Origin of the sequence: Bradyrhizobium sp. LTSPM299 (assembly GCF_000938235.1) — a bacterium.
Lineage (GTDB): Bacteria > Pseudomonadota > Alphaproteobacteria > Rhizobiales > Xanthobacteraceae > Bradyrhizobium.
In genome coordinates this window covers 614,535-668,244 of sequence record NZ_JYMU01000006.1, presented here as the reverse complement: position 1 = coordinate 668,244, position 53,710 = coordinate 614,535, and the positions used below count along the sequence as shown (strand labels likewise).

Annotated in this window: 61 protein-coding genes (1 of these 61 running past the window's edge); 31 read left to right on the top strand and 30 right to left on the bottom strand. The window is 64.5% G+C overall.

Annotated elements, in window-relative coordinates:
- Positions 1-38: 38 nt before the first annotated feature.
- The 7 genes from UP10_RS04395 to flgF all read right to left on the bottom strand — a co-directional run bounded on the left by UP10_RS04395 (position 39) and on the right by flgF (position 5,575).
- The gene (locus UP10_RS04395; protein ID WP_245321653.1) at positions 39-416 is read right to left on the bottom strand and encodes an antibiotic biosynthesis monooxygenase; all 378 of its coding nucleotides are present in this window, start codon (positions 414-416) and stop codon (positions 39-41) included.
- A gap of 12 nt (positions 417-428) precedes the next feature.
- The gene (locus tag UP10_RS04390; protein ID WP_044586196.1) at positions 429-866 is read right to left on the bottom strand and encodes a hypothetical protein; all 438 of its coding nucleotides are present in this window, start codon (positions 864-866) and stop codon (positions 429-431) included.
- Between the two features lie 163 nt (positions 867-1,029).
- Positions 1,030-1,866, bottom strand: a complete 837-nt coding sequence (locus UP10_RS04385) for a transglutaminase-like domain-containing protein (RefSeq protein WP_044586195.1) — start codon at positions 1,864-1,866, stop codon at positions 1,030-1,032.
- A gap of 257 nt (positions 1,867-2,123) precedes the next feature.
- Positions 2,124-2,879, bottom strand: coding sequence for a flagellar basal body L-ring protein FlgH (gene flgH, locus UP10_RS04380; protein ID WP_044541605.1), 756 nt, complete (start codon positions 2,877-2,879; stop codon positions 2,124-2,126).
- A gap of 5 nt (positions 2,880-2,884) precedes the next feature.
- Positions 2,885-3,994 carry a flagellar basal body P-ring formation chaperone FlgA gene (flgA, locus tag UP10_RS04375; RefSeq protein ID WP_156179647.1) on the bottom strand — a complete coding sequence of 370 codons (1,110 nt, stop codon included), beginning with the start codon at positions 3,992-3,994 and terminating at the stop codon, positions 2,885-2,887.
- 11 nt (positions 3,995-4,005) lie between these two features.
- The gene (gene flgG, locus UP10_RS04370; RefSeq protein WP_044541604.1) at positions 4,006-4,794 is read right to left on the bottom strand and encodes a flagellar basal-body rod protein FlgG; all 789 of its coding nucleotides are present in this window, start codon (positions 4,792-4,794) and stop codon (positions 4,006-4,008) included.
- Between the two features lie 16 nt (positions 4,795-4,810).
- Positions 4,811-5,575 carry a flagellar basal-body rod protein FlgF gene (gene flgF / locus UP10_RS04365; protein WP_044586089.1) on the bottom strand — a complete coding sequence of 255 codons (765 nt, stop codon included), beginning with the start codon at positions 5,573-5,575 and terminating at the stop codon, positions 4,811-4,813.
- A 383-nt stretch (positions 5,576-5,958) separates the two neighbouring features.
- On the opposite strand from flgF, the gene fliL reads away from it, so the two are divergent.
- From fliL to UP10_RS04340, 5 genes are all read left to right on the top strand, one after another.
- The gene (fliL, locus tag UP10_RS04360) at positions 5,959-6,450 is read left to right on the top strand and encodes a flagellar basal body-associated protein FliL (protein WP_044586088.1); all 492 of its coding nucleotides are present in this window, start codon (positions 5,959-5,961) and stop codon (positions 6,448-6,450) included.
- A gap of 18 nt (positions 6,451-6,468) precedes the next feature.
- Positions 6,469-7,671, top strand: a complete 1,203-nt coding sequence (fliM, locus tag UP10_RS04355; RefSeq protein WP_044541601.1) for a flagellar motor switch protein FliM — start codon at positions 6,469-6,471, stop codon at positions 7,669-7,671.
- Positions 7,668-8,141, top strand: a complete 474-nt coding sequence (locus UP10_RS04350) for a DUF6468 domain-containing protein (protein WP_044586087.1) — start codon at positions 7,668-7,670, stop codon at positions 8,139-8,141. Before fliM ends, UP10_RS04350 begins: the two co-directional genes overlap by 4 nt.
- Positions 8,138-8,944 (top strand): MotE family protein, encoded by an 807-nt coding sequence (locus tag UP10_RS04345; RefSeq protein ID WP_044586086.1) that lies wholly within the window; start codon positions 8,138-8,140, stop codon positions 8,942-8,944. Before UP10_RS04350 ends, UP10_RS04345 begins: the two co-directional genes overlap by 4 nt.
- A 246-nt stretch (positions 8,945-9,190) precedes the next feature.
- On the top strand, positions 9,191-9,892 hold the full coding sequence (locus UP10_RS04340) for a Crp/Fnr family transcriptional regulator (protein ID WP_044586193.1): 702 nt from the start codon (positions 9,191-9,193) through the stop codon (positions 9,890-9,892).
- A 17-nt stretch (positions 9,893-9,909) separates the two neighbouring features.
- On the opposite strand, the gene UP10_RS04335 is transcribed toward UP10_RS04340, so the two are convergent.
- Entirely contained in the window at positions 9,910-10,359 is a 450-nt protein-coding gene (locus UP10_RS04335; protein WP_044586085.1) for a GNAT family N-acetyltransferase, read from the bottom strand.
- A gap of 735 nt (positions 10,360-11,094) precedes the next feature.
- On the opposite strand from UP10_RS04335, the gene UP10_RS04330 reads away from it, so the two are divergent.
- The 3 genes from UP10_RS04330 (at position 11,095) to UP10_RS04320 (ending at position 16,401) form a co-directional block, all read left to right on the top strand.
- Positions 11,095-14,895, top strand: a complete 3,801-nt coding sequence (locus tag UP10_RS04330) for a hypothetical protein (protein WP_044586084.1) — start codon at positions 11,095-11,097, stop codon at positions 14,893-14,895.
- A 72-nt stretch (positions 14,896-14,967) separates the two neighbouring features.
- The gene (locus UP10_RS04325; protein ID WP_044586083.1) at positions 14,968-15,207 is read left to right on the top strand and encodes a hypothetical protein; all 240 of its coding nucleotides are present in this window, start codon (positions 14,968-14,970) and stop codon (positions 15,205-15,207) included.
- Positions 15,208-15,339: 132 nt separating this feature from the next.
- The gene (locus tag UP10_RS04320; RefSeq protein ID WP_197086735.1) at positions 15,340-16,401 is read left to right on the top strand and encodes an alpha/beta hydrolase family protein; all 1,062 of its coding nucleotides are present in this window, start codon (positions 15,340-15,342) and stop codon (positions 16,399-16,401) included.
- 54 nt (positions 16,402-16,455) lie between these two features.
- On the opposite strand, the gene UP10_RS04315 is transcribed toward UP10_RS04320, so the two are convergent.
- Entirely contained in the window at positions 16,456-17,673 is a 1,218-nt protein-coding gene (locus tag UP10_RS04315) for a serine hydrolase domain-containing protein (RefSeq protein WP_044586082.1), read from the bottom strand.
- A gap of 144 nt (positions 17,674-17,817) precedes the next feature.
- Between UP10_RS04315 and UP10_RS04310 the strand changes: the two genes are divergently transcribed.
- From UP10_RS04310 to UP10_RS04295, 4 genes are all read left to right on the top strand, one after another.
- Entirely contained in the window at positions 17,818-18,786 is a 969-nt protein-coding gene (locus tag UP10_RS04310; RefSeq protein WP_044586081.1) for a LysR family transcriptional regulator, read from the top strand.
- 87 nt (positions 18,787-18,873) lie between these two features.
- Positions 18,874-19,584, top strand: a complete 711-nt coding sequence (locus UP10_RS04305) for an SDR family NAD(P)-dependent oxidoreductase (protein WP_044586191.1) — start codon at positions 18,874-18,876, stop codon at positions 19,582-19,584.
- Positions 19,585-19,603: 19 nt separating this feature from the next.
- Positions 19,604-19,843 (top strand): tautomerase family protein, encoded by a 240-nt coding sequence (locus UP10_RS04300; protein ID WP_044586080.1) that lies wholly within the window; start codon positions 19,604-19,606, stop codon positions 19,841-19,843.
- 65 nt (positions 19,844-19,908) lie between these two features.
- The gene (locus UP10_RS04295) at positions 19,909-21,156 is read left to right on the top strand and encodes a YbfB/YjiJ family MFS transporter (protein ID WP_156179646.1); all 1,248 of its coding nucleotides are present in this window, start codon (positions 19,909-19,911) and stop codon (positions 21,154-21,156) included.
- A gap of 13 nt (positions 21,157-21,169) precedes the next feature.
- On the opposite strand, the gene UP10_RS04290 is transcribed toward UP10_RS04295, so the two are convergent.
- The 7 genes from UP10_RS04290 to UP10_RS04260 all read right to left on the bottom strand — a co-directional run bounded on the left by UP10_RS04290 (position 21,170) and on the right by UP10_RS04260 (position 26,178).
- A complete protein-coding gene (locus UP10_RS04290) occupies positions 21,170-21,349 on the bottom strand; it encodes a hypothetical protein (protein WP_044586079.1) in 180 nt (59 codons plus the stop codon).
- 160 nt (positions 21,350-21,509) lie between these two features.
- The gene (locus tag UP10_RS04285; protein ID WP_044586078.1) at positions 21,510-22,661 is read right to left on the bottom strand and encodes an aminotransferase class V-fold PLP-dependent enzyme; all 1,152 of its coding nucleotides are present in this window, start codon (positions 22,659-22,661) and stop codon (positions 21,510-21,512) included.
- 50 nt (positions 22,662-22,711) lie between these two features.
- Entirely contained in the window at positions 22,712-23,599 is an 888-nt protein-coding gene (locus tag UP10_RS04280; protein ID WP_044586189.1) for a hypothetical protein, read from the bottom strand.
- Positions 23,600-23,727: 128 nt separating this feature from the next.
- Positions 23,728-24,105, bottom strand: coding sequence for a helix-turn-helix domain-containing protein (locus UP10_RS04275; protein WP_044586077.1), 378 nt, complete (start codon positions 24,103-24,105; stop codon positions 23,728-23,730).
- Complete coding sequence (locus UP10_RS04270) at positions 24,095-24,418, bottom strand: type II toxin-antitoxin system HigB family toxin (RefSeq protein ID WP_044586076.1); 324 nt, start codon at positions 24,416-24,418, stop codon at positions 24,095-24,097. The genes UP10_RS04275 and UP10_RS04270 overlap by 11 nt, the downstream gene beginning before the upstream one ends.
- Positions 24,419-24,463: 45 nt before the next feature.
- A complete protein-coding gene (gene fliP / locus UP10_RS04265) occupies positions 24,464-25,216 on the bottom strand; it encodes a flagellar type III secretion system pore protein FliP (RefSeq protein WP_044586075.1) in 753 nt (250 codons plus the stop codon).
- Entirely contained in the window at positions 25,213-26,178 is a 966-nt protein-coding gene (locus tag UP10_RS04260; protein ID WP_044586074.1) for a flagellar biosynthetic protein FliO, read from the bottom strand. Before UP10_RS04260 ends, fliP begins: the two co-directional genes overlap by 4 nt.
- Before the next feature lie 368 nt (positions 26,179-26,546).
- Here UP10_RS04260 and flgB point away from each other — a divergent pair, with 368 nt between their 5' ends.
- The 10 genes from flgB to UP10_RS04210 all read left to right on the top strand — a co-directional run bounded on the left by flgB (position 26,547) and on the right by UP10_RS04210 (position 35,493).
- Positions 26,547-26,957 carry a flagellar basal body rod protein FlgB gene (gene flgB, locus UP10_RS04255; RefSeq protein ID WP_044586073.1) on the top strand — a complete coding sequence of 137 codons (411 nt, stop codon included), beginning with the start codon at positions 26,547-26,549 and terminating at the stop codon, positions 26,955-26,957.
- Positions 26,958-26,984: 27 nt separating this feature from the next.
- Entirely contained in the window at positions 26,985-27,410 is a 426-nt protein-coding gene (gene flgC, locus UP10_RS04250; protein WP_044541583.1) for a flagellar basal body rod protein FlgC, read from the top strand.
- 30 nt (positions 27,411-27,440) lie between these two features.
- Complete coding sequence (fliE, locus tag UP10_RS04245) at positions 27,441-27,761, top strand: flagellar hook-basal body complex protein FliE (RefSeq protein ID WP_044541582.1); 321 nt, start codon at positions 27,441-27,443, stop codon at positions 27,759-27,761.
- Between the two features lie 139 nt (positions 27,762-27,900).
- Positions 27,901-28,164 (top strand): flagellar biosynthesis protein FliQ, encoded by a 264-nt coding sequence (gene fliQ / locus UP10_RS04240; RefSeq protein ID WP_044541581.1) that lies wholly within the window; start codon positions 27,901-27,903, stop codon positions 28,162-28,164.
- 18 nt (positions 28,165-28,182) lie between these two features.
- The gene (fliR, locus tag UP10_RS04235; protein ID WP_044586072.1) at positions 28,183-28,953 is read left to right on the top strand and encodes a flagellar biosynthetic protein FliR; all 771 of its coding nucleotides are present in this window, start codon (positions 28,183-28,185) and stop codon (positions 28,951-28,953) included.
- 15 nt (positions 28,954-28,968) lie between these two features.
- On the top strand, positions 28,969-30,045 hold the full coding sequence (gene flhB / locus UP10_RS04230; protein ID WP_044586071.1) for a flagellar biosynthesis protein FlhB: 1,077 nt from the start codon (positions 28,969-28,971) through the stop codon (positions 30,043-30,045).
- 145 nt (positions 30,046-30,190) lie between these two features.
- Positions 30,191-32,761 (top strand): cell cycle histidine kinase CckA, encoded by a 2,571-nt coding sequence (gene cckA, locus UP10_RS04225; RefSeq protein WP_044586188.1) that lies wholly within the window; start codon positions 30,191-30,193, stop codon positions 32,759-32,761.
- Positions 32,762-32,911: 150 nt separating this feature from the next.
- Positions 32,912-33,874 (top strand): Tim44 domain-containing protein, encoded by a 963-nt coding sequence (locus tag UP10_RS04220; RefSeq protein ID WP_044586070.1) that lies wholly within the window; start codon positions 32,912-32,914, stop codon positions 33,872-33,874.
- Positions 33,875-34,022: 148 nt separating this feature from the next.
- Positions 34,023-34,700 carry a hypothetical protein gene (locus UP10_RS04215; protein WP_044586069.1) on the top strand — a complete coding sequence of 226 codons (678 nt, stop codon included), beginning with the start codon at positions 34,023-34,025 and terminating at the stop codon, positions 34,698-34,700.
- 85 nt (positions 34,701-34,785) lie between these two features.
- On the top strand, positions 34,786-35,493 hold the full coding sequence (locus tag UP10_RS04210) for a glutathione S-transferase (RefSeq protein ID WP_044586068.1): 708 nt from the start codon (positions 34,786-34,788) through the stop codon (positions 35,491-35,493).
- Between the two features lie 38 nt (positions 35,494-35,531).
- Here UP10_RS04210 and UP10_RS04205 read toward each other — a convergent pair whose 3' ends face one another.
- The 3 genes from UP10_RS04205 to UP10_RS04195 form a co-directional block, all read right to left on the bottom strand.
- Positions 35,532-36,206: a methyltransferase family protein gene (locus UP10_RS04205; protein WP_044586067.1), complete on the bottom strand. Its 675-nt coding sequence runs from the start codon at positions 36,204-36,206 to the stop codon at positions 35,532-35,534.
- 123 nt (positions 36,207-36,329) lie between these two features.
- Positions 36,330-36,821 (bottom strand): hypothetical protein, encoded by a 492-nt coding sequence (locus UP10_RS04200; RefSeq protein WP_044586066.1) that lies wholly within the window; start codon positions 36,819-36,821, stop codon positions 36,330-36,332.
- Between the two features lie 121 nt (positions 36,822-36,942).
- Positions 36,943-37,260 carry a Kazal-type serine protease inhibitor family protein gene (locus tag UP10_RS04195; protein WP_044586065.1) on the bottom strand — a complete coding sequence of 106 codons (318 nt, stop codon included), beginning with the start codon at positions 37,258-37,260 and terminating at the stop codon, positions 36,943-36,945.
- Between the two features lie 212 nt (positions 37,261-37,472).
- Here UP10_RS04195 and UP10_RS04190 point away from each other — a divergent pair, with 212 nt between their 5' ends.
- Both UP10_RS04190 and UP10_RS04185 read left to right on the top strand, forming a co-directional pair.
- Entirely contained in the window at positions 37,473-39,128 is a 1,656-nt protein-coding gene (locus UP10_RS04190) for a fumarate hydratase (protein ID WP_044541572.1), read from the top strand.
- Complete coding sequence (locus UP10_RS04185) at positions 39,125-39,799, top strand: DUF429 domain-containing protein (protein ID WP_082076973.1); 675 nt, start codon at positions 39,125-39,127, stop codon at positions 39,797-39,799. The genes UP10_RS04190 and UP10_RS04185 overlap by 4 nt, the downstream gene beginning before the upstream one ends.
- Positions 39,800-39,808: 9 nt before the next feature.
- On the opposite strand, the gene UP10_RS04180 is transcribed toward UP10_RS04185, so the two are convergent.
- From UP10_RS04180 to UP10_RS04160, 5 genes are all read right to left on the bottom strand, one after another.
- Positions 39,809-40,105 carry a hypothetical protein gene (locus UP10_RS04180; RefSeq protein ID WP_044586064.1) on the bottom strand — a complete coding sequence of 99 codons (297 nt, stop codon included), beginning with the start codon at positions 40,103-40,105 and terminating at the stop codon, positions 39,809-39,811.
- Between the two features lie 79 nt (positions 40,106-40,184).
- Positions 40,185-40,739, bottom strand: coding sequence for an inner membrane-spanning protein YciB (locus UP10_RS04175; protein ID WP_044586063.1), 555 nt, complete (start codon positions 40,737-40,739; stop codon positions 40,185-40,187).
- A gap of 57 nt (positions 40,740-40,796) precedes the next feature.
- A complete protein-coding gene (locus UP10_RS04170) occupies positions 40,797-41,384 on the bottom strand; it encodes a hypothetical protein (protein ID WP_245321652.1) in 588 nt (195 codons plus the stop codon).
- A 126-nt stretch (positions 41,385-41,510) separates the two neighbouring features.
- A complete protein-coding gene (locus UP10_RS04165; RefSeq protein ID WP_044586062.1) occupies positions 41,511-41,921 on the bottom strand; it encodes an MAPEG family protein in 411 nt (136 codons plus the stop codon).
- Between the two features lie 161 nt (positions 41,922-42,082).
- Entirely contained in the window at positions 42,083-43,486 is a 1,404-nt protein-coding gene (locus UP10_RS04160; RefSeq protein WP_044586061.1) for a carotenoid oxygenase family protein, read from the bottom strand.
- A gap of 112 nt (positions 43,487-43,598) precedes the next feature.
- On the opposite strand from UP10_RS04160, the gene UP10_RS04155 reads away from it, so the two are divergent.
- Positions 43,599-44,321: a TetR/AcrR family transcriptional regulator gene (locus UP10_RS04155; protein ID WP_044586060.1), complete on the top strand. Its 723-nt coding sequence runs from the start codon at positions 43,599-43,601 to the stop codon at positions 44,319-44,321.
- Positions 44,322-44,374: 53 nt separating this feature from the next.
- Here the strand turns inward: UP10_RS04155 and UP10_RS04150 are convergent, their stop codons facing one another.
- On the bottom strand, positions 44,375-46,318 hold the full coding sequence (locus UP10_RS04150) for a serine hydrolase domain-containing protein (protein WP_044586059.1): 1,944 nt from the start codon (positions 46,316-46,318) through the stop codon (positions 44,375-44,377).
- A gap of 269 nt (positions 46,319-46,587) precedes the next feature.
- On the opposite strand from UP10_RS04150, the gene UP10_RS04145 reads away from it, so the two are divergent.
- Entirely contained in the window at positions 46,588-47,271 is a 684-nt protein-coding gene (locus UP10_RS04145) for an SET domain-containing protein (RefSeq protein WP_044586058.1), read from the top strand.
- A 30-nt stretch (positions 47,272-47,301) separates the two neighbouring features.
- Here the strand turns inward: UP10_RS04145 and UP10_RS04140 are convergent, their stop codons facing one another.
- Positions 47,302-47,736, bottom strand: coding sequence for an RrF2 family transcriptional regulator (locus UP10_RS04140; RefSeq protein WP_044586057.1), 435 nt, complete (start codon positions 47,734-47,736; stop codon positions 47,302-47,304).
- 83 nt (positions 47,737-47,819) lie between these two features.
- Here UP10_RS04140 and UP10_RS04135 point away from each other — a divergent pair, with 83 nt between their 5' ends.
- On the top strand, positions 47,820-48,293 hold the full coding sequence (locus UP10_RS04135; RefSeq protein ID WP_044586185.1) for a group III truncated hemoglobin: 474 nt from the start codon (positions 47,820-47,822) through the stop codon (positions 48,291-48,293).
- A 127-nt stretch (positions 48,294-48,420) separates the two neighbouring features.
- Here the strand turns inward: UP10_RS04135 and UP10_RS04130 are convergent, their stop codons facing one another.
- Complete coding sequence (locus tag UP10_RS04130) at positions 48,421-49,002, bottom strand: DUF4865 family protein (RefSeq protein ID WP_044586056.1); 582 nt, start codon at positions 49,000-49,002, stop codon at positions 48,421-48,423.
- Between the two features lie 79 nt (positions 49,003-49,081).
- On the opposite strand from UP10_RS04130, the gene UP10_RS04125 reads away from it, so the two are divergent.
- The gene (locus UP10_RS04125; RefSeq protein WP_044586055.1) at positions 49,082-49,681 is read left to right on the top strand and encodes a TetR/AcrR family transcriptional regulator; all 600 of its coding nucleotides are present in this window, start codon (positions 49,082-49,084) and stop codon (positions 49,679-49,681) included.
- Positions 49,682-49,801: 120 nt separating this feature from the next.
- Here UP10_RS04125 and UP10_RS04120 read toward each other — a convergent pair whose 3' ends face one another.
- On the bottom strand, positions 49,802-50,200 hold the full coding sequence (locus UP10_RS04120) for a hypothetical protein (RefSeq protein WP_044586054.1): 399 nt from the start codon (positions 50,198-50,200) through the stop codon (positions 49,802-49,804).
- Positions 50,201-50,232: 32 nt separating this feature from the next.
- Positions 50,233-50,442, bottom strand: coding sequence for a hypothetical protein (locus tag UP10_RS04115; protein WP_044586053.1), 210 nt, complete (start codon positions 50,440-50,442; stop codon positions 50,233-50,235).
- 94 nt (positions 50,443-50,536) lie between these two features.
- Between UP10_RS04115 and UP10_RS04110 the strand changes: the two genes are divergently transcribed.
- The 3 genes from UP10_RS04110 to UP10_RS04100 all read left to right on the top strand — a co-directional run bounded on the left by UP10_RS04110 (position 50,537) and on the right by UP10_RS04100 (position 52,801).
- Positions 50,537-51,358 carry a helix-turn-helix domain-containing protein gene (locus tag UP10_RS04110; protein WP_044586052.1) on the top strand — a complete coding sequence of 274 codons (822 nt, stop codon included), beginning with the start codon at positions 50,537-50,539 and terminating at the stop codon, positions 51,356-51,358.
- A gap of 61 nt (positions 51,359-51,419) precedes the next feature.
- The gene (locus UP10_RS04105) at positions 51,420-52,085 is read left to right on the top strand and encodes a DsbA family oxidoreductase (protein ID WP_044586051.1); all 666 of its coding nucleotides are present in this window, start codon (positions 51,420-51,422) and stop codon (positions 52,083-52,085) included.
- A gap of 77 nt (positions 52,086-52,162) precedes the next feature.
- Positions 52,163-52,801 carry an NIPSNAP family protein gene (locus UP10_RS04100; protein ID WP_245321651.1) on the top strand — a complete coding sequence of 213 codons (639 nt, stop codon included), beginning with the start codon at positions 52,163-52,165 and terminating at the stop codon, positions 52,799-52,801.
- A gap of 115 nt (positions 52,802-52,916) precedes the next feature.
- Here UP10_RS04100 and UP10_RS04095 read toward each other — a convergent pair whose 3' ends face one another.
- A protein-coding gene (locus tag UP10_RS04095; protein ID WP_044586184.1) for a sensor histidine kinase crosses the window boundary here: on the bottom strand, positions 52,917-53,710 show its 3' portion. Its footprint extends 298 nt past the window's final position; 794 of the gene's 1,092 nt are visible here — the last part of the coding sequence; the start codon falls outside the window, past its right edge; its stop codon occupies positions 52,917-52,919.

Genomic DNA, 53,710 nt, shown 5'->3' with positions numbered 1-53,710 from the left:
GCGCGGCCCGCGCGCAACGTCGGTCGCGTTGTCGGCCGTCACGCCTTGGTATGCACAATCACCGGACCCGCGACCGCAGTGGCCGGTCCGACCAGCAGAGGGGCGAGATTCTCGTCGATCCAGGCCAGCGCGCGGCGGTTGGCTTCTTCGGCGCCGGCATGGTTGTTGAAGACGCTGATCGCGGTGACCGTGTCGTCGCCGGCATAGACCACGTAATAGGCCATGAAGCCTTCGACGTCGCTGATGATCGGAATCGCGCCTTCCTTGATCCGGCGCGCGAGTTCTTCGGCGGAGCCAGTCTTCGCCCTGGCCTGACGGATGGCGGCATACATCAGATCCTCCTCCCGGCTTGCTGCGATCGCGATGCTGCGCTTCGCGCAGGCGCGATCGTACGCCTGCCCGGGCGGAGACGCCATCGGGGGATCGGTTCAGCCGAAGCGCTTGTTCCCGAACTGCGTTGCGGTGCGGCGGTCGGAGGGGATTTTCGGCAGCCGCGCCAGATCCGCGTGCGCCGGCGGCGGCTTTGGAGCGGGCGCGGGTGGCGGCTCCTGCTGCAGGAACAGGGTGGCCTCGAAACGAACATCGGGGGCTTGCCTGGCGGTGCCCGCGCACACTGCGGTGTTGCCGTTGAACTTGCCCGTCAGAAGCGCCTCGACCTCGTCGCAACCGAACACCGTGGTCGGGCCGTCGGCGTATCTGCGCGTCGTCAACCTCGCCGTGAAGCGGTTATCCTCGACCTCGTAAGAGCCGCCATAGGCGAACATGCAATCGCCGCCGGAAATCCTGCCGTTCTCGAGATAGACGATGCCGGTGCCTTCGCCGCGCGGTGTCCGGAACCAGGCTGCATATTGACCGTCTCTGGGCATGGACATCATTGCAATTGGAAAGCCCTGCGTTGTCCTCTAGCTACGGTGCAAGTTTGCGAACCGCTACTGCGCTTTGTTGCGACGGTTAACGAACCGGCAAAGCAATGACGCGAGTTGTGCGAAGCGGTATCCGGTTGAAGCTGGGCCGGCCAAGTCGTGGCGGTCAGGCCGCTTCCTGTGCACTGCGGTTTTCGTCCGTCACTTCGTCGGTGGTAACGGCGAACCGCGCCAGCTGCGTGACCCCGAACGCGGTGGAGATCGCGACGTCGGCGGCGTCGCGACCGCGTGCAATCACCACACGCCCGATCCGGGGATGGTTGTGGCGTGCGTCGAAGGTGAACCAGCGCCCGTCGAGGAAGGCCTCGAACCATGCGCTGAAGTCCATCGGCGCGGGGTCGCGGGGAACGCCGATGTCGCCGAGATAGCCGGTGCAGTAGCGCGCCGGGATATTCATGCAGCGGCACAGCGTGACGGCGAGATGGGCGAAGTCGCGGCAGACGCCGATCTGTTCGGCATGGCCCTCGGATGCGGTGCGGTCGCAGCGCGCGTGGTGATAGCCGAACTCGATGCGGTCGTGGACGTAATCGCAGATCGCCTGGACGCGCGGCCAGCCTTCCGCGACGGCGCCGAACCGCGACCATGCGAACTCGGACAGTTTTTGCGTGTCGCAGTAGCGGCTGCCCATCAGGTAGACCAGCACGTCATCGGGCAGGGCGTCGATGGCCCATTGCCGCGCGGCGGGCGCGACTTCGTCGGGCTGGCCGCTGTCGGCGATCACGAAATCGTTGCGGATCTCGATCACGCCTGGTGGCGCAACGAGGCGCGTGCAGACGTTGCCGAACATATCGAGGTAATCGCGTGACGCGATGCCGCCGGAGAGGCTGATGCGATGCTCCGACCTCAGGTCCGGCGCGCGGGACGGATGGACGCTGAGCATCAGCACCATCGGGGTTTCCTGGAAGCACTGGAATGCGATGTCGTAGCCTGCCCGTATTTTCAACGCCCACTCCATAGGTTCGCTTGCTGGGTTCGCATCAAGCGTCGATGGCGGGAGATGGTTCCGCGCGATTGCCGGTCAAGGCTGCCGAAATTGCAGGCGTTCGTGGCTGAAATTGTTGTCGCCACTGGGGAACCGTTTGCTCCCCGGGTGGGCGCGATCAAAATGCCGCGGCCTCCGTTAGGGGAGCTAACGGAGGCCGCGTTGGTACATCACGCCGCGCCTAGGTTCGCGACGAGATGTGGGAGCTCGTGAAGAGGTCAGAACGGGAGCAGGACGTCCAGCACCTGTTGGCCGTAGCGCGGCTGTTGCACGTCGCTGATCTGACCGCGGCCGCCATAGGCGATGCGGGCCTCGGCGATCTTCGAGGAGTCGATGGTGTTGTCGCTCTGGATATCCTCCGGGCGTACGATGCCGGCGACGATCAGTTCGCGCATTTCGTAATTGACCCGAATCTCCTGCTTGCCTTCGACGACGAGATTGCCGTTCGGCAGGATCTGGGTGACAACGGCCGCGACGTTGGTCTGCAGCGCTTCCTGGCGGTTGACCGAGCCCTTGCCGTCGCTGGATGAGGTGGAATCGGCGGTCAAGAGCCGTCCGGGCAGCACCTTCTGCGCCTGGGCGCCGAGTGTCTTCGCGCCGAGGAAATCGGTGACGCCGGAGTCTTCGGTATTGGTGCGGCTGCGCTGCGTTTCGTTGGCGATATTGGCCTTGTCCGTGATGTTCACGGTGACGGTGAGGATGTCGCCGACGCGTGCGGCGCGCTGGTCCTTGAAGAAGGCCCTCGAACCGCTTCGCCACAGCGAGTTCGGGCTGTAGGAGGCGACCTCGGGCTTCGGCATCGGCATCTGCACCGGCTTGTAGCCGGGCGCCGTAGTCGGATTGTCGATCGAGGCCAGCTTCGGCTGCTCGCCGATCTGGGAGAGGCGGTCGATCGCCGAGCAGCCGCTGGCGATTGTTCCGAGCGCGAGCAGCGAAACGGTCAGGAGGAAGCGGTTGGTACGATACGGGGACATGACACTTACTCGGCGTTTGGAGCGACTGAACTGAGTTTGACGGTGGCGGGCGGCTGGGCGGTGCCGAGCGAAGAGGTGGCGTCGGCGGCCGGTGCCGGGCGCGGCGTTGCGACCTCGATCGCAACCTGGCCGCGGCCGATCACGGTGCCGGAGACGACACGCTTGGACTGCAAATTCATCACGCTGACGACGTCGCCTTCGGTGCCGCCGTCCATCGCCTTGCCGCGGACGGTGAGGTAGAGGCCGGCGTTCTGGTAGATCAGCGTGACGTTCTGGTCGCGGGTGACGAGATCGGGCTTGACCAGATCGGGGGTGCGCAGCGCCCGGCCGGCGGTGATCTGGCGGCGGGCCTGCATGCCGATGGCGCTGTCGCGCGCCGCGGCGTCGGTGCCGACCTCCGCTTTCGGGCGGCGTTCGACCACCACGTCGGAGGCCTTCAGCACATCGCCGCGCTCGACGCTGCGGGTCAGGATGGCGGCCTCGACGGTCTCGATCGCGGTTCCGGTGAAGCGCAGCTTGAGCGGCGCGGCGCCGGCGGCATTGGCGATCTCGAAGCTGACGTCGAAGCGCGCACTGCGCGGTTCGTAGCGCACCGCGACCGGCTGCATCGCGCCGGTGTTGGTGGCTTCGAGGCGGAGGTCGCCGGGATCGCGGTCGAAGGTCAGGCTCATATTGGCGGCATCGCCGAGGCCGTGGCGGCGCTCGAGCGCGTGCGCCACCTGTTGCTCGAGCTCCTTGGTGTCGATCGTGCGCGCCAGCCGCGTCACCGTGATCTCCTTGAGGCCGCTTGTGTCGACGCCGATGACCTGGCGCGCGCGCAGCATGTTCAACACCTGCGCGACCGGCAGCGTGCCCGTGGTGCCGAGGTCCGGCGCGCGATAGATCGCAACAGTGGCTGCGCTGCCGGCGTTGTCTATGAGGTCGCCGACGCGCACGATGTCGTCCGCGACAGTGACGCTGGCGCGCAGCGTCGGGACCGCGATGGTCTCGCCGCTGTTTTGTGCGGCCGCGGAGGTCGTGGCCGCGACCAGGGTCACCGTCGCGGCGAGCAGGACCGAGGCTGCCAGGACCGAGGCTGCCAGGACCGAGGCTGCAAAGGGCGAGCGGGCGATCATCGACATCATCCTCAACGGAACAGGTTGGAGGTGGACTGCATCATCTGGTCGGCCGCGGAGATCACCTTGGAGTTCATCTCGTAGGCGCGCTGTGCCGCGATCAGGTTGGAGATTTCCGAGACCACCTCGACGTTGGCCTGTTCGAGGTTGCCCTGTTGCAGGTCGCCATAGCCGTCGGCGGAGGCGATGCCGTCCTGCGCCGGACCGGAGGCCGGCGTATCCGTGAACAAATTATCGCCGATCGGGTTCAGCCCGGCTTCGTTGATGAACCGCGTCAGGCCGATCTGGCCGACCGTGGTCGAGGCAGTCGAGCCCGGCAGCGTGACCGAGACCTGGCCTTGCGTGTTGATGGTGATGCCCGAGGCGTTTTGCGGGATCGTGATGGTCGGCTGCACCGGATTGCCCTGCGCGGTGACGACGCGGCCCTGGTTGTCCATCTGGAACGAGCCGTCGCGGGTGTAGGTGAAGGTGCCGTCCGGCATCAGGATCTTGAAGAAGCCGTCGCCGCGGACCGCGAGATCGAGGGTGTTGCCGGTCGGCGACAGCGTGCCCTGGGTCATCATGCGCGGCGTGCCGACGGTCTTGACGCCGCCGCCGAGGTCGATGCCAACAGGCAGGATGGTGCCCTGGCTGGAGGCCTGCGCGCCGACCCGGGTGACATGGTCGTAGATCAGGTCCTGGAACGCGGCGCGCTGCTTCTTGTAGCCGGTGGTTTGCAGGTTCGCGATGTTGTTGGAGATCACCTGAACGTTGAGTTCCTGTGCCGCCATTCCGGTCGCAGCGGTATATAATGCGCGCATCGGTCAATCCTCCGGATCAGGTCGGCACGTCGGCGAGCTTCTCGATCGCCGATTTGTGCAGGTCGCTCTGCTGCTGCAGAAGCGATGCGATTGCGGTGTAGGTCCGCGTGATCTCGACCATGCGGCTCATCTCGGTGACGGAATTGACGTTGGACTTCTCGATGAAGCCCTGCCGGATCTGCGATTTTGTGTCGATCGCCGCCGTGGCGCCTTCACCCGGCGCGTAGAGGTTGCCGCCTTCCTTCAGCAGGCGCTGGGCCTGCGCGAACGACGCCAGCCGCAGCTTGCCGCGCACCGAGTCAGTTCGGGCCGTGCCCTCGACCACCGTGATATTGCCGTCGGCGGCGATGTTGACGTCGTGATCGGTCTGCTGGAACACGATCGGGCCGGAATTGCCGAGCACCTGGTAGCCCGAAGAGGTGACGAGCTGGCCCTGGTTGTTGATCTGCAGATTGCCGTCGCGGGTGTAGCGTTCGCCGCCGGGCGTCTGCACCACGAGGAAGCCGTCGCCGTCGATCGCGACGTCGAGCGGGCTCTTGGTCTGCTCGGTCGGGCCCGCCGTGAAGTCGTGGAAGGTGGCGCGGTCCTGTACGAACGAGACGCGGCGGTCCGAGGAGGCGAAATTGTCCTCATGCGCGCTCGACGACAGATATTCCTGGAACAGCGAACGGTCGGCCTTGAAACCGTTGGTGTTCATGTTCGCGAGGTTGTTGGAAACGACATCGAGTTGCCGCTCCAGCACCATCTGCTTCGATAGTCCGACCAGAAGCGTATTCTGCATCGGTGGTTCTCCCCTGTGAGGTGATCCGATTGCTAAGCTCTCCCAAGCCTTGACACCGGATCGTCGGTAACCTCTCGGCTCTCCCAAGCCTGCCGGTTACGCTTGTCCTCTCAGCGAAAGCCGTGCCAACTCAAAATATGACGTAATTTGAATGGGTTAGGTATTTTGTCGGGCGCCTGACGGGGCGGCAGAAAGGTCTTGTTGACCATGTTTGCCCGGCAGTTTTTTCCTAGTGGAGGGTTAATGCTAAGTTTCCATTAACCATTATTACCGCAGAGTTGCCGTCAGTGGGGGCGCGCGTGCGCCAGCGGCATTTGTATCGCGTCTTCAGGCCAAGGCTGGTGGTAATCGCGTTCGCATCCCTCAATTGAAGCGGGCGGACGATGGCGGACGAGGAAAAGACGGATAGCGGCGACGGCGCAGCCGCCGCCCCGAAGAAGGGCAAGCTCAAGCTGATCATTGCCGCCGTCGGCTTCCTGGTCATCGTCGGTGCCGGTGCGGGCGGATGGTTCTTCTTCATGCGCGGCCACGGCGAGGAGCAGCACGCCGAAGCGCCGCCGCCGAAGCCGCCGTCCTTCGTCGACATCCCCGACATGATGGTCAATCTGGTCGGAGCGCCCGGCGAGCGCGTGCAGTACCTGAAACTGAAGCTCGTGCTCGAGCTCAAGGAAGAGAAGCAGGCCGAGGCCATCAAGCCGGCTTTGCCGCGCGTCACCGACCTGTTCCAGACCTATATGCGCGAACTGCGCCCGAGCGACCTCAACGGCTCGGCCGGCCTGTTCCGCCTCAAGGAGGAGCTGACCAAGCGCGTCAATCTCGCGCTGGCGCCCAATCAGGTCAACGCGGTGCTGTTCAAGGAAGTCGTGATCCAGTGACGGGGCGGACATAAAGCCATGGCCGGCAACGACCAGATGGACCAGGATGCCATTGCGGCGCAGTGGGAAGCCTCGCTCGATTCCGAGGATCCCGTTGCCGCAGCGGAGGAGGCGGCCAAGAACGAACTCACCGAGAACATGTCGCTGCAATGGGCGGCCATGGTCGAGGACGGCAGCCGCGATTTCGGCAGCAAGACCGCCAATGGCGAGCGCGTGCTGTCGCAGGAGGAGATCGACAATCTCCTCGGCTTCACCGTCGGCGACGTCAGTCTCGACGAGCATTCCGGCATCCGCGCCATCATAGATTCCGCGATGGTGTCCTACGAGCGCCTGCCGATGCTCGAAATCGTGTTCGACCGCCTGGTGCGGTTGATGACGACGAGCCTGCGCAATTTCACCTCAGACAACGTCGAAGTCTCGCTCGACCGCATCACCTCGGTGCGGTTCGGCGACTACATGAACTCGATCCCGCTGCCGGCGGTGCTCTCGGTGTTCAAGGCGGAGGAGTGGGAGAATTTCGGCCTCGCCACCGTCGATTCCAGCCTGATCTATTCGATGATCGACGTGCTGCTCGGCGGCCGCCGCGGCCAGACCCAGCTCCGCATCGAGGGCCGGCCCTACACCACGATCGAGACCAACCTGGTCAAGCGCCTGGTCGAGGTGGTGCTGTCGGATGCCGAACAGGCGTTCCGGCCGCTGTCGCCGGTGACGTTCACGATCGACCGGCTCGAGACCAACCCGCGCTTCGCCGCGATCAGCCGTCCGGCCAATGCCGCGATCCTGGTGCGGCTGCGCATCGACATGGAAGACCGCGGCGGCAATGTCGAATTGCTGCTGCCCTACGCCACCATCGAACCGATCCGCAACGTGCTGTTGCAGATGTTCATGGGCGAAAAGTTCGGCCGTGACGAAATCTGGGAAGGCCATTTCGCCACCGAAGTGGCGCAGGCCGAGATCTCGGTCGATGCGGTGCTCTACGAGGCCGACATTCCGCTGAAGCAGCTGATGCGGCTGAAGGTCGGCGACACGCTGCCGCTCGACATTAGCGCCAACTCGCTGGTGTCGGTGCGTTGCGGCAACGTCATTTTGACCGAAGGGCGTATGGGGCGGGTCGGCGACCGCGTCGCGATCCGCGTCACCAAGAATTTGCGCAAACCGCAAACCACCTTCGCGATGTTCGAGAGGGCGGACGAGCAGACCAAGATGATGGAGGCACCATGAGTCACGGACTTGGAATAGCAATCGAGAGTCTTGTCGCAGTGCTTCTGATGCTGACGATCGGTTATTGCTGGCTGCTCAACAAGCGGCTGCAGCGGCTGAAGGCGGACGAGCATTCGCTGAAGGCGACGATCGGCGAACTGATCACCGCGACCGAGATCGCCGAGCGGGCGATCGGCGGGCTGAAGCACGCCGTTCGCGACGTCAACGAGAACCTCGGCAACCGGCTCGAGGCGGCGACGCAGATGTCGGCGCATCTGAAGAGCCAGCTCGCCGAAAGCGATCAAGTGGTGCGCCGCCTGTCCAAGATCGCGCTTGCGGCGCGGCCCGCTGAACCCGCAGCGGCGCCTGTATCGGCATCGGTGCCATCAGCAGCGGTCGCACCGGCGCCGAGGGTCTCCGCCGCGCGTGCCGTCGCGGCGGCCGCCGAAGCCTTCACCGAGCGCCGGAGGGCCAGCGGCCTCGCTGCATGAAGTGGTTCCGTGACATTAGGGTGATACCTGTCGTGCTGGCCGCGATCTTCGGCCTGATGGTGCTGAAGATCGCGGGCCTCGTGCTCGATGGCGGCTACGTGTTCGACTACGATCCGCAGTCGACCACGCAGTCGTGGGCGCAGGAGACCTTCAACTTCCCCAGCCGCAACAAGGTCGCGGCCGACAACAAGGTCAAGATCGACCCCGCCGACATCACGGGATCGGTGGAAGGCAAAGAAGAAAAGAAGCAAGAAACGAAGGAGGAGCCGCCAAAGCCCGTGGCTCCCGAAGCCGCGCCCAAGCTTGACGGCGTGGTGGTCAATATGGACCAGACCGCGCCGGTCTCGGCCTCGGAGCGCGCCATCCTGGAACGGCTGCAGGCGCGCCGCCAGGAACTCGAGCAGCGCGCGCGCGAGGTCGATATCCGCGAGAGCCTGTTGAAGGCCGCCGAGAAGCGCATCGCGTCCAAGGTCGAGGAGGCCAAGGCCAACGATGCCCAGGCGATCGCCACCGCGGCCAAGAAGGCCGAGGCCGACGCCGCCCGCTTCAAGGGCATCGTCACCATGTACGAGAACATGAAGCCGAAGGACGCCGCCAAGGTGTTCGATCGGCTCGACATGAGCGTGCTCTACGAGATCGCCTCGCAGATCCAGCCGCGCAAGATGTCCGACATCCTCGGCCTGATGCAGCCGGAAGCCGCCGAGCGGCTCACCGTCGAACTCGCCCGCCGCGCCGGCAGCAACACGACGAGCGATGATCTTCCCAAGATCGAAGGCAGGCTGCTGACGCCGAAGACGAACTGACGGGGTAGCGTGGTTTCTTCGCCTATCGCCGGGAGACGTGTGGCGCCCCAACCAGCCTGCGGCTGGCGGATGAGCTGGAGCGTGACGTCATCAGAGACTGCGTGATTTGAGCGTGGTATCGTCCCTCCACTGCATGCGCATGGCCCCGTGGGGTGGCTCGTGGTGCTCGGCGCGGTAACCTTCGATCCACGGCTCGTGCGCAGCAACCGGGCACGCAAATTGTCGGATTTCTCGGCAGCGGATCACATGACCCAACCCATTAAATTGTCCGTCCTGCGCCAGCACCCGTACTTTCGCGATCTTGCGGCCGAGGCGCTCGACCAGCTTTGCCGCTATGCCAAGCACACTGCGCTGAAGCGAGGCGCCACGCTTTTCGCCAAGGATGATCCGGGCAACAGCCTTTACGTTGTTATCAGCGGCACGGTGAAGATCAGTATCTCCTCTTCTGAAGGCCGCAACGCAATCCTCAACTTGATCGGGCCCGGCGAGCTGTTCGGCGAGATGGCGGTGCTGGATGCACAGCCGCGGAGTGCCGACGCCACGGCGAACACCAATTGCGAGATTTTCGTCATCGACCGCCGCGACTTTCTCCCCTTCGTGCGCAGCCAGCCGACGCTCGCCATGAAGTTCATCGAGCTGTTGTGCGCGCGGGTTCGGCGGACAAGCGATCAGGTCGAGCAGCTCATTCTGCAGGATTTGCCGGGACGACTTGCCAGCGCGCTGCTCGGCCTGAGCGAGGCGCGCAAGCTCGATGCCGAAGGGGGCACCATTGCGATTACGCAACAGGAAATCGGCGACATGGTCGGCATGACCCGCGAGAGCATCAACAAGCAATTGCGCGCGTGGGCCTTGCGCAAATGGGTTCGTCTTGAACACGGCGCGATTGTCGTCCTCGATGCGCCCGCGCTGCGGGAACTCGCGAGCGCAGGAGCGCGCGGCGACGATTGACGCGCAAAGCCTGCAAGCTAGGGACGGCGTACTTCGAAGTAGGTTTTACCGTCGCGATGAAAGCCCGCTTCCTCATAGAAGCGCAGGGTGGTCTCCCGCTTCGAACCCGTCGCCAACAGGACTTTGTAGCAATCGGCCTGCCAGGCAACATCGAGCGCATGGGCAAGAACCTGTCGGCCGAGCCCCAGCCGACGGTAGTCGGCGTGAGTGACGACATTCTCGATCACCCCATATGATCTGCCGCCTCGCGTCAGGTTCGGAACGATCGCGAGCGTGCACGAGGATACGAGTAGCTCCGCTGCTTGCGCCACGATCACGGTCATGACGCCGGATGTTAGCAATTTCGACCAGACGCGCTCGGCGGTTGCTGCCTCTAGCTGAGGATCGTGCGGATGAAGGTGTCGATAAAGCTTCAACAGCTCGGGCAGATCGTGTGCTGCCGCAGGGCGGACGATGGCTTCGTTCATAGACGGATACCAGGGATCGATCGGAATAGGACATTATAGCTGCCTAAACCCCACGCCTGGAAGACGTGAGGGACACCGAAAGAATTGGCTTTGGAGGTCGCCGACTTCCGTTCCGGGTCCAGCGCGCCAGTTTGATCCCTCGCCAACCGTCCGGTTTGCCCCCATCAACGGTCGCCATCCTGACGCCTGATTTCTGCCCGACGCTAACCGAACCAAGTCGTTTCGCCGCGCATGGTCCCGCTCGCAAGGGGAGAAGCTCGTGATGTCGAGACTAGCAATCGCGTTTGTGTTGGTCCTGGCCGCGACCGCGGCCAACGCGCAAGATACCAGGTCTGGACAATCGAATATGCCGGCCGTAGCCAGTGCGAATGTAACACGGCCGTTCCTTTTTGATGGACGAATGCCAGGTGATGGCGCCCGGCAGGGAGCGCTTACCAACGATCATCACCCCAACGCTGGCGCCATCGTCATGCCACCGAAAGCCGGCCAGCCACCGCGCGAACGATGAGGTCCGCGCACCTTTTTACTGAATTAGTCATCCGCTCCGTGGCCACTGCGGGCTCCTGGCGATGACTGGCCCACAAATACACACCGATCTGAAGAGATCGGCGTGCCCCGCCGCCTTCGCAATCCATTGACGTTAACAGCTCCTTAACGCCGCCAATCCAAGATCGGGACGCGTGGGCGAGGGCGCTTCGCGCTGGCATTGTTGAGGCTTTGACAAGACGTTTCGAGATGGCGCGAACGGCTGCCGCTGGAACATGGTCGCAGGGCCGCGCGTGGGCGCGGATTGCGCGGTTGTGCGCGCTTGCCTCCGGCCTCGTTCTCGCCGTTCTCGCATCGCCGACCGCTGCGCGCGCCGAAGATCCCGTGCCACTGGTGCCGGGTGAGGCGACATTCTCCGCCGCCAACGGCTTTGCCCGGCTGACGCTGAAGCTGAAGGAGGACGTCGAGTCCGAGGTGACAACGGCGGGCTCGATCATCGTGATCCGCTTCAAGCGTCCGGTCGACGTCCCCGTCGAGAAACTGTCGGAGGCCGTGCCCGACTACGTCGGCTCGGCGCGCCGCGATCCGGACGGCTCGGCCATCCGCCTGTCGCTGGCACGCCGCGTGACCATCAACACGATGACCGCGGGCGAGCGCATCTTCATCGATTTCCTGCCTGACAGCTGGACCGGCCCGCCGCCTTCGCTGCCGCAGGAGGTGATCCGCGAACTCGCCGAACGCGCCCGCGCCGCCGAGCGCCTGCTTCGCCTGCAGCGCGCGGCCGATGCCGCGAAGAAGCGGCCGCCGGTGCGCGTCCGCGCGCTGCTGCAGCCGACCTTCGTGCGCTTCGTCTTCGAGGTCCCCGACGGTGTCGGCGTCTCCTCGGTGCTGAACGAACAGAAGCTGACGTTGTCGTTCAACACGCCGCTGATCTTCGACCTCGCGGACGCCAAGATTGCAGCCCCCCCGAACGTCGCCTCGATCGGCGCGCGCGCCGATACCGATACGTCGGCCGTCGACATGACATTGATCGGCGATGTCGACGTGCATTCGTTCCGCGAGGAAAAGAACTACATCGTCGACGTCGCATTCCAGCGCAACGAGCAGCCGGAGCCGGCGATGCCGGCCGCCACCTCGCTGATGCCTGCGGTTCGCGGCAAGCAGAAGGGGGCGGCACTGCAGCAGCCGGCCGCGATCGCCCCCGTGACGTCGGAAGGTTTTGCGCGAGAGGCCAAGATCGAGATCAAGCCTGCACAGGCGAAATCCGAGACGCCCCAATCTGAACCGGTCAAGTCTGAACCGGTCAAGTCCGAGACCGCTAACTCCGAGCCAGCCAAATCCGAGCAAGTCCAGGCTGCGGCTGCACCGGCGCAGAACGCGCCTGCAGACGAAAGCGGGCCGGCTGCGCTCCATGACGGCAAGGCTGGAGGCGCGGCAGAAGCGCGGCAGGCGGCTCTCAGCGAGGCGCCGAAATCGCCGGCTCCTGCAATGGAGCGGTCCGCGACGGCGCCGCAGGCTGCCTCGCAACCACCGCCCTCGGAGGCGCGCCCGAACGCCAAGACCGGTTCGGTTGAGGCGCAGCGCGACAGCGACGGGCTCCGCGTCACCTTCTCCTTCCCTTCAGCGACGCCCGCCGCATTGTTCCGCCGCGCCGACGCGGTGTGGATGGTGTTCGATTCGCTTGACGTCATCGACCTCGATCCAATCCGCGACAAGGGCGGCGCCATCATCGGCGACGTCAGCCGGATTCCGCTGGAGAAAGGGCAGGCGATCCGCATCCGCCTCAACCGGCCGCAGATGCCTTCGCTCGAAAGCGATGACCGCTCGCGCGGCGTCAGCTGGACGCTGACCTTCGCCGACCGCGTGCAGAAGCCGCCGCTGCCGCTCACCGTGGTGCGCAACATCTCCGATCCCGCGCTCGCCAATGTCAGCGTGCCGCTTGCCAATCCCGGCCAGCTTCACAGGCTGGTCGATCCCGATGCCGGCGACACGCTCTGGGTCGTGACCGCGCCGCCGCCGACCCGCGGCATCATGAAGCGGCAGGATTTCGTCGAGCTGTCGCTGCTGGAATCGATCCACGGTCTCGTGGTGCATCCGAACGCCGATGACGTGAAGGCCGAGGTCGGCGCCGACAAGGTGATGCTGGGGCGGCCGGGGGGGCTGACCCTGTCGTCGGCCGACGTCGCCGCCGAGCGTGCCACCGCCGCAGTCAAGCCGCTGTTCGAGGTCGACGAATGGCGCAAGAACCAGTCGGAGAATTTCCTCGAGCGCCTCGACGGCCTGATCACGGCGATCTCGGCGGCCAATGCCGAGCAGGTTCCGCAGGCCCGGCTCGATCTCGCCAATTTCTACATGGCGCGCGGCATGTATCCCGAAGCCCATGCGGTCACCAATTTGATCCTCTCCGACAGCAAGCGCGGCAGCGAAGAGCCTGCGGTGGTGATGACGCATGCGGTGGCCAGCATCCTGGTCGGCCACCCGGCACAGGGCCTGAAGGATCTCGCCAATCCCGTAATCGGCAATGGTTACGATTCCCAATTGTGGAAGGCGCTTGCCTTTGCGCGTCAGGGCAAATGGGCCGATGCGCGGGAGCGATTCAAGAACGCGGAATTCTCGGTCGCGACGCTGCCGTCCGACCTGCAGCGCATCATCACCATGGATGCGATGCGGGCCTCGCTCGAGGTGAAGGACTATGCCGGCGCGGCGCGGCGCAAGAGCGACCTCGACGTGGTCGGCGTCCCCGACGACGTCAAGCCTGCGGTCGCCGTGCTGAAGGGTCGGCTGGGCGAAGCCCTCGGCCAGGAGAAGGATGCGCTCGACGCCTATCGCTTCGCCGCCAATTCGGCCGACCGCGAGGCCGCCGCCGAAGGCAAGCAGCTCGAAACCCTGCTGCGGCAGAAGCGCGGCGAGATCAATCAGGCCGATGTGCTGAAGGAATTCGAGCTGCTGTCGATGATGTGGCGCGGCGACGCCATCGAGCTGAAGACGCTGTTTGTGCTCTCCAAGATCTATTCGGACACCGGACGCTATGCCGACGCCTTTGCCGCGACCCGCGCCGCGACGCGGCTGCAGCCGAATTCGCCGGAATCGCGGCAGGCGCAGGATGCGGCCTCGGCGCTGTTCACGGAGCTTTTCCTCGGCGCCAAGGGCGACGAGATGCAGCCGATCGACGCGCTCGGCACCTTCTACGAATACCGCGAGCTGACCCCGATCGGCCGCCGCGGCGACGAGATGATCCGCCGTCTCGCCGATCGCCTCGTCGGCGTCGATCTGCTCGATCAGGCCACCGATTTGCTGCAATACCAGGTCGACAAGCGACTCGAGGGCGCGGCGCGCGCCCAGGTCGCCGCGCGCCTTGCGATGGTTTATCTGATGAACCGCAAGCCCGACCGCGCCATCGCCGCGCTGCGCCTGACCCGGATCGCCGACCTCTCCGGCGAATTGCGCCAGCAGCGGCTGCTGCTCGAGGCGCGCGCGCAGAGCGATGTCGGCCGGCACGACCTCGCGCTCGACATCATCTCCAACATCACCGGCCGCGAGGCGATCCGGCTGCGGGCGGACATCTACTGGGCGCAGAGGCAATGGCGCGAGGCGTCCGAGCAGATCGAGCTTTATTACGCCGACCGCTGGCGCGACTTCACGCCGCTTAATGCCGCCGAGAAGGCCGATATCATCCGCGCCGTGGTCGGCTACGCGCTCGCCGAGGACGCCATCGGCCTGTCGCGGTTCCGCGAAAAATACGCGCCGCTGATGTCGGGTGACGCCGACAGATTGGCATTCGATGCCGCCAGCAAGCCGATCGCGACCTCTAGCGCGGAGTTCGCCTCGATCGCCAAGATGGCCGCTGGTGTCGACACGCTGGACGGTTTCATCCGCGAGATGAAGACCCGCTTCCCCGACGCCACCGCCCGCGCGCCGCTGCCGGATCCGGTCTCGACGGGATCGCTGCCGGACAAGGCCCAGGACAAGGCAAGGGACAAGGCAAAGGCCACGCCAGTGAGCGACCTGCCGGCAATCAAGGGTGAGAAGCGCGCGAGCGCCGCCCAGTAACGCCTCTCGACAGACGCCCGTCAAATCGGCAACCTCGGCGCAAACTGGAAAACGCCGGGAGAACGCCGTCACATGAGCAAGCCGATCAAGACCGAAGCCGAGCTGATCGCGATGGCGCGCGTCGAATTGAAGGTGCACGCCGACTGCCCTGATGGCATCGAAATCTCGGTCCTCCGCGACGGCGACAGCTGGGAATTCCGCGCCAGCGCCGAGGACGCCACGGTGGCCAAGCCCGGCTATCCCGAATGCGTCGCGATGCTGGTGCAGATCGGCGATCACCTCAGCAAGCAGTATGACGTGAAGGGTGACTAACGGCCTCTGCCCGTTCCTTCCCGTTGGTCTGACGATGTGGAGTCGATCGAAGGAGCAAGATATCTAAGGGCAAGACATGCGAAGGGGCGAGACATGCGAACAATCCAGCTGCGCCGAAATGCTCTCACTCGCTTGCTTTCCGGCGTCACCGTTTGTCTCGGAGTTTATTCCGGTTCTCTGGCCGGTCCCCCGCGCGCCCTGGCGCAAGACGTACTGCGGGCGGCTCCGTATCCTGTCGGGATGACGCAACTCGAATATATTGACCCTTCCGACGGTCGGCCTCTGAACCTGATGCTGATCTATCCGGCCGCTCCGGCGACTGACGCCGTTCCTTTCAAGATGCACCTCGCCGTCAACTTGCACTTGTACAAGGACGCGCCAGTCGTGTCCGATGGTCTGAAGCACCCGCTCGTCATGTTCTCGCACGGGGCAGGCGGCAACGGCTCGCTCTATGCGTGGTTCGGCGAATTTCTCGCCTCCCGCGGCTATCTCGTGGCAATGCTGTATCACTTCCGGGCCAATACCTATGACTCGAGCGCTCTCTACGTGCGCAACAGGATCTGGCAGCGGCCGCGCGATCTCAGCCTGGATATTTCCCAACTTCTTCAGGACAAGATCTGGGGACCGCACATCAATCCAAACCAGATCGGCGTTGCCGGACATTCACAGGGCGGATTCACCTCGCTCTGGATTGGTGGCGCCAGGGTGAATCCCGACCTTTTCGTTCGGTTCCAGCGCGGCTGGAAGACCAACGAGACGGTGCCGCCTTATATCCGCGAGCAGATGAGCGTTGATGCCGAACCCACGCGTAACCTGCGCGACGATCGGGTCCGCGCGGCCTTTGCGATGGCTCCCGGCGATATCAGGGGGTTCGGCATGGACGAGGCCGGGCTGCGGCAGATGGCGATCCCGACCTATCTGATCGTCGGAGCCGGTGACACCACGACACCATCAGATGAAAATGCCGGCTTCGCTGCGAAATACATCCCGCATGCGCAGTTGGACGTGATGCCCGGTCCGGTCAGCCACGAGATCTTCGGCAACGAGTGCGACCAGGTCGGGCGCGACAATTTTCCCGATGCCTGCAATGATGCCCCCGGCGTGGATAGGGTCAAGCTGCACGATCACATCGGCAACGCCGCGTTGCAGTTCTTCGATTCGAACCTCAATGTGCGGCGAGAGAGCCCGAAATGAAACGCAATCTCCACTCTTGCGTTGGACGACCGGGCTAACGTTGTTCGTCGGCCGCTACTTCGCGTCACTCCGCACGATGTCATAGACGACACCGAGCAGGTCATGGAGCTTGTCTGCCTCGGCCGCGGGCTGCGAGTTCGTCTGCAGCGTGATCATGAGATCGTCCTTTTCGAACCACACATAGAGTGTCCGGTAGCCGAGCGTCTCACCCTGGTAGAACCAGTGCGAGCCAATCGACCCGAGGACGGCCCTGCCGAGGCCGAGCGAGAAACCGCGCGGGTCGTCGGTCGTGACGTCTGCGATCGGCTCGCCGGTTTTGATCGACACCAACTCCATCCATTCCGCCTGCTGCTTCGGCGGTACCACGCGTCCCCCGAACACGGCGCGCATCCAGCGATCGACATCGCGCGCGTCGGCGATCGCGCCACCTGCAGCCTGCGCCCATGAGGTGCTCATGGTGCTGATGTCACGGCCGACCAGGGCGAGATTCCAGGACTTGACGCATTTGGGTTGATAGTCGGCGCAGGCGGGATTGTCGAAATAGCCGTGCGCCAGGCGATTGGTCACCGCGACTGGATATGCGCCGCTTTCGTAGAACGTGCTGTTCAACCCGACCGCTTCAATGATCATTTGGTGCACGAGGTTGCGATAGGACCGGCCGGCGACCTTCGCCGCTATCATGCCGGCGAGGATGTAGTTAGTGTTCGAATAATGGTAGCCGCTGCTCTTGGGCAGATCGCCGCTCCCGGTGGGATAGGCGAACTCGATCAGATTTTCGGCAGTCAGATCGCGCGTGGGCTCGTTGACCCAGATGCGGGACATGGCTTCCGTCTCGGAGTAGTTCGGGATACCGCTCGTCATGTTGAGGAGGCGCCGGATGGTCACCTCCTTCCACGCCGGATATTGCGGAAGCCATTTGCCGAGCGGGTCGTCGATCGACAATCGGCCCGCAGCCTCAAGCTTCAGGATCAAAGCCGCCGTGAAGGACTTCGATGTGCTGCCCATCTGGAACAGCGTACCCTGGCGGACTGGCGCGTCCTGTGGTGCGCTGCCGACCTTTCCGGCGAACGCTTCGATCGCCGGACCGGTGTCTCCGAAGCTGACATAAGCAGCGACGCCCGTGACCTTCTCAGGCGAACCGCGGTCGGCCAACCATGCTTCCAGGGCCGTCTGGATCCTCGCAGTCCGTGGTGAATCCGCTTGTGCGCCCGAAGCCGCGAGGATCATCAGGCCCGCTGTGAGCACGAGCGCCGCGCATTTGCTGACCACCATGGTGCCTCCGTTGGTGTGATCAGTCGCAATCTATCGCCACGTCAATGCCGCCGCAACGCCGCGAGGGCGTCGATGGCGGTTCGTTGCCATTTGCCCGGCGCGCCCATAACCTCCGTTCAATCATTTCCTCAAACGAGAAAAGCTATGGACCGCATCGACGCCATGAAGGTCTTTGTCGCGGCCGTTGACGAAGGCAGCCTCGCCGGTGCGGGGCGGCGGCTGCGGCGCTCGCCGGCGGCGGTCAGCCGGGCGATCGCGTTCCTTGAACATCACGTCGGCGCCGAGCTGCTTCACCGCACCACGCGGTCGCTGAAGCTGAGCGAGGCGGGCCAGCGCTACGCGGCGGCCTGTCGCCGGATCCTCTCCGAGCTCGAGGAAGCCGACATTCTTGCCGGCGGCGAACGGACCGCGCCGCGCGGCACGCTGACGATCACGGCCCCCGTGGTCACGGGTGAAGACGTGCTGCGGCCGGTGCTCGACGCCTTCATGGTGGAACATCCGGCGGTCACGGTCCGGCTTGTGATGCTCGACCGCACCGTGAACCTGATCGACGAAGGGATCGACGTCGCGCTGCGCATCGCGCATCTTGCCGACTCCAATTTCGTGGCGATCAGGCTCGGCGAGGTCCGCCGCGTGGTGGCGGCGTCACCCGGCTATCTCGCGCAGCATCCCGTCATCAACGAGCCGGCCGATCTGGCAAAACACCGGATCATCGCGATGACGCATTTCGGGATCGACTCCTGGAGCTTCCCGCCATCAAGGAAATCGAAGGTCGCGCGCGCGATCCAGTTCACGCCCAGGCTCGTCGTCAACACTGTGCGCGCGGCGGTCGCCTCGGCCGCGGAGGGACACGGCATCACCCGGCTGTTCTCCTATCACATCGCCGAGGAAATCCGCGACAGCCGGCTGCAGATCCTGCTGGCGAAGGATGAGCATCCGCCGCTGCCGGTGCATCTGCTCGCCCCGCAAGGGCGCTTCGACGTGCCGAAGGTGCGCGCTTTCGCCGATTTCGCCGTGCCGCGACTGAAACGCTATTTCGAACGGCTGTCGCGCGAGGCCAGCCGCAATGCCGGCGCCATTCGTTCGCCGCGCGGAAGAGTGTCTGCCGAATAGCGGACATTCGCGCGGATAGCGTATGTATCTAGGTTGATCTCCATCGAAACGGCGCTGAGCCGCTTCACGAACCGATGGAGAGAGATCATGGGTGCAGAACAGAAGGTTGCCGTCATTACGGGCGCATCGCAGGGGATCGGCGAGGCACTGGTCAAGGCCTATCGCGATCGCAACTATCGTGTCGTCGCCAATTCGCGCGGCATCAAGCCGTCCTCCGACCCTGATGTCCTGGCAGTGGCAGGCGACATCGGCGATCCCGCGACCGCGGACCGTATCGTGGCGCAGGCGCTGGATCGGTTCGGCCGCATCGACACGCTGGTCAACAATGCCGGCATCTTCATCGCGAAGCCTTTCACCGATTACACCGACCAGGATTATGCGTCGATCCTCGCGATCAATCTCAACGGCTTCTTCTACATCACGCGGCGCGTGGCGAAGGAGATGGTGAAGGAGGGATCGGGGCACATCGTGCAAATGACGACCAGCCTCGTCGATCATGCCAGCAGCAGCGTACCCTCCGTGCTGGCGTCGTTGACCAAGGGCGGGTTGAACGCGGCGACCAAGTCGCTGGCGATCGAATATGCCGCCAAGGGCATTCGGGTCAACGCGGTTGCGCCCGGCGTCATCAAGACGCCGATGCATGCCCCTGCGACCCATGATTTCCTCGCCAAGCTGCATCCAGTCGGCCGGATGGGCGAGGTAAAGGACATCGTGGACGCCGTGCTGTTCCTGGAGACTGCGGGCTTCGTCACTGGCGAGATCCTGCATGTCGACGGCGGCCAGAGCGCCGGCCGCTAGCGCATGATCGGGAGCTGTCATGCCCATCGTCACCATCCAGGTTACGCGTGAGGGGACGACGCCAGGGGCGTCGTCCACCACGCCGGCGCAGAAGGCCGCTCTGATCAAGGGCGCCAGCGAGCTGCTGCGCGACGTGCTCAACAAGCCCGTGGAATCGACCTTCGTCGTGATCGAGGAGGTCGACACCGAGAATTGGGGCTGGGGCGGACTGCCGGTGCTCGAATATCGCGAGAGGCTCGCAGCGATGCGCAAGCCGTGATCGCTGCGAACGATCGCAGCGATCGGAACTAATCATTTTTCAAGAACTGCCAAAGGGCTTAACCGATGTCGATGTCCGGGACCAATGTCGATCATCATCGCCGGCGCCATCACTCGGCGCCGCAGGATGCGGGCGGGTCGGTGTGGCTGCCTGCAGCCGCAGGACTTTGCGCCTCGTTGGTCGGGCTGGGGCTCGCGCGCTTTGCCTACACGCCGCTGATCCCGGCGCTAATCGCGGCAAAATGGTTCACGCCATCGGAAGCCGTCTATCTCGGCGCCGCCAACCTCGCCGGCTATCTCGCCGGCGCGCTGATCGCCCGCGATCTCGGGTCGCGCATCGGCTCGGTGTGGGCACTGCGCAGCATGATGCTACTTGCCGCGCTGTGCTGCTTTGCCTGCGCGGTGCCGATTTCTTTCGTCTGGTTCTTCGGCTTCCGCTTTCTCGCCGGCGTCACCGGCGGTGTCATCATGGTGCTGGCGGCATCGACCATCCTGCCGCATATCGCGCCGAGCAGGCGCGGGTTTGTCGGCGGCGTGATCTTCGCCGGTGTCGGGCTTGGTGTCGCGGCGTCGGGCACGCTGGTTCCGCTGTTGCTGCAGCAGGGTGTCACGCAGGCCTGGGTCGGCCTCGGCGTATTGTCGGCGGTGCTGACGCTGATCAGCTGGAAGGCGTGGCCATCAGAGGCTGCTGTGGCGCATGGTAGCGAGGCGCATCATGCGGCGGCGCATGGCACGCGGTCGCCGATGGTGCTGATGCTGTGCGTCGAGTACGGCCTCAACGCACTGGCGCTGGTGCCTCACATGGTGTTCCTGGTCGATTTCGTGGCCCGCGGACTCGGGCAGGGGATCGCGGCAGGATCGCATTACTGGGTGTTGTACGGCCTCGGCGCCGTCATCGGCCCGCTGCTGACCGGGCATCTCGCCGATCGCGCCGGTTTCGCCGCGGCGCTCCGCGTCGGCTTCCTGGTTGAAGCCGTGGCCGTCGCGATGCCTGCGGTGAGTTCGTCACCCGCCGTGCTGATCGTGTCCAGCATCATCGTCGGTGGCTTCACGCCCGGCATCGTGCCACTCGTGATCGGCCGCATCCACGAGCTGATCCCGCATTCCGCCGCCGGCCAGCGCACCGTGTGGGCGCAGGCCACCACGACGTTCGCACTGTTCCAGGCGGCCGGCGCCTACGGGATGTCCTATTTGTTTACGCAAAGCGGCGGCGACTATACGTTGCTGTTCGTGATCGGTGCGGTAGCGGTGGCCGCGGCGCTGGCGCTCGATCTCGTCGCCGGGCTCACGGCGACACGCAATCGTCCGGCCTGATCGCCAGCTAATGTTACGCTTGCGCCGGGGGCGAGACATCGGCGGCGGCGAAGCCGATGTCGCGGTTGTGCTCGACCGCGGCATATATGGCGGGGCTTGCCAGGATCGATCCGTAGAGGCTGAACGCGACGATCGTCCAGTTGTTGGCAACGCGGCGGTCGCCGCTGTCCAGCTCTTCGATGAATTTCTGCATTGGCGTCCCCCATATGCTTCGCACTACGAAAACACGGGGGACGTCGCGCAAGATGTGAAGCAGGTCACGTTTGGCGCCGCCGCGCCTGGAACAATCACCATCGTGATGAACGAATGGTTGGCGCAAGGCGCACGGTTCGCGCCGCGCACCTTACGAATCGCTAACCGCGCAGTTGCTTCGCCAGGACCGCGATGAAGCGGTCGGCGTCGGCCTCGTCGTTGAAGACGTGCGGCGAAATCCGCATCCGGCCGAGCCGCAGCGCGACATGGATGTTCTCGGCGGCAAGCTGCGCGATCAGGTCTTTCGATATGCCACCGGCCATGCCGAGGCTGAGGATATGCGGTGCGCGCAGGCGGCGATCCAGCACGCTGACGCCGAGGTCGCGAACGCCGTCGGCGATCCGCTGCGTGAGCATCGCGAGCCGCTCGACGACGGCGGCCGCGCCCCAGTCCGCCATCATCTCCATGCCGATCGACGCCATCTCCAGCGAGATGTAATAATCGCGCTCGCCCATGTCGTAACGCCGCGCGTTGTCGACATAGCCGAGATCGCCGAAATAGACCGGGTTCTCGGAATTCACGTTGCGGCGTCCGGCGGCGGTCTGCTCCAGCGGCACGCCGTTGTGATGGCGTTTCGCCATGTAGAGGAAGGCGCGGCCATAGGGGCCGATCAGCCACTTATAGGTCGGGAAGATCACCGCATCAGGGTCGAGTTGCTTGACGTCCATCGCCACGACGCCCGCGCCATGCGTCGCATCGATCACGAACATTGCGCCATGCCGCCGCAGCGCGGCCTGCACCTTATCGACGTCGATCAGGCCACCGTCCGACCAGTGCACCGAGGAGATCGAGGCGAGGCCGACCGGCGGCGCGCCTGACCGCTCGATCGCGGCGAGCACCGCCGAGGTCCAGTCGCCGTCGGCGGGCTGGCGCACGGTCTCGATGACGAAGCCTTGCGCCTCGGCGCGGGCATGCCATTCCAGCACCGGCGAGGAGTGATCGTTCTCCAGCACGATGACCCGCGTGCCGCGCGGAACAGTCAGCACCTTTGCCGCCGTCGCGACGCCGTAGCTGATCGACGGGATCAGCGCGATGTCGCCGGCATCGGCATTGATCAAACGTGCTGCCGCCGCGCGGGCGCGTTCATACTGGCGGCTGTCGAAGCCGGCACCGAGTGTCCAGGGCTGGCCTTTCCGTCCGACCGCGGCGCGGCCGGCGTCGAGCGTTGTGCGCGGCAGCGCGCCGCTGGATGCCGAATTCAGGTAGCAGATGTCGGGTGGAATCTCGAACAGATGGCGCTGTGAAGGAAGCATGTCGGCTCGTTGTTGCGTTTGCTGAAGGTGCGTCGGGGCAGGCCGAACATTTATCCGTCGTACTGGTCCGGCCCCATCGCCCAAGGCGCCTGCTCGTGGCCGTGCGCGAAGGTGCGATTGGTTTGCGCGGGATTGCGATTGATCAGTGGCCGCAGATACATCGGGTGCGTGGCGCTGCGCACCTCGTGCTCGACGGTGAACAGCCGCCGGCCATCGGCGGGATCGACGATGTCGCAGAAGCGGTATTGGTACTGATTGTCCTCGCGCGAGACCAGCCCGCGCTCGCACAGCCGCCGGTAGGGACCCGAGAAGTCCGTGATGTAGATCTGGACATGGTGGCCGTCGAATTCCGGCAGCACCCGATCGCTCTCGCGGAATTGCAGAACCTGATCCTTGCCGACCTTGACGCGCGCCACCGCACCATCATCGTCCGCGAGACTGGCTGGGATGCCCATGATGTCAGGATAGAAGCGGGTGATTGCCTCAGCTGTGCCGTGTGGCACCTCGAATTCGACATAGGGGATGCCGAGCGAGACGCGCCCGAAACGGCCGGCATCCGGCTCATAGCAGCGTAGCCGATTGCCCCAGGGGCAGGTGGCCTCGACATGATCGTTGCGCTCACGATACGTGAATGCGGTGCCTTCGAGCTTGGGCGCAACCGAAGCCAGGCGATCGAGCAGCGCCTGCCGTCCTGCGATCACGAGTCCGGTATGGCCGCGCAGCACCTGCGGCCGGCCGCTCGGCAGATGAAACTGGCTGCGGCCGACATTCACCCACATGTTGCTGTCCGACACCATCAGATAGGGATCGCGGGTCAGTCCGATGCCGGCGACATAGAACAGCGTCGCCAGGCGCTGGTCTGGTACCTGCACGTTGACATGCTCGAGATGGATCGAATTGCCGAGATCTTCTGCGGCGCGGTCGAATGGCTGCTGCATGGGCGTGGATCCGGAGGATGCGATGCCGCGCATGATAGTCGAATGCGGCGGCCGATCCAGCGACCAGGCTATGAATGTTACGGGGGGCTACCCCCCGTAACCCTGCACCAGGCTGCCGGCGACCTCACTCAGGCCGCGGTCTTCCGGGTGGGGCGGATCAGCACGTCCGCAGAAATGCCGAGGTGCTCATGCAAGCGTCGGATCATCCCGACCGAAAGTCCTCGCTTTCGGTTCAATACTTCGGCGATGCGAGTGCGCGTGCCGATGATCTCCTCCAAATCCCGCCGCGTCAGTCCTTGCTGTTCCATTCGAAATTTGATCGCCTCGATCGGGTCCGGAGGGTCCATCGGGTAGTGCTGAGCCTCATAGGCATCGATCAGCGTCGCGAGCACATCGAGCCTGTCGCCGTCGCGCGTTCCTGCCTTGGCACCCCACAAACGCTCGACCTCCTTGAGCGCGGCCTCATGGTCCAGCTCAGTCCGGATTGGTTTGACCTCAGCCGCCATGTCGCACCTCTTTCACGTCGATCTTGTCGTAGTCCTTGTGCGTGCCGATCCACTTGATCCACACGATGCCTTTCTCGAAGTCGGCGGCTGCCACCAATCGATAGTCGTTTCCCTTGATGTTAAAGACGATCTGGTCTGCTGAAACGATGCTTGCCGTCGCGTAGCTGCGTCTTACATCCGCCGTGCTGGTCCACCGAGCCTTTTTGACTTCGTCGAACCATGCATCCAAGGCTGCCTTTAGCGCCGCATGGTCCTTGTGGCGCCTGCGCCGCTCGACAAACTCTCGCAAAGTACGTCGGGCGATCACGCGCATGACCAGAATTTATCATGCGCCCAATTTGGGCGCAAGTTGGCCAGTCTACCCCCCGTAGCTCTGCACCAGGCTGCCGGCGACCAGCGACCAGCCGTCGACCAGCACGAAGAAGATCAGCTTGAAGGGCAGCGAGACCACGACTGGCGGCAGCATCATCATGCCCATCGACATCAGGACCGAGGCGACCACGAGGTCGATGATCAGGAACGGCAGGAACAGCAGGAATCCGATCTCGAAGGCGCGCCTCAGCTCGGAGATCATGAAGGCCGGCACCAAGATGCGCAGCGACATCTCCTCCGGCGTCGCCGGCGGCGCCTCGCCGGAGAGGTCCATGAACAGCTTCAGGTCCTTCTCGCGCACGTTCTTCTGCATGAAGCCGCGCAAGGGTCCGGAGGCGCGTTGCAGGGCTTCCTCGACGCCGATCTGGTTGGCGACCAAGGGCTTGATGCCGTCGTCATAGGATTTCTGCAGCACCGGCCCCATCACGAAGGCGGTGAGGAACATCGCGAGCGCAATCATCACCGAGTTCGGCGGCGCGGTCGCGGTGCCGAGTGCGGTGCGCAGCAGCGACAGCACGACCACGATGCGCGTGAACGACGTCATCATGATCAGGACCGACGGTGCGATCGAGAGCACCGTAAGCAGCGCGATCAGCTGGATCGCGCGCTCGGTGACGCCGCCATTACCGCCGCCGAGATTGATGCTGATATCCTGTGCGACCGCCGGATCGGCGAGCGATCCGGCGGCAATCAGAACAGCGATGAAAAAAACTCTACGCGGGACTGTCCCGGACCTCACGAAGGGGTCTTCGGTCGGCCGAGCAGGGACGCCATCTCGTCTTCGAGATTTTCGAACCCGCTCTTCTGCGGAGCGGGCGCTGGCGGTTCGCTGCGGGCCGGACGGATGACCGGTGCTTCGGGTGCGACCGGCGGCGCAAGGGCGTCGCCACCAGCGGACGGACGGCGCAATGCGGCTTCAAGCCGTTGCGCCATCTCGGCGAGATTGGCGTCGGCGTTCGATACGGTTGGCGGAGCCGGGGGGGCCGGCGGTGTCGGAGCCGCGGCGGGTGGCGGCGGAGCAGGCGGCGGTGGCGGTGCCACGGCACGCTCGGGCGCACGCAGCGGCGGCGGCGCCTTCGGCGGCTCAGCGGCGCGCGGTGGACGGGGCATTGCGGGCTCGGCGCGCGGCAAGCGCGGCGGCATCGGATCGGGGCGCGGTGGTTCGCCGCGCTCGGGCCTACTCCCGATCAAATCGGGCGTGAATCCGGCGAGCGGATCGTTGCGGCGCTCTGCTGCGGCTGCGGGCCGGCGGACCTCGTCGGCAAAGGCCGGGCGGGCCGGACGCTGCGGCGGCTCCGGCAGTTGCGGTTCGGGATGATCGAATATGTCGCGGGCGCTGTCGCCATCCCAGGCCGCGTCGGGGAGGGGCGCGACCCGTGGCGGCGCCGCGTCGGCGGCAACCGCCGGCCGGGTCGACATCTGATCGCGGCCGGGCGCGGCGCGGACGATGTTGGGTTCCACGACGATGTCGCTGGGCCCGCCGATCATCAGGAGATGCTCGACATTGTCGCGGCGGACCAGCACGAGGCGGCGCCGGCCGTCGACGGCGGCAGCGTCGATCACCGCGAGCCGCGGCATCCGCCCGCGATTGGCGTTGGCGCCAAGACGGTTGCTGCCGAAGCGGCGGACCAGCCACGCGGCGACGCCGATCAGCACCAGCACGACGACGAACGCGAGGATGAATGTAAGTGGTGCCTGCATACTGGAGTCCCCGGCCATGGTGGCCTTCCTCAGCTTCCGCCGTCAGCGAGCGCAGACTGATCACGGATCGCGCAGCGAATCGCGCCCGAGACTCGCCATATTGCTTAATTCCCCACGGCTTACAGCCGAGCGTCCTATTAATAGACCAAGAATCGCCTGTCCCAAAACGACTTCTCAGCGCCCCACGCTGCCTTGGTCCGCGCTGGTTAACGCAGCTTTCATGGCGAAAATGCGCTTGCGAGCCACGGTTGTGGCGTTCTCCGCGGCTGATATCCGCATTTTAACCAGCTGTTAACCATGCACCGGGCAAATTCTGCCTACCTCGGGAGGGCCAAGGGGTTGTCCAAGAGGTTAACGGAGTGGCGCCCATGGCCATGAACGATCTACCGATCCTGTCGGCGCTGCGCACCAAGATGCAGTGGCACCAGGAACGCCAGCGGGTGCTCTCCGAGAACGTCGCCAATTCCGACACGCCGAACTTCCGGCCGCGCGATCTGGTCGAACCGACATTCGACCGAGCCGGCTCCACGACCGGCGGCGGCGTCGGATCACTGGCGATGATGCAGACCATTGGCACCCACATGACGGCCTCGGGCGCCCCCGAGACCTTCGACAATGACCGCGGCAAGAGCGGTTTCCAGACCCGGCCGGCCGGCAACGCGGTCAATCTCGAAGACCAGATGCTGAAAGTGTCCGCCAACCAGATGGACTACGCGGCGGTCACCTCGCTCTACAGCAAGAGCCTGCATCTCTTGAAGACCGCGATCGGCAAGGGCTAGGCCGCGTAGGGGCGGCAGGAGGACAGCATGGCAGACGAGATCAGCGACTTCACCCGCTCGATGAGCATCGCGACATCGGGCCTGCGCGCGCAATCGGGCCGCATGCGGGTGATCTCGGAGAACATCGCCAACGCGGATTCGACCGCGCAGACAGCGGGCGGCGATCCCTACCGCCGGAAGGTGCCGACCTTCTCATCGGCGCTCGATCGCACGCTCGGCGCCCAGACGGTGTCGCTCGGCAAGGTGCGCCCCGACCGGACGGCGTTCACCATCAAGCACGAGCCGGGCAATCCGGCGGCGGACGCCGCCGGTAACGTCAAATACCCCAACGTCAATTCAATCGTCGAAATGACCGACATGCGGGATGCCCAGCGCTCCTATGAGGCGAACCTCAACATCATCAGCGCGACGCGGCGGATGATCCAGCGCACGCTCGACATCCTCAAATCCTGACACAACAGAACAACGCAGGGATCGTAAATCATGGCCTCACCGACAGTCGCCGCCAACGCATATGCCAGCCTCGCCAAGATGATGGAGCGGGGCGGAGCCGAGAAGGCCGGCCAGGCCACGGCCGGCGCGGGCGGCCCGTCGTTCAGCGCGCTCGTCAAGGATGCCGTCGGCAGCGTGATGGAGACCGGCCAGAAGTCCGATACGCAAACCATGGCGATGGCCTCGGGCAAGGGGAATGTGATGGACGTGGTGACGGCGGTTGCGGAAACCGACGTCGCGGTGTCGACGCTGGTCTCGGTCCGCGACCGCGTGATCCAGGCCTACGAAGACATCATGAAGATGTCGATCTGACGTCGCTTGCGACGTCATCCCGGGGCGATGCGAAGCATCGAACCCGGGATCTCGAGATTCCCCGATGCGCAATTGCGCATCTGAGGCTCTCGCTTCGCGAGCCCCGGAATGACGAACTTAACCGAAAGCGAGAACAACAATGACCGGCCCTGAAACTCTCGACGTGGCGCGTGATGCGATCTGGACCATTGTGGTGGTGTCGTCGCCCATGCTGGTGGTCGGCCTCGTGGTCGGCGTGGTGGTCTCGCTGTTCCAGGCACTGACGCAGATTCAGGAGCAGACCCTGGTCGCCGTGCCGAAGATTCTCGCGATCTTCGTCACATTGCTGCTGTCGTTGCCGTTCATGGCGGACCAGCTGAGCGCCCACATGATGCGGATTTCGTCGCGAATCATCGGCGGTTGATGCAGTAATGTCCCGGTCATGCGCATCGACGTCTCCCTGCTGCCGGCGCTGGCCGCAACCTTCATGCTGGTGTTCGCGCGCGTGGGCGCGATGGTGATGCTGTTGCCCGGTTTCGGCGAGTCCAATATCCCGACCCGGGTGAAGCTTTCGATCGCGCTGCTGCTGACGCTCATCATGCTGCCGCTGCATCGCAACGCCTATCATGTCGACCTGACGTCGATGGCCTCGCTCATTGTGCTGATGCTGCATGAGCTCGTCATCGGAATCGTGCTCGGCGCGACCGCGCGCGTGACGCTGTCGGCGCTGACGGTCGCCGGCTCCGTGATCGCCCAGCAGCTCGGCCTCGGCTTCGTCACCGCCGTTGATCCGACCCAGGGTCAGCAGGGCCAGATCATGGGCAACTTCCTCACCATGCTCGGCATTACGCTGCTGTTCGCCACCGACAGCCATTATCTCGTCATCGCGGCGATCAGCGAGAGCTACCGCATCTTCTCGCCGGGCGAGGTGATGCCGACCGGCGATGTCGCCTCGCTTGCGACCAGCGCGTTCGCCGCCGCCTTCAAGATCGGCTTGCAGCTGTCGGCACCGTTCCTGGTGTTCGGCCTCGTCTTCAATATCGGGCTCGGCGTGCTGGCGCGCCTGATGCCGCAGATGCAGGTCTTCTTCGTCGGCGTGCCGCTCACTATCTTGGCCGGTTTCCTGATCTTCGGTGTCGTGCTTGCCGCGATGATGGGCACCTATCTCGATTACTTCATCGGCGTCATGCGCCAGCTTGCTCCAATGAACTAGCGGGCAGGAGCGACCATGGCTGACGATAGCGACGACAAAACAGAAGACCCTACGCAAAAACGTCTCGACGAGGCACATGACAAGGGTGATGTCGCCAAGAGCCAGGAGGTCAATACCTGGTTCATGATCGCCGGCGCCACGCTGGTGCTGTCGACGTTTTCCAGCTCGATCGGCGGGGGCATCCTGATGCCGCTGCGGAACTTGCTCGCCAATTCATGGATGATCCACACCGACGGCGCCGGGCTCCTCGATCTGACCCGGACGCTCGGCTATGCCGTGGTTGCCGCGATCGGCGTCCCGTTCCTGATGCTGGCGCTGGCCGCGATCGCGGGCAACATGATCCAGCACCGCCTGGTGTGGTCGGGAGAGAATCTGAAACCGAAATTCTCCAAGATCTCGCCGGCCGCCGGCTTCAAGCGGCTGTTCGGCAAGCAGGCGGCGGCGAACTTCCTGAAAGGCCTGTTCAAGCTGATCGCGCTCGGCGCCGTCATGGTCGCGGTGCTGTGGCCCGAGCGCCTTCGCATGGAAGCCTTCATGCGCGTCGACCCGGCCGAACTGCTGCCTGCCATCACCAGCTTGACCGTGCAACTGCTGGGCGCAGTCGTGGCCGTATTGGCGGTGGTTGCGATCGGCGATTTTTTCTTCCAGTATCAGACTTGGTACGAGCGGCACAAGATGTCGCTGCAGGAGATCAAGGACGAGTTCAAGCAGTCCGAAGGCGATCCGCATATCAAGGGCAAGATCAGGCAGATGCGGGCCCAGCGCGCCAGGAAGCGCATGATGGCCCAGGTTCCCAAGGCCTCGGTGATCATCACCAACCCGACCCACTTCTCGGTGGCTCTGCACTATGATCGGGGCAACATGTCGGCGCCGATCTGCGTCGCCAAGGGCGTCGACAATGTCGCCTTCAGGATCAGGGACATCGCCAAGCAGCACGACATTCCGATCGTGGAGAACGTGCCGCTGGCCCGCGCCCTCTATGCCACCGTCGAAATCGACCAGGAGATCCCGGTCGAGCACTATCATGCAGTTGCCGAAATCATCGGTTACGTGATGAAGCTGAAGCGCGGGCTGTCCGGGCTGCGGTCGTGAAAACAGGACAGATATCCGCTTGAAATGCCCGTAACTTGCAAATTTGCGTCCTGATGGACTTGCGTTTTCGGGTCCGATTCAGGCACTCAGGGGTGGGCGGCCGGTCCGGGCGCCCCAGCGATGCCGACGAGCCATGTCCCTCCAGATGACCGCCGAAACCAACGATCATCCCGCGACCGAGCCGTTCGTGGCTCACGGACCGGTGCGGCGCGGCGGCAGCATCGTGCTGGTGCTCTTGATCGCAGCAGGCATCGTCGCGGTCGCGGTCTGGCTTATGACCATCGGCCGCAGCCAGGCGCAGCCCTATATCCTCGGCGTGCTGGCGCTGCTGGCCACGGTCGGGCTGTTCAACCTGTTCGCCTTCGCCGCCGGCATCATCCGCTTCTCCGACCGCGCCTCCGACGATCCCGTCATGGGGCGGATCGCCGACCATGCCCATGACGGGCTCGCGGTGACCGACTCGCGCGGCCATGTGGTCTATTCCAATGCCGCCTATCTCACGCTGACCGGCGCGGCCTCACCGCAGGACGTCCGTCCCGTCGAGCGCGTCTTCATCGGCAACCCGGATGTCTCCGAAGCCGTGTTCCGCCTGCTGAAGGCGGCGCGCGAGGGCAAGCGGCAGCAGGAGGAGGTCCGCATCGCCGGCCATGACGGCGATCAGGGCCGCTGGCTGCGGCTTCGGGTGCGGCCGCTCGGCCAGACCAAACGCGAAGCGAGATATTCGGTGTGGTCGGTTGCCGATATCACCCGGGATCGCGAGCGCCAGGAGGACGTGTTCCAGGAGCTGCAACACGCGATCGAATATCTCGACCACGCGCCCTGCGGTTTCTTCTCGGTCAATCCGGCCGGCGAGATCGCCTACGTCAACGCGACGCTGGCCAACTGGCTCGACTATGACCTCGCCGAGATCGGCTCGGGCGGATTGAAGCTGACCGACATCGTCTCCGGCGATGGCGCATCGCTGCTGACCTCGATTGTGCCGGTGCCGGGCGAGGTCAAGACCGAGGTGTTCGACATCGACCTGCGCATGCGCGGCGGCAAGACCTTGCCGGTGCGGCTCTATCACAAGCTCGCCTTCGGCGCCGATGGCGCCGCGGGGGCCTCGCGCACGCTGGTGATCAGCAGGGCGCGCGACGAGCGTTCCGATCCCGAACGCGCCGCCGAAGTGCGCTTCATGCGGTTCTTCGACCACACCCCGATGGCGATCGCCACCGTCGACCGCGGCGGCAACGTGGTCGGCGCCAACGCCCGCTATGCCAAGCTCGCACAGAGCCTGAACGGCGAAGGCGGCGCCGCCAAGTCGATCTTCCGTGCGGTCAATCCGCGCGACCGCGGCCTCTTGATCGCGGCGATCAACCAGGCCGCGGAAGGGCAGGGCGACATCGCGCCGGTCGAGGTGATGCTCGACGGGCCCAAGGAGCGCTCCGCCCAGTTCTTCGTCACCCTCGTCGAGAAGGACGAGCGCGACGCCGAGACTGCGATCGTCTATATGCTGGAGACCACCGAGCGGCGCGCGCTGGAAAACCAGATCAACCAGTCGCAGAAGATGGAGATGGTCGGCCAGCTCGCCGGCGGTATCGCGCACGACTTCAACAACGTGCTCTCGGCCATCATGATGGCGAACGATTTCCTGCTGAACGCGCACAAGCCGACCGACCCGTCGTTCCAGGACATCATGCAGATCAAGCAGAATGCGACCCGCGCCGCGACGCTGGTGCGGCAGCTGCTTGCGTTCTCGCGTCGCCAGACGCTGCGGCCGCAGGTGCTCGATCTCGGCGACGCGCTCTCTGATCTCACCATGCTGCTGCGCCGGCTGATCGGCGAAAAGGTCAAGCTCGACCTCGTGCACGGCCGCGACCTGTGGCCGATCAAGGTCGACGTTTCGCAGTTCGAGCAGGTCGTCGTCAACCTTGCGGTGAACGCGCGCGACGCGATGCCCGACGGCGGCAAGCTGATCATCCGCACCTCGAATGTGCCAACCGAACAGGCCGCGCAGCTCGCCAACAAGGGCATGCCGGCGGCGGACTATGTCAAGATCGAGATATCGGATACCGGCACCGGCATCCCGGCGGATATCGTCGACAAGATCTTCGAGCCGTTCTTCTCGACCAAGGAGGTCGGCAAGGGCACCGGCCTCGGCCTCTCCACGGTCTACGGCATCGTCAAGCAGACCGGCGGCTTCGTCTATGTCGATTCCGCGCCAGGCCAAGGCACCACGTTCCGCATTTTCCTGCCGCGGCATCGCCCGGAGCAGGAGGTTGCGCCGGAGGCGCAGGCCGGCAACGGCGCCGCGAAGGAGACCGCTGCCGCCACCGACGCGGCGAAGCCGAAGCCCGACCTCACCGGGCAGGGCACCATCCTGCTGGTCGAGGACGAGGACGGCCTGCGCTCGCTGAACGCGCGCGGCTTGCGCTCGCGCGGCTACAGCGTGATCGAGGCCGCCAACGGCGTCGAGGCGATCGAGGCGCTGGAGGAAAGACAGGGCGCGGTCGATCTCGTGGTCTCCGACGTGGTGATGCCGGAGATGGACGGCCCGACCCTGCTCAAGGAAATGCGCATCCGCAATCCGGAGCTGAAGATCATCTTCGTCTCGGGCTATGCTGAGGATGCCTTCGAGAAGAGCCTGCCCGAGAACCAGCAATTCGCCTTCCTGCCAAAGCCCTTCACGTTGACCCAGCTGGTTGCGGCCGTGAAGGAAACCATCGCGGCGCAATAGGTAGCGCTTCCGCCTCCAAGCACCATATCGTCACATTGCCGCGACGGAGGGCCGCAGCCGCGGTTCCCGTTTCCCGCTTCCCTTTTACCCGACCCTGCCCATCTTAGGGGTTCGTTTCCCCAAGCCGGGGATATTCTCGAGGAAACCAACATGAATTTCTCGCAACGCACGCGTGGCATTGTTCGGGCGGTCGCCGTCGCGATGGCACTGGCGCTGCCCGTCATGATGACCATCTCGGCGGCTGACGCCCGCGTCAGCGGCGGCGGCTCGCGCGGTTCGCGCACCTTCTCCGCGCCGCCCTCAACCGCCACCGCGCCGGGAACGGTCGCACCGATGAACCGCACCTTCAGCCAGCCCGGCAGCCCCGGGATGGCTGGGCCGGCCGCAGCGAACTCGGGCGGCCTGTTCGGCCGTGGCGGCATGGGCCGTGGCCTGCTCGGTGGATTGGCCGCGGGCTTCCTCGGCGCCGGCCTGTTCGGCATGCTGTTCGGCGGCGGTCTGTTCTCAGGTCTCGGCGGCCTGTCGTCGATCCTCGGCCTGGTGCTGCAGATCGGCCTGATCGTGCTGGTGGTGCGGCTTGCGATGTCGTGGTGGCAGCGCCGCAATACGCCGGCCGCGGCCTATGCCGGCGGTCCCGCCTCCGGCGTTGGCCCGCAGCCGAGCCAACGCTCCGGCTTCGGCTTTGGTCTCGGCGGCGCGTCGGAGGCGCCGGTCGAGATCGCGCCTGCCGATTATGAGGCGTTCGAGCGGCTGCTCAGCGATATCCAGGCAGCCTGGTCGAACGAGGACATCGCGAAGCTGCACACGCTCGCGACGCCGGAAATGGTGTCGTACTTCTCGAAGGACCTCGAGCAGAACAAGGCGCGTAACGTCATCAACAAGGTGACGGGCACGAAGCTGCTGCAAGGCGACCTCGCGGAAGCCTGGCGCGAGGGCGACAGCGAATATGCGACGGTGGCGATGCGGTTCTCGCTGGTCGACACCACACTCGACCGCGGCACCGGCCGTCTGGTCGACGGCAGCGAACAGCCGGCCGAGATCACCGAGGTCTGGACCTTCCTGCGCCAGCGCGGCGGCAACTGGGAGCTTTCGGCGATCCAGCAGACCAACTGACGGGTTGCCTGATATGACGATGCAAGCGCCGCGGCTCACCCCGCGGCGCTTTTGCTTTGCGGGGGTCACTTGCGCGTCGCCGGACTGGAATATCTGACTATACCGAGGGTTGGTGTCGGAGAACCCTAACAACCATCGGGAGGATAAGATGACCATCGTTGCCCGGATCAGTGTTTCCGCCGCTTTTGCGCTCGCCATCGTGGCCGCGCTGCCGGCGCAGGCGCAGACCGCCGATACCAGTTTCTTCGTGACCAGCAACGGCATCGGCAATGGCGGCAATCTCGGTGGGCTCGCCGGTGCCGACAATCATTGCCAGGAACTGGCGCAGGCTGCGGGCTTTGGGGCGCCGAAGACGTGGCACGCCTATCTCTCGACGCAGGCGGCCGACGGCAAGCCCGCGATCAATGCCCGCGACCGCATCGGCAAGGGCCCGTGGCAGAATGCAAAGGGCGTCGTGATCGCGAAGGACGTCGCCGATCTGCACAGCGGGGCGAACAATCTCACCAAGCAGACCGCGCTCTCGGAAAAGGGCGAGGTGATCAACGGCCGCGGCGATACGCCGAACCGTCACGACGCGCTGACCGGCTCGCAAGCGGACGGCACCGCCTTTGCCGCCGCCGAAGATCGCACCTGCAAGAACTGGACGAGCAGCACGCAGGGGTCTGCGATGCTCGGCCATTCCGATCGCATCGGCCTGCGCGACGACGATGCGTCCAAATCGTGGAATGCGTCGCATCCCTCGCGAGGCCCCGACGGCGGCTGCTCCCAGAACGATCTGAAGAGCACCGGCGGCGACGGCCTGCTTTATTGTTTCGCGGCGAACTGATCCCGGATTGGTGCGTTGACGCCCGTGATATCGCCCCGCAGATTGCGCGGCGATATCAATCGTCAATGATCTCCGGGACTCATCCATGCGCTATCAGCTCTATTACTGGCCCTCGATCCAGGGCCGCGGCGAATATGTCAGGCTCGCGCTGGAGGATGCCGGCGCCGGCTATGACGATGTTGCCCGCGGCAAGGGCGGAACGGGCGCGATGATGAAGATGATGGAGGGGCACAAGGACACGCCGCCATTTGCGCCGCCGTTCCTGAAGGCAGGCCAACTCGTGATCGGCCAGACCGCCAACATCCTGCTCTATCTCGGCGCGCGCCACGGCCTGGCGCCGAAGGCGGAAGCGGGAAAACTGTGGCTGCACGAGCTCCAGCTCACCATCACCGATTTCGTGGTGGAGGTTCACGACACCCATCATCCGCTCGGGCCGTCACTCTATTACGAGGACCAGAAGGTGCCGGCGAAGAAGCGCACGGCGGAGTTCTGGACATCGCGCGTGCCGAAATATCTCGGTTATTTCGAGGGGCTGGTGAAGGCCAATGGCGGTGCCTTCGTCACCGGCCGCCGTCTCACTTATGTCGACCTGTCGCTGTTCCAGATCTTCGAAGGCCTACGCTATGCGTTTCCGAAGCGGATGCAGGCGTTCGAGAAAAAGGTTCCGCGGCTGATCGCGCTGCGCGACCGTGTCGCCGAGCGGCCGAACATCAAGGCGTATCTGGCGAGCGAACGGCGGATCCCGTTCAACGAGGACGGGATCTTCCGGCGCTACAAGGCGCTGGATTTGTAACCACCGCGCGCTCGATCATCAGCCATGATTTGCCCCTCTCACCAGAGCCCCGGCACCAGACGATAGCGCACCCGCGCCGCGTAGTCGGCATAGCCGGGCAGTCCTGCCGCCAGCGTACGCTCCTCGATGCGGGTGCGGAACGCGAACATCAGGAAGAACAGCGGCGCGAAGCCGAGGCCCCACCATGAGCCGAGCATGAGCGGCACGCCGACAAAGAACAGCATGATACTCGCATACATCGGATGGCGGACCAGCGCGTAGGGACCGGTCGCGATCACCTGATGGTGACGCTCGGCCTGCACCTTCACGACCGGTGACGCAAACGAGTTGGTGCGGAACACCCACATGACCAGGACAGTCGAGAGCAGATACATCGCAAGGCCTGCGACGATCAGTGGTACGCCGGCGATGCCGCCGTCAAACCGGCGGTCGAGCCCCATCGTGACGAACCAGAGCACGGCCACTGCCACGAACATCAGCATGAACCACTTATCGTCGCGGGGCTGATCCTCGCGCGCGGTGAAGCGCATGCGTTCGGCGAGCAATCCGGGGTCGGTCCTGGCGAGCCACAGGCCGGTGGCCGGGCCTATCACGGCCGAGGCGACGAGGTACGCCCACGCCCCAGCCCAGTGCGGCGTGCCGGAGGCTGCGAACAGCAGCGCAGCCATGCCGACGACGAACAACGTATTTTGCACGAGGAGCTTGGCGATCATTGGCGGCTCCGCAGAATCCAGAGACCGATCATCGGCCCGATCATCGCACGTTTTCCGGCAAACGTGCTGGCGGCAGTGATCAACTTTCAGGTCACCTCAGACGTTCCCGCAGTCACAAACATATCACTCGCTGTTGCCGCGCCGGATCGTGATCGAGGTCTCGGTCTTGGTGCGGGTGCATTCCAGATTGAGGCGCTTGTAGCGCATCGTGACCTTGTCGCCGCGCAGGATGCCCATGCGCTTCAGGCAGCGCGTGGTGCCGGTCGTGGTGTCGTCCTTGGGCACGGTGAAGACCAGCGCCGTCGCCGCCCCGACCAGGTTGAAGAACTCCGGCTTCATCTTGCGGTCGGTCTTGGCATAGAGCTCGACCGAATAGTCCTTGCCGCGGCAGCCGAGCGACAATTCCTTCGCCGCCGGATGGGTCAGATAGGTGATGTTGGCGGCGGTGAAATTGACCTTCAAACCGTCGATCTGGCCCGCGAGCTGTTTTGCGATGTCCTCGCAGGGGTCGGCATGCGCAGGCGACGCAGCGAAGGCTGCGACCAGCGCCAGCAGCGCGGCCGACAGGATGGAGCGGACATTGAACGGCAAAGGAAGACGCAATCGTCTGGTCATGAAACCCCCCGCGGCGGAATGCGCAGGGTTCATGCAGGCTCCCGCGGAGCGCGTCAATATCTGCGGTGACCGCGGGAGCGGTCACAGACGGCTATTCGTGATAGTCAGATCTGTCGCCGGCCTAATAGGCGGCGGCTTTGCACTTGCCGTTGTGGGCCTTGGAGACCCCGGCGGCCTCGCGTCTGCAATCATTGCTGTAGGTCTTGTCGTCGCAGCCGCACACCGGCTTGAAGATATCGTTGCAGATTTGCGGCATGGGCGCGCACTTGCCGGTCTGGTCGCCGCGGCCGCACACCCCGGTCTTGAACTGGCAGAACTCGCCGGGACCGCACTGCAGCGGGATGATGCCGCCGCAGGTCTGGCCCGCGGCATTGGCGCCGGAGGGGATCGAGATCAGCAACGCCAGCGCCGCGAGCGACACGAAAAGTCCTGTCTTCATGATGGCCTCCCTTGGTTGGTGATGGAATCCCATCATGCAACAACCCTGGATTACATGTCTGTGAAATAGCCCACATGGATTGTGGGCCGGTGCATGGCTGGGCGGCGGCCGGCTTCCCTTTCCTTTGTCCCAAAAATGCTTAGAACGGCTCTATATTGCCGGCCGGCCCCTCGCAGGCTTTAGGTCCGGCCCTCGAACCGACGAGCAAACCCATGAACGCCCCCAGCGCCTTCCCCGACCCGCAAAAGCCAGTTCCGCCCTACAAGCACACGCCGCTGTTCCCGCTGGGCGCGGATACCACGCCCTACAAGAAGGTCACGACCGAGGGCGTGCGGGTTGAGAAGGTTCTGGGCAAGGACATGCTTGTGGTGTCGCGGGAGGCGCTGCGGGCGCTCTCGGAAGCAGCCTTCGGCGACATCAACCACTATCTGCGCCCGGGGCACTTGAAGCAGCTCCGCAACATCCTCGAGGACAAGGAAGCCAGCGACAACGACAAGTTCGTCGCCTTCGACTTCCTGAAGAACGCGAATATCGCGGCCGGCGGCGTGCTGCCGATGTGCCAGGACACCGGTACGGCGATCATCATGGGCAAGAAGGGTTTTCGCGTCATCACCGACGGCGACGACGAGGCCGCGCTGTCCGAAGGCGCGCGCGATGCGTATCTCCGCCGCAATCTGCGCTACTCGCAGGTGGCGCCGCTGTCGATGTACGAGGAGAAGAACACCGCCAACAACATGCCGGCGCAGTGCGAGATCTATGCCGAGGGCGATGACGCCTACAAGTTCATGTTCATGGCCAAGGGCGGCGGCTCCGCCAACAAGAGTTTTCTGTTCCAGGCGACGCCCTCGGTTCTGACCAAAGATCGCCTGCTCGCCTTCTTGAAGGAGAAGGTGCTGACGCTCGGCACCGCGGCGTGCCCGCCGTATCATCTTGCGATCGTGATCGGCGGCACCTCGGCCGAGCTCTGCATGAAGACCGTGAAGCTTGCTTCCGCGCGCTATCTCGATGCGCTGCCGACTCACGGCTCGGCCGACGGCAATGCGTTCCGCGATCTCGAGATGGAGCAGGAGATCCTCAAGATGACGCAGTCGCTCGGCGTCGGCGCCCAGTTCGGCGGCAAGTATTTCTGCCACGACGTTCGCGTCATCCGGCTGCCGCGCCACGGCGCCTCGCTCCCGATCGGGCTCGGCGTGTCCTGCTCGGCCGATCGCCAGGTGCTCGGCAAGATCACCAGGGACGGCGTCTATCTCGAGGAGCTCGAGCACAATCCGGCGCAGTATCTGCCTGCCGTCGAGCAGTCGCTCGGCGGCGACGTCGTTAAGATCGACCTCAACCAGCCGATGAAGGATATCCTGGCGACGCTGTCGAAGCATCCGATCAAGACCCGGGTGTCGATGACCGGCACCATGATCGTGGCGCGCGACTCCGCGCATGCCAAGCTGCGCGAGCGGCTGGAGAAGGGCGAGCCGCTGCCGGATTATTTCAAGAACCATCCGGTGTACTACGCCGGTCCGGCCAAGACGCCCGATGGCTACGCCTCCGGCGCGTTCGGCCCGACCACGGCGGGGCGGATGGACTCTTTCGTGGATCAGTTCCAGGCCGCAGGGGGATCGATGGTGATGGTCGCCAAGGGCAACCGCGCGGTCGCGGTGCGCGAGGCCTGCAAGAAGCACGGCGGCTTCTATCTCGGCTCGATCGGCGGCGCGGCGGCAAACCTCGCCGAGCACTGCATCAAGAAGGTCGAGGTGGTGGAATATCCCGAACTCGGCATGGAAGCGATTTGGCGCATCGAGGTCGTCGACTTTCCCGCCTTCATCATCATCGATGACAAGGGCAACGACTTCTTCAAGGAATTGAATCTCGGTTGAAGGCGATCGGCCTCGACGGATTTTCCAAAGGCTGGGTTGCCGTCATCATCGACGGCGACCAACGGACGATGTCCTTCCATGCTGATATCGCGGACGCGCTGGCGCATCCGTTCGATCGCGCCGGCATCGATATCCCGATCGGCATGACTGACGACGGCACGCGCGATTGCGACGTTCTGGCGCGCGCGGAGTTGCGCCCGCACTTCTCGCGCGTCTTCACCGGCGCGCGGCGCTGGCTCTGGCAGGAATTTTCCGATCCCGACAAGGCGAACAGGGACGCGCTCCGCCGCAGCCAGACGCGGGTCTCACGCCAGCTCTGGCACCTCGGCAAGAAAATCATGGAGGTCGACGCCTTCATCCGCGCGCATCGCACGCGCGACATCCGCGAGGTCCATCCCGAATTGGTGTTCCTGCGGCTGAACGGCGGCAAGCCGTTGCCGCGAAAGAAGTCGGAGGAGGGCGATGCGCTCCGCCGCAAGCTGCTCAAACGCGCCGGCTTTCGCGAGATCGATCGGTGGCTGACTGACGTGCGGATCGGCACCGGCGCAAAACGTGATGACGTGCTGGATGCCTGCGCAGTGGCACTCGCGGCTCGCGATCCACACGGCAGCGCTCCCGAAGGCGCGCCGCCGTTGGATGCGCATGATCTGCCAATGCAGATCTGGTTCTAGATGGGGCGCTTACGCCCGGCTGCCGGTGAACGGAAAACTTCCCATCGGGCCGATGCCCATCTCGCCGGTGATGCTGTCGCCGGAGACCTTGCCGCTGAAGTCGAGCGTCAGCGGCATCGGGTTGGTGATGGATACCTTCCAGGCGAGGTCGTCACCGTCAACGGTGCCGTCGAAGATCTCGGTCGAATTGCCTTCGGCGCCCTGCGTACCCGTGAGCGTGCCGCCCGAGCTTGCCAGCGACAGCGTCGCCTTGCGCTCGCCCATCGGCGTCGTCATGGTGAGATTCCAGTTTCCGTCCACCGCCATTGATGTCTCCCCTCGAGGTCAAGTGTGCGCGGCGGTATAACCCATCTTGCCGCGCCCGCCTAGTTGAGGCCCGCGGCGATCAGGCGCGGGCGGCGGCGCGCAGACGGTTGGTGATCACGAAGCGGATTACGACGTACTGGATCGCGAAGGCGGCGATCTTGGCGCCGGCCGCGACCACGGTGACGTAGGTCGCCCACAGCTTGATGTCGCCGGTGGAGGCAATCGCGATCGTGCCGGCGCCGAGCGCGAACATCAGCAGGGCCCAGGCATAGCCGGCGAGGGTGACGTATTCCGGGATCACCTCGGTGACGCGGGCGGGCATGTAGCGCAGCATCCAGCCGCGCTTGAGCATGATCGCGCCGATCGCGAAATGCGCGATCGCAGGCTTCGCCAGCACGAAGCGCGGATCGTTGGTCAACAGCGTGGCGCCGCCGAGCACGATGGCCAGCGCGAGGCTCGCCCAGGTCATGAAGCCGAGCGCTTCGCCCCTCACGCGGGCACGGATCGCCTGCGCGATCGCACCTGCGATCGCGACGCCGGTGGCGAGCAGCACGTTGTCGGTGACGAGATAGACCACCAGGAACACGATGGTCGAGAGGAAGTCGGTCGCAAGCTTGGCCAATACGCTCTTCATCGTCGTGGTTCCGTCCTTGGGCGTTTCTTTGGGGCTGGATGTTGTCGTGTCGAAGTTTTAGTGCGAGAGCAGCGCGCTGGCCGGTGGCGTGCCGTACTTGGCCTTGCGGTATTGCGGATACCATCTGGTGAAGCAGACCGCGCCGTTGCGGGCGGCGAAGGCGACCAGCACGCCCGACCACAGCGGCAGGTTTGGCATGTAGAGCACCGCGATGTTGCCGACCATCATCAACAGTGTTGCGCCGGTCCAGGCCCAGCAGATCAGATAGTTGACGCGCTCGAAGCTCGGCAGCCGCGTCGTCTCGGTGTCGACGATTTCCATCGCATATTGCATCGTGAAGGGATGGCGGAACACGATCGACCCGAGCGACACCAGGAAGATGCCGGCATCGACCGCGAGCTTCACCGCAGTGGTGCTCAGCGTCGCGTCAACGAAGGTGAGGTAGCCGCCGACCGCCGTGAACACGACCACCGAGCCGAGAGTGAGAGTCTTGATGCTGCGGCCGCGTGCGACGTCGATGGCGATCACGGCAAGGCAAATCAGGGTGGTGCAGAGGAGGCTCACGCTGGCCGACGTCACCAGCATCAGCGCGGCAAAGGCGCCGTAGGGAGCGAAGATCAGGAAGATCGTCATCGGAAGCCTCATGGGCCAATCTTTACATCGTAAAGATAATCTAGAGGCGGAAGGCGGGGTCGTCAAGCTAAATCTTTACAGTGTAAAAATCGTGGTGGTGTATGAAAAGCCAAATATTATCAGTCTATTGACGAATGCTCAGCCGTCGCCTGCGGCGGCTCGTGACAGCGTCGTGATCGCACAGCTGACGAGCAGGCCGATCGTGATGACAATGCCGCCGACCCGGCAGACCCGGAATTGCAGCGAATCCGGCGACGCATACATGCCGAGCGGATGGATCAGTCGCGACAACAGCAGCGCGCCCATCAGCAGATGCACCCGCGATGCAGGTGCTCCGGACATTTCCAGGAGTGCCACCATCAGGGTGATGATCGGGACATATTCCATAAAGTTGGCATGGGCGCGGATCGCGCTGCGCAGCGCTAAATTGCCGCCGTCACTGAACGCCGCGAGGCTGCTCCGCCGCAGCCGGATCACCTGCAGCGCGAGGGCTGCGTAGATCAGGGCAAGCACCGCGAGATAGCCTGACGTGATGGATGGCATATGCATGCAAGGCTCCCGGGTGTCGGCGTTTTCCCAACGCTGTCATTCCGGGGCGCGCGTCAGCGCGAACCTCAGATGCGCAATTGCGCATCGGGGAATCTCGAGCTTATAACCTCTGGCTTCCGGGTTCAGCCCTGTGGGCTGCCCCGGAATGACGGGGAGTACGTCTACTCTGCGCCCACCCAATTGCCGTGAAATCCATCCGGTACGCGATGGCCGAGATGCACCAGCGCCGCGGGGCCGGCTTCGACGTCGGTGGCGTTGAAGATTGCGAGGTCGCTGCGGTTCTCCCGTGCGCGCCAGACCACCGCCAGCAGCCAGCCGTCGCCTTCGGCGGCCTCGGTGCCGCGCTCTACGAAAACCGGCTCGGAGATCGTGTCGCCGGCGGGCAGGAGATAGTGGCCGAGCCGCTTGCCCTTGCCGTCGACATGGACGATGCCCGACAGCGCGCCGAACATCGGCAGATCGGGATTGGCGCAGGCGTACCAGCCGTGATTGCTGGTCATTCCCGCGCGGCGATCGTCGACGCGGGGGAATTCGCCGGTGAGATCGTCGAGATAGGTTTGCGTGAAGCGGTCGGTATTCCCTGCGAGATCGAAGGTCCAGCGGCAATAGCGCGCCCGGTTCTTGGTCGGATCGGTCGGCGAGCCGTCGGGATGGTTGAACAGCGGCGCTTCCTCGAATTGCATCACATCGGCGATGATGCGATTTCCCTCTTCCCACGCATTCATGACGTGGAACACGTAGCAGCTCTCGGCCCGGAACCAGATGATATCCTTTGACGCGCCGCTGCGCTTCATCACGCCGACATAGGCGCCTTTCTCAGGCTCCCAGGCATAGGGCGCCTGTCCCCGCATCGCGCGCTGCATGCTGCCGGTGATCGGCAGCACCGGGAACAGCACATGGTTGGTGGTGACGATGAAGTCGTGCACCATGCTGGCATAGGGCGCGTCAAAACGCTCGAACCGCGTCACCACGCCGGATGCATCGACCGCGCCGAACGACAGCGCCGGGGTGAGGGGGCCCGCGGCGTTGTAGCCGAAGAACACCAGCTCGCCGGTCAAGGGATCGATCTTGGGATGGGCGCTGAAGGGGCCGGAGATCGCGCCTTTGTAATCGCAATAGCCGAGGCGATCGAGCGTGCCAGGCTCGATTTCGGTCGGCAGATGGCCTTCTTCCAGCGCGAGCAGGCGGCCGGCATGGAAGATGATGTTGGTGTTGGCGACGCCGCCATCTGACGTGATGGTGGGCGGCGTATCAGGCAGCTTGCGGCCGAAGCCGCCGAACAGCGCGCGGCCGGCGTCATGCTCGGCCTGCCATTTCGGGGTACGGATCCAGCGGTTGCGGTAGCTGGCACGGCCGTTCTCGAGGTGGAAGGCGTGCAGCATGCCGTCGCCGACGAACCAATGCGCGCCGGGCGCCTCGAATTGCGGGTTGGGGCCGTTGCGGTAGAGCGTGCCGTTCAGCTCGCGCGGCAGTTCGCCGGTGACTTTCAGGAACGGCGCATCGGCTTCGAAGGGGATCGGCGCCAGATTGGTTTGCGCCGCATTTGAGGTCACCTGGTCGAGCATCGCACGCCTCCTCGATTTTATCTTTACATCGTAAAGATAGGCATAAAGCTGACGCCGGGCCTCGTCAAGCAAAATCTTTACAGTGTAAAAATTGCATCATATAAGGAGTCGCATGGCAAGAATATCCAGAGAAAACAAAGCAGCTCGCCCGGCGCGGACCCGCCGGGCCGCGCGGGTTGCAGCCGATCGCCCCGCGCCGCGGCGGCGGCGTACAACCGACACGCCCTACCATCACGGTGACCTGCACGAGGCGCTCCTGAAGGCCGCCGAGCTGGTGCTCGAGCGCGACGGGCTTGCGGGCCTGACGCTGCGCGCCGTGGCGCGCGAGGCCGGCGTGTCGCATGCCGCGCCGACGCACCATTTCGGCGATCTCACCGGTTTGCTCAGCGAACTCGCCGCGATCGGTTTCCGCCAGTTCGGCAAAGCGATGGCGGCTGCGGACGCGTCCGCGACCACGCCGTCCGAGAAGGGAATGGCGAGCGCCAAAGCTTATGTCGCCTATGCGCAGGCACATCCCGGCATGTATGGGCTGATGTTCCGCAGCGAGCGGCTTGATCATGCGCGGCCGTCGCTGCATGAGGCGTCCGAAGCGTCGTTCGCAGGGTTGGCCCGCGGCGTCGGTGCCAGCCGACAAGAGCAGATTTCCAAGGAATCGTTTTCGCTGGACCAGGCTGCCGCGATCGCGTCCGCCTGGTCGCTGGTGCATGGGTTCACCATGCTGCTGCTCGACGGACGGCTGTCCACGATTCTGGATCGCTCGCCCGAGGGCACATCTGCGGAAATGCTGTTGGCCGCGATGCTGCGGCTGACCGCGAGCCGACCGCCGCGCCTGTAACCGACGCTGCCACTGCCGCGGATTGGCGGCGGGCGTCGTCTCTCTCGTGCCCGTCAGTTGATCCGCTGCCCCGTGATCTGCCAGGGGCCCGGATTGAGCACCAGGCGCATCGTCGTGTCGGCTCCGTCTCGCAGGAAGGCGAGGCGGGTGTGGTCGCCGCTATCGACGAAAAACTCGTTGCTCGATGCCGGGACGACTGCGATCGGTAATCCTTTTTCGAAATCGAGCATGGGAAGCGTTCCGTTTGCTTCGACCAGAAGCTTGCCGTCCTTCACGGCGACTTGCAGGTCGGCCGCGCCTTGCAGCCGGATCTGGGCGCGGACGAGCGACAGCTCAATCGGCCCGTCCTGCCCCTTGCGTGCGATCCTCAGGCGGACGCTGGTGTTGACCGGCCCGCGCATCTTCTCGATCGCCTGGCTAAGGGAAATGCCCTGGATCGCCGCGCGGTCGAGATGGGTGATGATGTCGCCTGCCATGATGCCGGCCTTGGCGGCGGGCATGCCCGGGATCGGAGACACCACCTTGACGAGACCATGCTCGATGGCGACGTCGAGGCCGAGACCACCAAACTCGCGGGGTATCTGCATGTCGCGTGAGCTGGTCGAAGAGAACGCATAGGTTCCCGCGTAGGTCGCGAGCGTGGCCGAGTCGATCGTCACCGGCGCCACGGCTGACGCCAACAAAGGCTGGTCGGGAACGCGGAAGGCTCCGTAGGTGAGATTGCGAAACATGCGCAGGAAAGGGGCGCCGGTGCCGGGCGCAACCTCGATCATTTGCACGGCGACCATCTGCTCTGCCGGGTCAATCCAGAAATAGGTGCCGGAGGTGCCGCTCCAGCTGAAGCTGCCAACCGATCCAGGCACCATGCTCCACGCAGCATCGCTGCGGACCGCAAAGCCAAGTCCCCAGGTCGAGCCACCCTGGGGCCCAACGATGCCGCTGGCAGAGCCGGCGAAGCGGATGTCGGATGGCAACGCGTTGGTGGTCATCCGCTTCACGGTTGCGGGCGAAAGGATGCGGACTCCATCGAGCTCGCCGCCGTTGAGCAGCATCTGGCAGAACCGCAGATAATCGGCGGCCGTCGACGCCAACCCACCGCCACCGGAGAACAGTTTCGTCGGCTTGGCGACGTCAGCCACCACGCTGTCCGGTGGCCCGTTGATGGCGGGCAGATCAACCAGGCGGGAAAGCTTGGCTTCGGGCACCTGAAAGCCGGTGTCGACCATATCAAGCGGTCTGAACAGACGTGTCTCCAGGAATTGGTCGAACGGTTGATTGGAGGCAACCTCGATGACACGCGCGAGGACATCGACTGCAAGACCGTAGTCCCAGACTTCGCCCGGCTGGTGAGCAAGTGGAAGCTTGGACAGGCCGGAGATGAAATCAGCGAGAGTTCTGTCCCGGCGGTACACGCCAGTGGCGCCATAGAGGCTCTTGTACAGTTGGTCCACCTTCGTGCCACCGACTCCATAGTCCAGTCCGGCGGTATGGCGCAGCAGGTCCTCAACCGTCATCGGGTGCTTCTGCGGCTCGCGCGCGAGTTCAATCTTGCCGGTCGCCAGGTCTTTTGTCTCGACGCCGACCATCATGTCCTTGAGCTCGGGAAGATAGCGGTGGACCGGGGCTACGAGATCGAGCTTGCCCTCTTCGACCAGCACCATGGCGGCCACGCTGGTGACCGGCTTGGTCATCGAGGCGATCCAGAAGATCGCATCTGGCTGCAGCGGGATCGTCCTGGTCGCGTCACGAAAGCCGACGGCGCGCAGATACGCGACCTTGCCGTTCCGCGCGATCGCCGCCACCGCGCCCGAGAAGGCGCCGGCATCGACCTGCGTCTGTTGCCAAGCCGCGATCCGCGCCAGCCGCGATGACGAGAAGCCGAGGGCTTCCGGCTCGCCCCCTGGCGCGACGGCATAGGCGTGGGCGGCAGTGGCAAGGCCGAGAGTAGCGAGATGGAGGATCGACAATGCCGCGAGCAGGCGATGCAGGCGCTTCATCGAGGCGTCCCTTCCAGCTTGGCGAGAGCGATGCTGATCGTTTCGGCGTCAGCCTGACCAAGGCTTATGCTGACGGCGGTAACGGCTGTTGCAAATGTGGCATAGTTCAGCGGGGAAAGCCTGCAATCTGGTCCTATAATCGTGTCTGACATGTGCAATCTGGGGAAGGTTCAGGGAATCGTCGCGAAACACCTGACAGCTGCGCGGAATCGTCTTAGAAGGGCGACTTCGCAACCCGTCCGCACTAGCGTGCCGTAGCCACGATTGTCATGCCCTCGACATCCCCAAACAAGCCCTATCGCGTCGGCCGTTCCCGTACCGGACTTGGTCTCTTCGCCACCAAGCCGATCAAGAAAGGCACCAAGATCATCCGATATTTCGGGCCGATCCTGGATTCCAAGAAAAAGGACGAGGACGCGATCGAGAACAAATATTTGTTCGAGCTTACCAACCGCTGGACCATCGACGGCTCGGTCCGCAAGAATGTCGCCCGCTACATCAATCACGCCTGCAAGCCGAACGCGGAATCCGACGTCCGCCCCCGCAAGCGCAAGGTGTTCATCCGCGCTATCAAGAACATCGAGCCGGGTGACGAGATCAACTACGACTACGGTACCGACTATTTCAAAGCCTATCTGAAGCCGATCGGCTGCAAGTGCGACGCCTGCGAGAAGAAGCGCAAGAAGCAGCGCGCGGAAGCGAGGGTGGAGCGGCTGCGGCTGAAGGAAAAGGCCGAGCGCAAGGCGCAACGGAAGGCCGAGAAGCTCGCCAAGGAGAAGGCCGAGGCCAGAGCAAAGGCGAAGAAGACCCTTGCCAAGACCGCTGCCAAGATCCCTGCCAAGGCGAACGGCAAGCTGAATGGCACGCACCTGAACGGCCATTCCTACGTCAAGGCTGCCGGCAAGACGGTCATCGCCCCGAAGCGCGGCTCCGCGCGAGCACTGCACGCCTGAGTCCCGTACGGAACCAGACGCCGAGCGTCGTCATGACGCTCGCGTGGTCTTGCGGGACGAGCGCGGCAGCCAGGCGCATTCGGCGAGCGTCGTGCCGTCGAGTTCGCGCATGAAGGCCTCGCGCGCCGCCGCAAGCTTCGCCTTCAGCCGGCAGCGCGGCAGCAGCACGCAGTCTCCGCCATCGTCCCTGAAACATTCGACTAGTGCGCTGCCGCCTTCCAGTGCGCGCACCACGTCGCCGAGCGTGATCGCCTGCGGCGCGCGCGCCAGCGAAAACCCGCCGCCGGCGCCGCGCTGGGTCGCGATGAACCCAGCCTCGGCGAGATCGCGCACCACCTTGGCGAGGTGATTGCGGGAGATGCCGAATTCGGCCGCGATCTCGCCGGTCGCAAACGACCGGTCGGGCTCGCCGGCCAACCGCATCAGGGCGCGCAGGGCAAAATCCGTGAACGACGTCAGGCGCATGGAAGCCCCCCGAAAACCGACCTTGGCGGATCTTCCATAGCGCGCTAAATAGGTATTTGAAATACCTATTTAAGGAGACCGCGGTGCCAGAGGCAGAGCGCCGTGAACAGATCACCGCCGACATCGTCGCGCGCACCGGGATCACCGAGGCGATGATTGAGCGCCTGGTGCACGGCTTCTACGCAAAGGTTCGCAGCGATGCGATGCTGGCGCCGGTGTTCGAGGCCAGGATTACCGATTGGGAACCGCATCTGAGGCAGATGTGCGCATTCTGGTCTTCCGTCGCGCTGATGACCGGGCGCTATCACGGCGCGCCGATGGTCAAGCACATGCCGTTGCCGATCGATGCCGCCCATTTCGACCGCTGGCTCGGCCTGTTCGAGGCGACTGCGCGCGAATTGTGCCCGCCGGCGGCGGCCGTGCATTTTGTCGAGCGCGCCCGGCGTATCGCCGCGAGCCTGGAGATGGGCGTCGCCAGCGTGCAGGGCGTCATGCTCGGCGTCGGCGAGAGATTTCGACGAAATCCTTCGTCATTCTGGGGCAGCCCGCAGGGCTGAGCCCGGAATCCATCGGGCCGCATGCTCTGTGGAGACATGGATTCTCAGATGCGCAATTGCGCGCATCATAGCTCGCGCCAAGAGGCGCGCCCCGGAATGACGGCGATATGGCCTCAAGCCCGATCACTCACCGTTCGTCCGCCTTCGGCAGCGTATCGAGCAGAGGTCGCGCCAGATGCAGGATCGGCCAGACGACGGTGCTCTCATTCACGTTCGGCTCGGTCGCTGACAGCAGGACGCGGGTGAATGTCCAGTTTTGCGTGTCCACGCCGACGATGGCGGCGACCGTGTCGGACTGTGCCGCGATCTCCCGGTTGCGTGCGATCTCGCGCGCAAAGGCCGCGGTGAGGTCCGCGTCGAGCGGGATGGCGAGATCTTCCGTGGTGGCAAAGCGGGCGTCGTGTGCGCTGCCCTTGCGCGCATCAAGCGCAAAGCGCGTCTCGATATCAGAGCGGCCGAACGGATCGGTGACGATCTTGTAGCCGCCGCTCACCAGCCAGTCGCGATACGCCGCGTCGTGGCGCCAGAGGTACAGCGAGGAGAAGCAGTTCGCCAGCGTGCCGAAACGCCCGGCCTCGCGGAGCATGAAAGCCTTGAAATAGAGCTCGGGACGGACATCCCAGATCGGGGCGCGTTCCTTGGTCAGCGTCCGGATGAACCCGAGGTCGTGATTTCTGGGCACGCGGTTCGCGTAATGGGCAATGATCATGCTGCGTCTCCATGGCGGCTCTATTCTTGACACTGTTGTCAAAATTGACAGGGCTGTCAAGAATGGCGTATCTGACCGCATGGTCGGGACCAGACAATTCGACGAGGATGCACTGCTTGAGGCTGCGCTGGAGACCTTCTGGCAGAACGGATTTACCGCGACCTCGATGATCGACGTGGCGGAAGCCACCGGCGTTCAGCGCGGCAGCCTCTACAACGCCTATGGCGACAAGGAGCGGCTGTTCCTGCTCGCCTTCGAGCGCTATTCGATCCGCTTTCTCGATTTCGTCAGGCAGGCGCTGGTGGACCCCGATCCTGTCGTTGCCCTGACGACCCTGTTCAAGGGCGTCGTCGCCAACATGACCGAGGGCGCCCCGTCGCGCGGCTGCCTGACGACCAGGACCGCGATCGAATTACCGCTCGCCGGCAAGGCGATCGAGGCCCGGGTCAAGCAGCTGATCGAGGATCTCACCGCATTGATCCGCGACGCGCTGTCGACACCGGCCGCGCGTCGGCAGCTCAGTTGCGATCCCGCCATGGCCGCCGACCTCGTGGTCACCTTCACGCGCGGATTGGCGGTGATGGAGCGCGTCTTTCACAATCCGCTGCACCTGGACAAGATGTCGAAGCAATTCGTGCGGGTACTGTTGCCGGACGCCAAAGCCCGCCGCAGCCGATAGGGCGCGGAAGGGCTCAGAATCTCACCCCGTCATTGCGAGCGAAGCGAAGCAATCCACCCCTCCGCGTGCCGGGAGATGGATTGATTCGTCGCTGCGCTCCTCGCAATGACGACGGGTGGTTTACGCCGCCACCACACCCTCACTCCGGCGCAGCCCGACATATTGCAGCTCGGCGAACACGCCGGTGGCAATCGCCTGCGCGACGACCATGACGATCCCCAGTAAATTCGGCGAGACCGCGCCCGAGAACAGCAGCGCGATGCTGGCGAGCGTCCAGGCGGCGTTGCCGGCGACCACGAGCATCACCAGCGCCTTCGAAATAGAGCTCCGCGTGCCGAGCCAGCCGACCAATGCGGTGTAGGCGATCAGGAACAGGCCGGTCTCGCGCAGCAGCGCTTCGGGCAGATTGAAGAACGGCGCCAGGGCGCCGGCGTCGAACGTCATCGCAACCGCGGATACGCCGCTGAAGACGGCGTCCGCAAGCAGGGCGCGGCGCAGCAATTGAGATGAATGGATCATGGCAGGGTGTCCTCTCGTTGGGGTTGGGGGTATCAGCGGAACCAGGATTGCAGCTGCTGGCAGAGTGCCCGACCGACCCGCATCTCCACCGCGTAGACCTGCGCGGCCACGAATACGCTTGTGTCGTGGACGATCGGCTGCGGCATGTTGAGGGAACGCGCGACCAGCCAGGTGGCCAGATGGACCAGCCATGGGACGAGGACGGCGAGGGCGCGGATAACGGACAGCATCAGCATGGTCATCTCCTGTGGTGACGAAGATGACCGGCCGCGCGCGGCAATTCGATTACCTCGTACGTAATGGAATGGGCTGATTTCGCATGGTAGGTTTTGCACCATGAACGCACATGCATCCGCGGCCCGGGCCGCAACAGCACACCCCATCCATATCGGCGAGCACCTGCGCGAATGGCGGCAGCGCCGCCATCTCAGCCAGCTCGACCTCGCCGGCGACGCCGAGATCTCGGCACGACATTTGAGCTTCGTCGAGACCGGCCGCTCGGCGCCGTCGCGTGACATGGTCCTCAAACTGGCGGAGCGCCTCGACGTGCCCTTACGCGAACGCAACGTGCTGCTGGTCGCGGCGGGTTTTGCACCCGCATTCCCGCAACGCTCGCTGGATGACCCGGCGCTGCGATCGGCGCGCGAGGCGATCAATCTGGTGCTGAAGGCGCACGAGCCCAATCCGGCGCTGGCCTACGACCGGCACTGGAATCTGGTCTCCGCCAACCGCATGGTGGCGCCGCTGCTCGATGGCGTGCCGGAGCGGTTGCTCGGCCAGCCCTTCAATATCCTGCGCCTGGCCTTCCACCCCGAGGGCCTGGCGCCGCGCACCGTCAATTTGCCGGAATGGGCCGCGCATCTTTTGGAGCGGCTGCACCGGCAATGCGAGGCCACCGCCGATCCGGAATTGATAAAGCTCTATCAGGACTTGAAATCCTACCCGATCCCGGCGCGTTCGGGGCCGATCTCCGACAACAATGTCGCGATCCCGTTCAAGCTGCGCCACCAGGGCGAGGTGCTGAGCTTCATCTCGACCACGATGGTGTTCGGCACCCCGGTCGACATCACGCTGCAGGAACTGGCGCTGGAGACCTTCTTCCCGGCCGACGACCTCACCGCGGAGCGGCTGCGGCAGATGGCAGCCAGTATGAAATAGCGGCTTGCACGGGCGCGCTTTCTGCCTATTTTCCGGGTTCCATTGCCGCGAGGATCCCGCCATGAGCGCCCTGAAACCGCTTCGCCTCGACATCGTCTCCGACGTCGTCTGCCCCTGGTGCTACATCGGCAAGCATCGGATCGAGGACGCGCTCAAGCTGGTGCCTGACGTGCCGGTCGAGGTGCACTGGCGGCCGTTCTTCCTCAACAACTGGATCCCGCGCGAAGGCATCAGCCGCGACGAATATCTCACCGCCAAATTCGGCTCGGTCGAGGCCTATAAGGGCATCGCCGGCCGTGTGGTCGCCGCCGCGGGCGAGGAGGGGCTGAGCTATCGCCCCGATCTGGTCAAGCGCCAGCCCAACACCATCGACTGCCACCGCCTGATCCTCTGGGCCGAGGCCAAGGGCAAGGCGGCCGAAATGAAGCAGCGGCTGATGGAATTGTATTTCCGCGACGGTGGCGATCTCACCGACACCAATGTATTGGTGCAGGCCGCCGCCGATGTCGGGCTCGATGCCGACGATGTGCGCAAGCGCCTTGCGAGCGATGAGGATGTCGCCCGCGTCTCGGCGGACGCCCAGGAAGCCTCCGAGAAGGGCATATCTGGCGTGCCGACCTTCGTGTTCGCGCAGAAATACGCGGTCTCCGGCGCCCAGCCCGCCGATCAGCTCGCCCGCGCCATCCGCGAGGTCTCGGCCGAGATCAACGCGCAGGCGGCGGAGTAGGCCACAATCCTTCCCAAAGCCCGGCTTCGCGCCGGGCTTTTCCTATGTCGACAACAATTAGAATCAGGGAGACCACCATGATCTATGAGCTGCGAACCTACACGGTGCGGCCGGGCACCGTCGGCGAGATGGTCAAGGCGGCCAGCACGATCTCGCGCGACATCCGCGGCGACAAATTCGGCAAGCTCGAGGGCTACTGGATCACCGAGATCGGCCCGCTCAACCAGGTCATGCACATGTGGAGCTACGCCGATCTTAACGAACGCGCCCGGCTGCGCGCCGAGCTCGCGAAGAACGCGCGCTGGACCGGCGAGTACATCCCGGCGATCCGGCCGCTCCTGGTGCATCAGCAGGTCCGCCTGCTCAACGCCATCATTCCGCCGGTTGCCCCAGCCACACCGGGCAACATCTACGAATTCCGCAACTATCGCGCCAAACCGCTCGGCGGCGTCAAACAATGGCTCGACCTGATCACGGGCGTGATGCCCGCGCGCGAGAAACATTCGAAGATCGTCGGCCTCTGGCAGACCGATGCGGGGCAGCCCAATGAAGTTTGCCACATCTGGGCCTATCCGAGCCTCAACGCCCGCGCCGAGGCGCGCGGCAACGCGCTGAAGGATCCGGCCTGGCAGGAATTTCTTGGCAAGGCCACGCAGCATCTGGAAGAGATGCACTCGACCATCATGCTGCCGGCGCCGCATTCGCCGTTGCAGTAACGGCGGCGGCGATTGCGCGCCGCGTCACGAAAGCAAGGGCGGCATCATGCTTCGCGATGTCGCCTCGATCATCGGTGGTGGATCTCGGTGAGCCCCACGCGTGCGGCTTGCGCGGCTATTCAGGAGGAGTTGCCAGATTTTCGAGGGGCGCCTGCAGGCGGCAAGTGAGCCCCGTTGGTTCATACGACATTTCAACGGAGCCTCCGAAATCGTCTTGCAGGACCCGGGAAATGAGGCGTGAACCAAAGCCTACACGGGCGGGCTCCAACGCAGGGGGACCACCAGCCTCCCGCCAGACAAAAGTGAACTTTGGCTCTCGCTCCTGATCTTCGGATTTCCACATAATAAACACGTGGCCACTCGCCACGGTCAGAGCGCCATACTTCAAAGCGTTCGTGGCAAGCTCGTGGATCGCCAAGGATAAAGCCAGAGCCTGTCGAGATTTGACGACGATCGGTGGACCCGAGATCGTAAACCGGCGTTCACCTGCCCGATAAGGCGCCAGTGCCGTGTCGATCACATCCTGGAGGGGCGCTTCCGCCCAATTCGCCGCGGTAAGAAGATCCTGCGCGCGTCCGAACGCAGCAAGCCGCCCTTGATACTTTTCGAGATCGGGTCTGCTGGATACGTCGCGAAATGTCTGAGTGGCCACGGCACCCAGTACTGCAAGCGTATTCTTGACGCGGTGCTTCAGCTCCTCATTGATAAGGCTCAGCGCTTCCCGCGCCATGTGTTCGGACGTGACATCCTTGCAGACGACAAGCACGCCGCCCACTTTGTTTTCGAGATCGATTGGACCAAAGCTGTACGTCCACCAGACATCCTCGCGACGGCCGTGACGTGTTACCGGTACCAGCTGGTCCTCGTTCCAGGTTGCCCCGTGACCCGCCATGACGTATTCGATCTGGG

Bases quoted from the DNA above. Each gene is read 5' to 3' on its own strand.
- UP10_RS04395 (WP_245321653.1), bottom strand. From the start codon at position 416: ATGGCGTCTCCGCCCGGGCAGGCGTACGATCGCGCCTGCGCGAAGCGC.
- UP10_RS04390 (WP_044586196.1), bottom strand. From the start codon at position 866: ATGCCCAGAGACGGTCAATATGCAGCCTGGTTCCGGACACCGCGCGGC.
- flgH (WP_044541605.1), bottom strand. From the start codon at position 2,879: ATGTCCCCGTATCGTACCAACCGCTTCCTCCTGACCGTTTCGCTGCTC.
- flgA (WP_156179647.1), bottom strand. From the start codon at position 3,994: ATGATCGCCCGCTCGCCCTTTGCAGCCTCGGTCCTGGCAGCCTCGGTC.
- flgG (WP_044541604.1), bottom strand. From the start codon at position 4,794: ATGCGCGCATTATATACCGCTGCGACCGGAATGGCGGCACAGGAACTC.
- flgF (WP_044586089.1), bottom strand. From the start codon at position 5,575: ATGCAGAATACGCTTCTGGTCGGACTATCGAAGCAGATGGTGCTGGAG.
- fliL (WP_044586088.1), top strand. From the start codon at position 5,959: ATGGCGGACGAGGAAAAGACGGATAGCGGCGACGGCGCAGCCGCCGCC.
- fliM (WP_044541601.1), top strand. From the start codon at position 6,469: ATGGCCGGCAACGACCAGATGGACCAGGATGCCATTGCGGCGCAGTGG.
- UP10_RS04350 (WP_044586087.1), top strand. From the start codon at position 7,668: ATGAGTCACGGACTTGGAATAGCAATCGAGAGTCTTGTCGCAGTGCTT.
- UP10_RS04345 (WP_044586086.1), top strand. From the start codon at position 8,138: ATGAAGTGGTTCCGTGACATTAGGGTGATACCTGTCGTGCTGGCCGCG.
- UP10_RS04340 (WP_044586193.1), top strand. From the start codon at position 9,191: ATGACCCAACCCATTAAATTGTCCGTCCTGCGCCAGCACCCGTACTTT.
- UP10_RS04335 (WP_044586085.1), bottom strand. From the start codon at position 10,359: ATGAACGAAGCCATCGTCCGCCCTGCGGCAGCACACGATCTGCCCGAG.
- UP10_RS04330 (WP_044586084.1), top strand. From the start codon at position 11,095: ATGGCGCGAACGGCTGCCGCTGGAACATGGTCGCAGGGCCGCGCGTGG.
- UP10_RS04325 (WP_044586083.1), top strand. From the start codon at position 14,968: ATGAGCAAGCCGATCAAGACCGAAGCCGAGCTGATCGCGATGGCGCGC.
- UP10_RS04315 (WP_044586082.1), bottom strand. From the start codon at position 17,673: ATGGTGGTCAGCAAATGCGCGGCGCTCGTGCTCACAGCGGGCCTGATG.
- UP10_RS04310 (WP_044586081.1), top strand. From the start codon at position 17,818: ATGGACCGCATCGACGCCATGAAGGTCTTTGTCGCGGCCGTTGACGAA.
- UP10_RS04305 (WP_044586191.1), top strand. From the start codon at position 18,874: ATGGGTGCAGAACAGAAGGTTGCCGTCATTACGGGCGCATCGCAGGGG.
- UP10_RS04300 (WP_044586080.1), top strand. From the start codon at position 19,604: ATGCCCATCGTCACCATCCAGGTTACGCGTGAGGGGACGACGCCAGGG.
- UP10_RS04295 (WP_156179646.1), top strand. From the start codon at position 19,909: ATGTCGATGTCCGGGACCAATGTCGATCATCATCGCCGGCGCCATCAC.
- UP10_RS04290 (WP_044586079.1), bottom strand. From the start codon at position 21,349: ATGCAGAAATTCATCGAAGAGCTGGACAGCGGCGACCGCCGCGTTGCC.
- UP10_RS04285 (WP_044586078.1), bottom strand. From the start codon at position 22,661: ATGCTTCCTTCACAGCGCCATCTGTTCGAGATTCCACCCGACATCTGC.
- UP10_RS04280 (WP_044586189.1), bottom strand. From the start codon at position 23,599: ATGCAGCAGCCATTCGACCGCGCCGCAGAAGATCTCGGCAATTCGATC.
- UP10_RS04275 (WP_044586077.1), bottom strand. From the start codon at position 24,105: ATGGCGGCTGAGGTCAAACCAATCCGGACTGAGCTGGACCATGAGGCC.
- UP10_RS04270 (WP_044586076.1), bottom strand. From the start codon at position 24,418: ATGCGCGTGATCGCCCGACGTACTTTGCGAGAGTTTGTCGAGCGGCGC.
- UP10_RS04260 (WP_044586074.1), bottom strand. From the start codon at position 26,178: ATGCAGGCACCACTTACATTCATCCTCGCGTTCGTCGTCGTGCTGGTG.
- flgB (WP_044586073.1), top strand. From the start codon at position 26,547: ATGGCCATGAACGATCTACCGATCCTGTCGGCGCTGCGCACCAAGATG.
- flgC (WP_044541583.1), top strand. From the start codon at position 26,985: ATGGCAGACGAGATCAGCGACTTCACCCGCTCGATGAGCATCGCGACA.
- fliE (WP_044541582.1), top strand. From the start codon at position 27,441: ATGGCCTCACCGACAGTCGCCGCCAACGCATATGCCAGCCTCGCCAAG.
- fliQ (WP_044541581.1), top strand. From the start codon at position 27,901: ATGACCGGCCCTGAAACTCTCGACGTGGCGCGTGATGCGATCTGGACC.
- fliR (WP_044586072.1), top strand. From the start codon at position 28,183: ATGCGCATCGACGTCTCCCTGCTGCCGGCGCTGGCCGCAACCTTCATG.
- flhB (WP_044586071.1), top strand. From the start codon at position 28,969: ATGGCTGACGATAGCGACGACAAAACAGAAGACCCTACGCAAAAACGT.
- cckA (WP_044586188.1), top strand. From the start codon at position 30,191: ATGACCGCCGAAACCAACGATCATCCCGCGACCGAGCCGTTCGTGGCT.
- UP10_RS04220 (WP_044586070.1), top strand. From the start codon at position 32,912: ATGAATTTCTCGCAACGCACGCGTGGCATTGTTCGGGCGGTCGCCGTC.
- UP10_RS04215 (WP_044586069.1), top strand. From the start codon at position 34,023: ATGACCATCGTTGCCCGGATCAGTGTTTCCGCCGCTTTTGCGCTCGCC.
- UP10_RS04210 (WP_044586068.1), top strand. From the start codon at position 34,786: ATGCGCTATCAGCTCTATTACTGGCCCTCGATCCAGGGCCGCGGCGAA.
- UP10_RS04205 (WP_044586067.1), bottom strand. From the start codon at position 36,206: ATGATCGCCAAGCTCCTCGTGCAAAATACGTTGTTCGTCGTCGGCATG.
- UP10_RS04200 (WP_044586066.1), bottom strand. From the start codon at position 36,821: ATGACCAGACGATTGCGTCTTCCTTTGCCGTTCAATGTCCGCTCCATC.
- UP10_RS04195 (WP_044586065.1), bottom strand. From the start codon at position 37,260: ATGAAGACAGGACTTTTCGTGTCGCTCGCGGCGCTGGCGTTGCTGATC.
- UP10_RS04190 (WP_044541572.1), top strand. From the start codon at position 37,473: ATGAACGCCCCCAGCGCCTTCCCCGACCCGCAAAAGCCAGTTCCGCCC.
- UP10_RS04180 (WP_044586064.1), bottom strand. From the start codon at position 40,105: ATGGCGGTGGACGGAAACTGGAATCTCACCATGACGACGCCGATGGGC.
- UP10_RS04175 (WP_044586063.1), bottom strand. From the start codon at position 40,739: ATGAAGAGCGTATTGGCCAAGCTTGCGACCGACTTCCTCTCGACCATC.
- UP10_RS04170 (WP_245321652.1), bottom strand. From the start codon at position 41,384: ATGAGGCTTCCGATGACGATCTTCCTGATCTTCGCTCCCTACGGCGCC.
- UP10_RS04165 (WP_044586062.1), bottom strand. From the start codon at position 41,921: ATGCATATGCCATCCATCACGTCAGGCTATCTCGCGGTGCTTGCCCTG.
- UP10_RS04160 (WP_044586061.1), bottom strand. From the start codon at position 43,486: ATGCTCGACCAGGTGACCTCAAATGCGGCGCAAACCAATCTGGCGCCG.
- UP10_RS04155 (WP_044586060.1), top strand. From the start codon at position 43,599: ATGGCAAGAATATCCAGAGAAAACAAAGCAGCTCGCCCGGCGCGGACC.
- UP10_RS04150 (WP_044586059.1), bottom strand. From the start codon at position 46,318: ATGAAGCGCCTGCATCGCCTGCTCGCGGCATTGTCGATCCTCCATCTC.
- UP10_RS04145 (WP_044586058.1), top strand. From the start codon at position 46,588: ATGCCCTCGACATCCCCAAACAAGCCCTATCGCGTCGGCCGTTCCCGT.
- UP10_RS04140 (WP_044586057.1), bottom strand. From the start codon at position 47,736: ATGCGCCTGACGTCGTTCACGGATTTTGCCCTGCGCGCCCTGATGCGG.
- UP10_RS04130 (WP_044586056.1), bottom strand. From the start codon at position 49,002: ATGATCATTGCCCATTACGCGAACCGCGTGCCCAGAAATCACGACCTC.
- UP10_RS04125 (WP_044586055.1), top strand. From the start codon at position 49,082: ATGGTCGGGACCAGACAATTCGACGAGGATGCACTGCTTGAGGCTGCG.
- UP10_RS04120 (WP_044586054.1), bottom strand. From the start codon at position 50,200: ATGATCCATTCATCTCAATTGCTGCGCCGCGCCCTGCTTGCGGACGCC.
- UP10_RS04115 (WP_044586053.1), bottom strand. From the start codon at position 50,442: ATGACCATGCTGATGCTGTCCGTTATCCGCGCCCTCGCCGTCCTCGTC.
- UP10_RS04110 (WP_044586052.1), top strand. From the start codon at position 50,537: ATGAACGCACATGCATCCGCGGCCCGGGCCGCAACAGCACACCCCATC.
- UP10_RS04105 (WP_044586051.1), top strand. From the start codon at position 51,420: ATGAGCGCCCTGAAACCGCTTCGCCTCGACATCGTCTCCGACGTCGTC.
- UP10_RS04100 (WP_245321651.1), top strand. From the start codon at position 52,163: ATGATCTATGAGCTGCGAACCTACACGGTGCGGCCGGGCACCGTCGGC.